46 protein-coding genes, 1 tRNA gene and 1 pseudogene (1 of these 48 only partly in view) are annotated in these 56672 nt (G+C 42.8%); 26 read left to right on the top strand and 22 right to left on the bottom strand.

Annotated features, from left to right (window positions below):
* Both QME03_RS11810 and QME03_RS04405 read left to right on the top strand, forming a co-directional pair.
* Window positions 1–113, top strand: a pseudogene (locus QME03_RS11810) (ISAon1 family transposase N-terminal region protein); the annotation flags it as partial.
* Window position 114: 1 nt separating this feature from the next.
* Window positions 115–1098: an ISAon1 family transposase gene (locus QME03_RS04405; protein ID WP_430197103.1), complete on the top strand. Its 984-nt coding sequence runs from the start codon at window positions 115–117 to the stop codon at window positions 1096–1098.
* A 941-nt stretch (window positions 1099–2039) separates the two neighbouring features.
* Here the strand turns inward: QME03_RS04405 and QME03_RS04400 are convergent.
* Window positions 2040–2519, bottom strand: coding sequence for a hypothetical protein (locus tag QME03_RS04400; RefSeq protein WP_025815156.1), 480 nt, complete (start codon window positions 2517–2519; stop codon window positions 2040–2042).
* Between the two features lie 293 nt (window positions 2520–2812).
* On the opposite strand from QME03_RS04400, the gene QME03_RS04395 reads away from it, so the two are divergent.
* From QME03_RS04395 to pflA, 11 genes are all read left to right on the top strand, one after another.
* Window positions 2813–4087, top strand: a complete 1275-nt coding sequence (locus tag QME03_RS04395) for a nucleoside permease (protein WP_110369928.1) — start codon at window positions 2813–2815, stop codon at window positions 4085–4087.
* Window positions 4084–4638 (top strand): bifunctional nuclease family protein, encoded by a 555-nt coding sequence (locus QME03_RS04390; RefSeq protein WP_025815155.1) that lies wholly within the window; start codon window positions 4084–4086, stop codon window positions 4636–4638. Before QME03_RS04395 ends, QME03_RS04390 begins: the two co-directional genes overlap by 4 nt.
* The gene (locus tag QME03_RS04385; protein WP_025815154.1) at window positions 4635–5357 is read left to right on the top strand and encodes a 16S rRNA (uracil(1498)-N(3))-methyltransferase; all 723 of its coding nucleotides are present in this window, start codon (window positions 4635–4637) and stop codon (window positions 5355–5357) included. Before QME03_RS04390 ends, QME03_RS04385 begins: the two co-directional genes overlap by 4 nt.
* An 8-nt stretch (window positions 5358–5365) precedes the next feature.
* Window positions 5366–6718 (top strand): DUF4836 family protein, encoded by a 1353-nt coding sequence (locus tag QME03_RS04380; RefSeq protein WP_281723590.1) that lies wholly within the window; start codon window positions 5366–5368, stop codon window positions 6716–6718.
* Window positions 6718–7365 carry an ATP-binding cassette domain-containing protein gene (locus QME03_RS04375; protein ID WP_281723589.1) on the top strand — a complete coding sequence of 216 codons (648 nt, stop codon included), beginning with the start codon at window positions 6718–6720 and terminating at the stop codon, window positions 7363–7365. Before QME03_RS04380 ends, QME03_RS04375 begins: the two co-directional genes overlap by 1 nt.
* Window positions 7362–8567 carry an ABC transporter permease gene (locus tag QME03_RS04370; RefSeq protein WP_281723588.1) on the top strand — a complete coding sequence of 402 codons (1206 nt, stop codon included), beginning with the start codon at window positions 7362–7364 and terminating at the stop codon, window positions 8565–8567. Before QME03_RS04375 ends, QME03_RS04370 begins: the two co-directional genes overlap by 4 nt.
* 119 nt (window positions 8568–8686) lie before the next feature.
* Window positions 8687–10168, top strand: a complete 1482-nt coding sequence (gene proS, locus QME03_RS04365; protein WP_281723587.1) for a proline--tRNA ligase — start codon at window positions 8687–8689, stop codon at window positions 10166–10168.
* Between the two features lie 1458 nt (window positions 10169–11626).
* Window positions 11627–12514 (top strand): ACP S-malonyltransferase, encoded by an 888-nt coding sequence (gene fabD, locus QME03_RS04360; protein ID WP_281723586.1) that lies wholly within the window; start codon window positions 11627–11629, stop codon window positions 12512–12514.
* A 53-nt stretch (window positions 12515–12567) separates the two neighbouring features.
* On the top strand, window positions 12568–14718 hold the full coding sequence (locus QME03_RS04355; RefSeq protein WP_281723585.1) for an alpha-amylase family glycosyl hydrolase: 2151 nt from the start codon (window positions 12568–12570) through the stop codon (window positions 14716–14718).
* A gap of 464 nt (window positions 14719–15182) precedes the next feature.
* Complete coding sequence (pflB, locus tag QME03_RS04350; protein WP_281723584.1) at window positions 15183–17432, top strand: formate C-acetyltransferase; 2250 nt, start codon at window positions 15183–15185, stop codon at window positions 17430–17432.
* A 251-nt stretch (window positions 17433–17683) separates the two neighbouring features.
* Complete coding sequence (pflA, locus tag QME03_RS04345) at window positions 17684–18490, top strand: pyruvate formate-lyase-activating protein (protein WP_281723583.1); 807 nt, start codon at window positions 17684–17686, stop codon at window positions 18488–18490.
* Window positions 18491–18624: 134 nt separating this feature from the next.
* On the opposite strand, the gene QME03_RS04340 is transcribed toward pflA, so the two are convergent.
* Complete coding sequence (locus QME03_RS04340) at window positions 18625–19017, bottom strand: hypothetical protein (RefSeq protein ID WP_025815147.1); 393 nt, start codon at window positions 19015–19017, stop codon at window positions 18625–18627.
* Window positions 19018–19134: 117 nt separating this feature from the next.
* Between QME03_RS04340 and lepA the strand changes: the two genes are divergently transcribed.
* Together lepA and QME03_RS04330 are read left to right on the top strand one after the other, a co-directional pair.
* On the top strand, window positions 19135–20916 hold the full coding sequence (lepA, locus tag QME03_RS04335) for a translation elongation factor 4 (protein ID WP_281723582.1): 1782 nt from the start codon (window positions 19135–19137) through the stop codon (window positions 20914–20916).
* Between the two features lie 33 nt (window positions 20917–20949).
* A complete protein-coding gene (locus QME03_RS04330; RefSeq protein WP_025815146.1) occupies window positions 20950–21555 on the top strand; it encodes a Crp/Fnr family transcriptional regulator in 606 nt (201 codons plus the stop codon).
* A gap of 335 nt (window positions 21556–21890) precedes the next feature.
* On the opposite strand, the gene QME03_RS04325 is transcribed toward QME03_RS04330, so the two are convergent.
* Both QME03_RS04325 and QME03_RS04320 read right to left on the bottom strand, forming a co-directional pair.
* Window positions 21891–21961 (bottom strand) — tRNA-Cys (locus tag QME03_RS04325).
* 56 nt (window positions 21962–22017) lie between these two features.
* Complete coding sequence (locus tag QME03_RS04320) at window positions 22018–22209, bottom strand: FeoB-associated Cys-rich membrane protein (RefSeq protein ID WP_281723581.1); 192 nt, start codon at window positions 22207–22209, stop codon at window positions 22018–22020.
* Between the two features lie 355 nt (window positions 22210–22564).
* On the opposite strand from QME03_RS04320, the gene yihA reads away from it, so the two are divergent.
* From yihA to QME03_RS04305, 3 genes are read left to right on the top strand one after another with little or no spacing between them, the layout of a single operon-like run.
* Window positions 22565–23170, top strand: coding sequence for a ribosome biogenesis GTP-binding protein YihA/YsxC (yihA, locus tag QME03_RS04315; RefSeq protein ID WP_281723580.1), 606 nt, complete (start codon window positions 22565–22567; stop codon window positions 23168–23170).
* Window positions 23171–23175: 5 nt separating this feature from the next.
* A complete protein-coding gene (gene abc-f / locus QME03_RS04310; protein ID WP_281723579.1) occupies window positions 23176–24951 on the top strand; it encodes a ribosomal protection-like ABC-F family protein in 1776 nt (591 codons plus the stop codon).
* Window positions 24952–24992: 41 nt separating this feature from the next.
* Window positions 24993–25505 carry a PH domain-containing protein gene (locus tag QME03_RS04305; RefSeq protein WP_281723578.1) on the top strand — a complete coding sequence of 171 codons (513 nt, stop codon included), beginning with the start codon at window positions 24993–24995 and terminating at the stop codon, window positions 25503–25505.
* 1327 nt (window positions 25506–26832) lie between these two features.
* Here QME03_RS04305 and QME03_RS04300 read toward each other — a convergent pair.
* The 13 genes from QME03_RS04300 to QME03_RS04240 all read right to left on the bottom strand — a co-directional run bounded on the left by QME03_RS04300 (window position 26833) and on the right by QME03_RS04240 (window position 40379).
* Window positions 26833–28209 (bottom strand): zinc ribbon domain-containing protein, encoded by a 1377-nt coding sequence (locus QME03_RS04300; RefSeq protein WP_281723577.1) that lies wholly within the window; start codon window positions 28207–28209, stop codon window positions 26833–26835.
* Window positions 28210–28245: 36 nt separating this feature from the next.
* The gene (locus QME03_RS04295) at window positions 28246–28941 is read right to left on the bottom strand and encodes a glycoside hydrolase family 25 protein (RefSeq protein WP_281723576.1); all 696 of its coding nucleotides are present in this window, start codon (window positions 28939–28941) and stop codon (window positions 28246–28248) included.
* Between the two features lie 48 nt (window positions 28942–28989).
* Window positions 28990–29796 (bottom strand): hypothetical protein, encoded by an 807-nt coding sequence (locus QME03_RS04290; RefSeq protein WP_281723575.1) that lies wholly within the window; start codon window positions 29794–29796, stop codon window positions 28990–28992.
* A 5-nt stretch (window positions 29797–29801) separates the two neighbouring features.
* On the bottom strand, window positions 29802–31091 hold the full coding sequence (locus QME03_RS04285) for a Na+/H+ antiporter NhaC family protein (RefSeq protein ID WP_281723574.1): 1290 nt from the start codon (window positions 31089–31091) through the stop codon (window positions 29802–29804).
* 362 nt (window positions 31092–31453) lie between these two features.
* Window positions 31454–32518, bottom strand: coding sequence for a LacI family DNA-binding transcriptional regulator (locus tag QME03_RS04280; RefSeq protein ID WP_281723573.1), 1065 nt, complete (start codon window positions 32516–32518; stop codon window positions 31454–31456).
* 223 nt (window positions 32519–32741) lie between these two features.
* Entirely contained in the window at window positions 32742–33086 is a 345-nt protein-coding gene (gene rplT, locus QME03_RS04275; RefSeq protein WP_009235381.1) for a 50S ribosomal protein L20, read from the bottom strand.
* A 35-nt stretch (window positions 33087–33121) separates the two neighbouring features.
* On the bottom strand, window positions 33122–33319 hold the full coding sequence (gene rpmI / locus QME03_RS04270; RefSeq protein ID WP_044075576.1) for a 50S ribosomal protein L35: 198 nt from the start codon (window positions 33317–33319) through the stop codon (window positions 33122–33124).
* Window positions 33320–33422: 103 nt separating this feature from the next.
* On the bottom strand, window positions 33423–34100 hold the full coding sequence (gene infC, locus QME03_RS04265; protein WP_025815137.1) for a translation initiation factor IF-3: 678 nt from the start codon (window positions 34098–34100) through the stop codon (window positions 33423–33425).
* Window positions 34101–34459: 359 nt separating this feature from the next.
* The gene (gene thrS, locus QME03_RS04260; protein WP_281723572.1) at window positions 34460–36424 is read right to left on the bottom strand and encodes a threonine--tRNA ligase; all 1965 of its coding nucleotides are present in this window, start codon (window positions 36422–36424) and stop codon (window positions 34460–34462) included.
* Between the two features lie 123 nt (window positions 36425–36547).
* Window positions 36548–38113: a peptide chain release factor 3 gene (locus QME03_RS04255; protein ID WP_281723571.1), complete on the bottom strand. Its 1566-nt coding sequence runs from the start codon at window positions 38111–38113 to the stop codon at window positions 36548–36550.
* 108 nt (window positions 38114–38221) lie between these two features.
* Window positions 38222–39070 (bottom strand): dTDP-4-dehydrorhamnose reductase, encoded by an 849-nt coding sequence (gene rfbD / locus QME03_RS04250; protein WP_281723570.1) that lies wholly within the window; start codon window positions 39068–39070, stop codon window positions 38222–38224.
* A gap of 16 nt (window positions 39071–39086) precedes the next feature.
* Window positions 39087–39635 carry a DUF4924 family protein gene (locus QME03_RS04245; RefSeq protein WP_273113219.1) on the bottom strand — a complete coding sequence of 183 codons (549 nt, stop codon included), beginning with the start codon at window positions 39633–39635 and terminating at the stop codon, window positions 39087–39089.
* A gap of 75 nt (window positions 39636–39710) precedes the next feature.
* Window positions 39711–40379, bottom strand: coding sequence for a LysE family translocator (locus tag QME03_RS04240; RefSeq protein ID WP_025815134.1), 669 nt, complete (start codon window positions 40377–40379; stop codon window positions 39711–39713).
* A 223-nt stretch (window positions 40380–40602) separates the two neighbouring features.
* Here QME03_RS04240 and QME03_RS04235 point away from each other — a divergent pair, with 223 nt between their 5' ends.
* Window positions 40603–41583: an ROK family protein gene (locus tag QME03_RS04235; protein ID WP_281723569.1), complete on the top strand. Its 981-nt coding sequence runs from the start codon at window positions 40603–40605 to the stop codon at window positions 41581–41583.
* Between the two features lie 1227 nt (window positions 41584–42810).
* On the opposite strand, the gene QME03_RS04230 is transcribed toward QME03_RS04235, so the two are convergent.
* Window positions 42811–45111, bottom strand: coding sequence for an NADP-dependent malic enzyme (locus QME03_RS04230; protein ID WP_281723568.1), 2301 nt, complete (start codon window positions 45109–45111; stop codon window positions 42811–42813).
* Between the two features lie 294 nt (window positions 45112–45405).
* Here QME03_RS04230 and QME03_RS04220 point away from each other — a divergent pair, with 294 nt between their 5' ends.
* Complete coding sequence (locus tag QME03_RS04220) at window positions 45406–45966, top strand: TetR/AcrR family transcriptional regulator (protein ID WP_345740169.1); 561 nt, start codon at window positions 45406–45408, stop codon at window positions 45964–45966.
* Between the two features lie 49 nt (window positions 45967–46015).
* Here the strand turns inward: QME03_RS04220 and QME03_RS04215 are convergent, their stop codons facing one another.
* The 4 genes from QME03_RS04215 to QME03_RS04200 form a co-directional block, all read right to left on the bottom strand.
* The gene (locus tag QME03_RS04215; RefSeq protein WP_281723566.1) at window positions 46016–46732 is read right to left on the bottom strand and encodes a hypothetical protein; all 717 of its coding nucleotides are present in this window, start codon (window positions 46730–46732) and stop codon (window positions 46016–46018) included.
* Window positions 46729–47787 (bottom strand): tRNA epoxyqueuosine(34) reductase QueG, encoded by a 1059-nt coding sequence (gene queG / locus QME03_RS04210; protein ID WP_281723565.1) that lies wholly within the window; start codon window positions 47785–47787, stop codon window positions 46729–46731. The genes QME03_RS04215 and queG overlap by 4 nt, the downstream gene beginning before the upstream one ends.
* Window positions 47765–48376, bottom strand: coding sequence for a polysaccharide deacetylase family protein (locus QME03_RS04205; protein WP_025815128.1), 612 nt, complete (start codon window positions 48374–48376; stop codon window positions 47765–47767). The genes queG and QME03_RS04205 overlap by 23 nt, the downstream gene beginning before the upstream one ends.
* Before the next feature lie 120 nt (window positions 48377–48496).
* Window positions 48497–51841, bottom strand: a complete 3345-nt coding sequence (locus QME03_RS04200) for a protein O-mannosyl-transferase family (RefSeq protein ID WP_281723564.1) — start codon at window positions 51839–51841, stop codon at window positions 48497–48499.
* A gap of 493 nt (window positions 51842–52334) precedes the next feature.
* Between QME03_RS04200 and QME03_RS04195 the strand changes: the two genes are divergently transcribed.
* The 6 genes in view from QME03_RS04195 to QME03_RS04170 are tightly spaced (at most 18 nt apart) and all read left to right on the top strand, a layout consistent with a single transcriptional unit that may run on beyond the window.
* The gene (locus QME03_RS04195; RefSeq protein WP_281723563.1) at window positions 52335–53690 is read left to right on the top strand and encodes an MATE family efflux transporter; all 1356 of its coding nucleotides are present in this window, start codon (window positions 52335–52337) and stop codon (window positions 53688–53690) included.
* Window positions 53691–53692: 2 nt separating this feature from the next.
* The gene (locus QME03_RS04190; protein WP_025815126.1) at window positions 53693–54331 is read left to right on the top strand and encodes a cytidylate kinase-like family protein; all 639 of its coding nucleotides are present in this window, start codon (window positions 53693–53695) and stop codon (window positions 54329–54331) included.
* Window positions 54319–54819 (top strand): metallophosphoesterase family protein, encoded by a 501-nt coding sequence (locus QME03_RS04185; RefSeq protein ID WP_281723562.1) that lies wholly within the window; start codon window positions 54319–54321, stop codon window positions 54817–54819. The genes QME03_RS04190 and QME03_RS04185 overlap by 13 nt, the downstream gene beginning before the upstream one ends.
* Before the next feature lie 18 nt (window positions 54820–54837).
* Window positions 54838–55986 (top strand): dTDP-glucose 4,6-dehydratase, encoded by a 1149-nt coding sequence (gene rfbB / locus QME03_RS04180; protein WP_281723561.1) that lies wholly within the window; start codon window positions 54838–54840, stop codon window positions 55984–55986.
* On the top strand, window positions 55986–56288 hold the full coding sequence (locus tag QME03_RS04175) for a histidinol dehydrogenase (RefSeq protein ID WP_273262275.1): 303 nt from the start codon (window positions 55986–55988) through the stop codon (window positions 56286–56288). Before rfbB ends, QME03_RS04175 begins: the two co-directional genes overlap by 1 nt.
* Window positions 56285–56672, top strand: partial view of a sugar 3,4-ketoisomerase gene (locus QME03_RS04170; protein ID WP_273113185.1) — the 5' portion only. The gene runs 29 nt beyond the window's last position; 388 of the gene's 417 nt are visible here — the first part of the coding sequence; the start codon lies at window positions 56285–56287; its stop codon lies off the right edge, out of view. Before QME03_RS04175 ends, QME03_RS04170 begins: the two co-directional genes overlap by 4 nt.

The raw sequence follows: 56672 nt of genomic DNA, 5'->3' as shown, positions 1-56672 counted from the left end.
GTCGAAAATGGCGTGACAGTTCCACGGGTGAGATATTCAGTTATTCTTACGATGATCTGACGGCTGAGGGCAGTAAACTATCCCCTGAGTTCGTTTCTTTTTTAAAAGAATAGGATTGAGTCTACCGCGGAGAGCATTGCAGGCATCGGCTCTCACTATGGAGTGGACGGCAAACAGCTTTCTACGCAGTACAAGGAACACTTCAGCGATTATCGCCAGTGGGAACAGTTGTCGCATGCAGAAGAGTGGCTACTGTTCGCCGATAATCTAGGAGAGCGCTTGAGTATCGACGAAACCTGTTTGAGCAGTGGCGAGGTCTATACTTTCCTGACCAACAAAGCTGGCAGAGGCGGTATGGGTACGCTGGTTGCTGTGGTCAGAGGAACTAGAGCTGAAGAAGTAATCCACGTCTTGGAAAAGATTGAACCTTCCAAAAGGAATATAGTTAAGGAGATAACACTCGACCTGTCTTCTTCGATGATGATGATTGCGCGCACTGTGTTCCCCAAGGCTCTCATTACAAGTGACAGATTTCATGTGCAGAAACTCTATTATGATGCTTTGGACGACATGCGCATAGCCTACCGGTGGATGGCAAGGGACAGGGAAAATGAGGAGATAAGAAAGGCCAGGGAGCAAGACGAGGTCTATAGGCCTTTCAGATACAGCAACGGAGATACGCGGAAGCAACTGCTGGCCAGAGCTAAGTTTATATTAACCAAACACAAGTCCAAATGGACGGAATCCCAAAAACTCAGGGCTGAAATCATCTTTGAAAACTACCCTGAACTCAAGAAGGCTTATGAACTGGCTATGGAACTTACCGATATTTATAATGCCAGAAGCATCAAAGATGCGGCAAGATTAAAGTTGGCCAGGTGGTTTAACGAGGTAGAAAAGTTGGGAGTAGACAACTTTTATACGGTGATTGACACCTTTAAGACTCATTATGATACCATACTCAATTTCTTTGTCAATAGAGCAACCAATGCAAATGCCGAATCCTTCAACGCAAAAGTCAAAGCTTTCAGAGCACAGTTTAGGGGAGTGACGGATATTCCGTTCTTCCTGTATAGGCTTATGAAATTATGTGCATGAGGGGGAAGCTTACAACTGGGTTTTAGGACTGACCCGTTTTATTTGTTTGTCATTGCAAGGATAGCTTTTTATCATTTTACCCCAATCGGTCATTAGAGCCTAAACAGATTTTGTTTTTATTGCTGTCCAGTAAAACTTTTTGGGGGATGCCTGTGTTAGTTAAAAAAGACTTAACCTTATAATTTCTTAGAATTATCGGTTGTTATAGGTCTTTTCTTTTCAAAATAAATGCATTCTATAATACTTACAGTTTGAAACTGAAAACCAAGCCTTTGGATGAGTAAAACGGCTGCAATACCGATGGATAAAGAGATACAGAGCTTTCTGTTTACTTTTACCGAACAGCAATATTTTGTTTTATTGTTGAGCAGATTGTCTATTTTTGTAACTCAGACGTAGCGGGCTACGTCAAGTTGCAAATACATACATGATGCCGACAAAAAGATAAAAGATGTTAGGAAACAACACAAAAAACAATTCTGGAAACATTGTGGTGTAATGAGCGATTTGGGTTTAAACACTTTAAACGTATGTCTTTGCAGAAATTTATTGCTTACGCTATTATGGACTTGTTTGTCTTGTATGTCTTTTTGGTACGTGGAAATGAAAATAATGGCGTATAATATTCTCTAGCGAGGGTGTTTTTGTTTTCTAGTTACGCGGTTGTTATGGGTGGCGTCTTCCTTTTTGTTATCTACTTTTGGGGTTGAGGCTGAGAGGTATAGTGTTTGTATTGAAGATCATAGCTTTTGTGGCACATTTTCTGGTTTTAAGAAGTAGAGTCTGGAGTTGTGGGTATGGGCAAGAGTTTTGTGTTTGGGAAGGTGTTCAAAGATAAATACTAAAGGGTGCAACTTTTAATACGTGAAATGGCCATATTCCATCTTGCAAAAGCAAGGTAGAATATGACCATTGTACATTTTGTTTAGTTTTTTGAGCAATTATTCCTTGTCGGGATCAATTGTCATCGACTTTCCTTCGTAGCTTCCAGCAATAGTTGTAGTCTTATTTCCTATGGTTTGTGCTAGCTGGAACGAAATCTTGTAAACGCCATCCTTAGATTTGTTAATCGTGAACTGACTGCCAGCGTTTAATTTAGTACCACCGTTTATAAGTGTTCCCATAACATTATTTCCCCTCGCGGTGATGGTTCTGCCGTATTCTTTAGTGGGAAGCGTGAAGACTAAGTTGTGAATAGTTACATCGTTTTTGTCTACAGAGGCAATAAACAGTGTGATAGTGGCTTGTTCACCAAACTCAACAGCGTTCATAAGGTTAACCTTTGTTTCCTGACCATTAATTTTAACGGTGTTAGATTCGTCTTCATCGTCGCCACCACACGCTGTGAAAGTGGTAAGTGCAGCAATAAACATCATTGCAAAGACAATGAATTTTGAGCCTTTTAAAAATGTAGTTTTCATAAATGTTTTGGTTTTTCCATGGTGTGTTAATATTGATTATTAATTTTGATGCGAGAGTCTGGCGCGAACTCCATGGCAATTCGTTTGGAAACTCGCTCAACTAGTGCTGCAAAATTAATGATAAAATTTTACATTTTACAATTTATTGGTACTTATTTTTACATTATATTCTTCTGTTGTTTGTAAATTCAGATTTATTGTTCGTTATCAACCGTCTCATAATAAAAAAAGAAGTAAGACCTGATTGTATCTCAACAATAATTCATAACTTTGTGAACTAAATACTTGTAATCATGAATCTGAAAATACGCTTGTCTTTGATGAACTTCCTCGAATTTGCAGTTTGGGGAGCTTATCTCACTTCGATGGGAACTTACCTTGTAAAGATTGGTATGGCTGACCAAATTGGTTGGTTTTATGCAGTGCAGGGTATTGTGTCTATTTTCATGCCAGCCATCATGGGAATAGTGGCCGATCGCTGGGTGCCTGCCCAACGGTTAATGGGTTTGTGCCATTTGTTGGCGGCTATTTTTATGTTTGCCACGGCTTATTATGGATTTATTGCTATGGGACAAGCCGTTGATGGTGGTTCTGTTGCAGGCACATTCGCAGGCTCAATGATATTTCCGCTTTATAGTTTAAGTGTGGCTTTCTACATGCCAACTTTAGCGCTGAGCAACTCGGTGGCTTATACCGCGCTTAACCAGGCAGGAATGGACACCGTGAAAGATTTCCCTCCTATCCGCGTATTTGGCACCGTAGGCTTTATTTGCACCATGTGGTTTGTAGATTTGATGGGGTTCCAGCCCAATCAAAATCAGTTTGTGGTGTCTGGAATCTTCAGTGTTCTTCTTTTCTTATATAGCTTTACGCTGCCCACCTGTCCCACATCCGATGCTACCGAACGTAAAAGTGTGGCCGACCAGTTGGGCTTACGTGCCTTTTCTTTATTTAAAGAGAAGAAAATGGCTATTTTCTTTTTCTTCTCCATGTTGTTGGGCGTTAGTCTTCAAATAACAAATGGCTTTGCCAACCCTTTTATCACAAGTTTTGAAAGCATACCCGAGTATGCCAATACCTTTGGTGTGCAGCATGCAAATATTCTCATCTCGTTGTCGCAATTCAGCGAAACCTGTTGTATCTTGCTTATTCCTTTCTTTATGAAACGTTTTGGAATAAAGAACGTTATGCTTATTGCCATGTTTGCTTGGGTGCTGCGTTTTGCTCTGTTTGGCTTGGGTAATCCTGGTAGTGGGGTATGGCTCTTTGTACTTTCGATGATTGTTTATGGCGTGGCATTCGACTTCTTCAATATTTCTGGCTCGTTGTTCGTAGATAAGTCAACAGATGTTCACATACGGTCCAGTGCTCAGGGTCTCTTTATGTTGATGACAAATGGCGTTGGTTCTACCGTCGGAACATTGAGTGCGCAGGCCATCGTAAATCATTTTACTGTGGATGGAGTTACTGATTGGCAAACCTGTTGGTATGTCTTTGCGGCATATGCCTTTGTAGTGGGCGTGGCTTTTGCTCTTGTTTTCCATCCTAAGGGAGTAGACCAACAATGAAATCCAAAATTAGGTTAGTATTTAACAACGTGGCAGAGATTGTTGGGGAAGAACGATTAGGGCTGTTGTCGCTCACCGATGAAGAGCAAACGATGGAATTGCTCATACCCTGTGAGAGGGAAATAAAAGAGCAATTAACCCTTAGACTTAAGTCTCGCACTGTCACTAGCACACTTTTGCCCGAAGTGTTGTGGCAGATGGTACTCGCCAACACAGATGCCAATTTCGAAATCATTATCGACGATATCGTTGATAGTCAATATCGTGTGTTGCTTTATAATACACTAACGCTCCAACCCACTAAGCTAAGGGCGAGTGATGCTGTGCTGCTTTCGATAATCGGTAATATTCCTATTTACGTTGAGACTTCTTTGATGGCCCGACAGGCTACACCTTTTAAAAAGAATTCTATGGGAGCATCGCTTCCAATAAATGTCTTAGACGATAAGCTGATTGAAGAGGCACTCGCTAAAGCCATTAAACACGAAAATTACGAGTTGGCTTCGCGAATCAATGAAGAGATAAAACGAAGGAAAGACAAGCTAAAATGAAAGAGACGCGCTATTTCTATGTGCCCAACGCAGCGCATTGTAATGAATTGCCCGATGAGGAAGCTTCTCACGCTTCAAGAGTGTTGCGCTTGGAAAGTGGCGACGAGGTGTTTTTGATTGATGGTGAAGGCTGCTTCTTTAAAGCACAACTCACTCTCGTAACCAAAAGCAGATGCTTATATAATATTGTGGAACGATTACCACAAGAAAAAACCTGGAGTGGCAGAATAGCTGTGGGCATGGCGCCAACAAAATCGATTGACAGGGTGGAATGGACTCTGGAGAAGGCCACAGAGATTGGGCTTGACGAGTTTTCCTTGCTCAATTGTGCTTTCTCCGAACGCCGAAATGTTAAACTCGAAAGACTTGATAAAATTGTGGTGGCTGCAGTTAAACAAAGCAGAAAGGCGTGGAAACCGCAGCTTAACGACTTATTGCCTTTCGAACGTTTTGTGAAGCAACCCAGAAAGGGCGCTAAATTTATTGCCCATTGCTATGACGAAATTGATAAAAAGGATTTGTATAACGAGTTGTTACAACTAAATGCTGATGAGGATGTTACCATATTAATTGGTCCCGAGGGCGACTTTTCCTTCGAAGAGGTGCGCTTGGCCCTGGATCAGGGATATGTTTCGGTGTCGCTTGGTAAAAGCCGATTGCGCACAGAAACTGCTGCACTTTCGGCAACTATGATTGCTCAACTTGCATTTAGGAAATAAACATTAAGATGAAGAATATATTAGCAGCGTTGGTTTTGTCGCTTATGTTGTTGGTTTCGTGTTCGAAAACCAACTACGTACAGTCTATACCCAAAAGCAGTATGGCTATTATGGCGATTGATGCCTCTAAAATGGGCAACGATTTGAGACTAAACAACATTCTGAAAACATTTATAGGGGAGGCAAATAGTCCCGCTGAATGTGGAATAGACCTCTCTGCTAAGCTTTATCTTTTCGAGGCTGCCGATATGAATTTCGGCCTTTGCGCTAAAGTTGACAATGCTTCTAAACTTGCAGATGCTCTCGATGAACTGGTAAAAAAAGGGTATGCCGTGGCTGCAAAAGAACGTAAGGGATGCAGTTTTTATGTGGTGAACAATGTGTGGGCTGTGGGTTTTAATGATGATGTCTTATTGGTAATGGGGCCACAGCCACTAGCTGTACAACCCGACCTACAATTGCGCATGGCTAAGTTGCTCACCAGTGACCCAAAGAAAAACGATAACCAGTCGCCTTTGTTAGCTTCGGTAGATGCGATCGATGCCTCTGTGGCTATTGTTGCACGCCTTGACGCACTGCCCGAGACTGTTGCTTTGCCTTTTACTTTGGGGCTGCCCAAGCGTACCAACCTGTCGCAGGTGGTGTTAAAAGCAGGCTTGCACTTTGAAGGAAATACGCTTTTAATGAAAGGCGAAACTTTTTCGTATAACGAAACCATTGATAAAGCCCTTAAAAAGGTGGCAAATACCTATCGAACCATTGGTAAAACGTTTGTGCATGAGGCTGTATCGTCTGCTGCATTAACTCTTTTTGCCAACATGCAGGGTGAAAACTTATTGGGTGTTTTGCAAGATAACCCCGTGTTATCGACGATGCTTACTGCATTAAATACAGCCATCGATATGGACAACATCATCCGCAGTGTTGATGGGGATTTTGTTATGTGTACAAATACAAACTCCAGTGTACAACCTAACTTCTCGATGAAAGCGCAAGTAAAGGCCACCAATTGGCTGATGGATATTGGCTATTGGAAACATTCTTGTCCTCCAGGTTCTACCATTTATGATGCTGGCCCCCGTGCTTATGTGTATGATAATGGCAGATTTAAATATTATTTCGGGTTAAAGACCGATAGTCTTTTTTATGCTTTACCTTATTCACCCTCGCAACAGCCTGTTTTAACAACGACAAGTGATAACGTTAAGGCAACTTTGGCTAACGAGATACCGGGCAAACGTTTGGCTCTTGTGTTTAATATCGACGCTTTGGTTGCCTCTAAAAGCATTAAAGGTGAGGCTCTTATCACACTGCAAAACTATCTTGGAGGGGTGAACACAATTGTTTATATACTGGAATAATGAACAAAATTAGCTTTGAGCAGGTTACGCCACATGTTTTTCTACAGCGAGGTAACTTGCATTCGGATGTGTGGCAGCAACCCAATCTCACTTTCGATAAAGGCAAGTTCTATCTTGTTGAAGCTGCAAGCGGACATGGTAAAAGCACTTTTTGCAGTTATGTTTTGGGCTATCGCCAGGATTATCAAGGCACAGTGAGATTTGATAATACTGATGTTTGCATGTTTTCTACTGCCGAATGGGTGAACATTCGCCAGCGTTGCGTGAGCCAACTGTTTCAAGAGCTGCGACTCTTTCCCGAGCTTACTGCTTTAGAAAATGTGCAGTTGAAAAACCAACTCACTCATTTTAAGAGTGAAACCCAGATACGCCAATGGTTCGAACAGTTGGGTATTGCCGACAAAATAGACGCGAGGGTGGGGCAGATGTCTTTCGGACAACAGCAGCGTGTGGCTGCTTTGCGCGCATTAGTGCAACCCTTTGACTTTCTTTTGGCCGACGAACCTATTAGTCATCTCGATGATGTTAATGCCGAAGTACTTGGACAACTTATGGCCGACGAGGCTAAACAACAAGGGGCAACGCTTATTATTACAAGTATTGGTAAGCATCCACACTTGTTATACGATAAAACGCTGAAGCTATGAAACTGGTTTGGAAATTATTACGACAGCATATCAGTTGGCCACAATTTGTTGGCTTCTTCTTTGCCAATCTCTTTGGCATGACCATTGTTTTGCTTGGTTATCAGCTTTATTGCGATATTTTGCCTGTTTTCACTGCCAACGACAGTTTTTTAAAGGCCGATTATCTAGTGGTGAGTAAAAGAATAGGGGCGGCAAATGCATTAGGAGCACACCATCAATCGGGCTTTTCGAAAGAGGAAATTGCTCAGTTACAGGCACAACCGTTTATTAAGGGCGTGGGACAATTCACCGCTACAGCTTATAAGGCCGAGGCCGCAATGGGCATCAACGGCATGAAGATACTCAGTTCTGAGCTTTTTTTCGAAAGTGTGCCCAATCGTTTTGTAGATGTTTCGTTAGATAATTGGCACTATGTGGCAGGCGACACTTTGGTGCCTGTCCTCCTTCCGCGAAGCTATATTGCCATGTACAACTTTGGATTTGCTCAAAACCATTCGTTACCTAAAATAAGCGAGGGACTCGTGGGTATGATAGATCTTCATATTGTGGTACAAGGTAAAGGTGCACAGGGTTATTTTAAAGGTAAGGTCGTAGGCTTTTCGTCTAAGTTGAACACCGTACTTGTACCACAAGAGTTTATGGCGTGGAGCAACAACCACTTCTCTCCAGGCAATGAGATGCCTCCTACAAGACTCATTTTAGATGTTGCTAATCCATCCGACGAACGCCTAACCACTTATTTAGACCAGCAAGGTTATGAGTTGGAGGATAGCAATCTCGATGCTGAGAAAACCACTTACTTCCTTCGTTTAATGGTAACCTTGGTTATGGGCGTGGGCATCGTTATTTCGGCGTTAAGCTTTTATGTGCTATTACTTAGCATATACTTGCTGGTTCAAAAAAACACCACCAAGCTACAAAACCTCTTACTCATTGGATATAGTCCGGCTCGAGTGGTGTTGCCCTATCAGTTGCTCACCCTTGCGCTCAATTTGGCCGTGCTTATAGCCAGCTTCTTGCTGTTGCTTGTGATGCGAAGCTATTATATAGACATTGTTGAGACGCTTTTCCCCAACTTGCCATCGTCGGGTGTGTTATCCACGTTGGGCATTGGTTTGGCCTTGTTCTTGCTCGTAACAGGCATCAACTTCACCATCTTATGGCGCAAGATAATAAATATTTGGAAACATGGAAAAAACTAAACCAGCATGATGTTCTAAAATAACAGACCTATGGCATAGGTCTAAACTTGGTTTAATATTTTGCGCTTTAAGCATTTTAACGTAACTTTGTAGGCTGAAAAAATAACACAAAAAAATAAATGGCAATAGAACTAAAAGATTTAACCAAGCGTTCCGACAATTATAGTCAGTGGTTTAACGACTTGGTTGTGAAAGCCGACTTGGCGGAACAGTCCGCCGTTAGAGGCTGTATGGTTATCAAACCCTATGGTTATGCTATCTGGGAGAAAATGCAACAGCAGCTCGACCGCATGTTTAAGGAGACGGGCGCGCAAAACGCTTACTTCCCACTATTGATACCAAAGTCGTTCTTCTCACGCGAAGCCGAACATGTTAAGGGTTTCGCAAAAGAGTGTGCAGTGGTTACACACTACAGACTTCGTGCTTCTGAAGAAGGCAACAGTGTAGAAGTAGACCCCTCGGCAAGACTGGAAGAAGAACTAATCATACGTCCAACGTCAGAAACAATTATCTGGAACACTTATAAAAATTGGATTAAATCATGGCGCGACCTGCCTTTGATGTGCAACCAATGGTGCAACGTGATGCGTTGGGAGATGCGTACGCGCCCCTTCTTGCGCACTTCTGAATTCCTTTGGCAAGAAGGTCACACTGCTCATGCTACGCGTGAAGAGGCCGAAGCCGAAGCAAAGAAGATGCTTGAGGTGTATGCTAAATTTGCCGAAGAGTGGATGGCTGTGCCTGTTGTTTGTGGTGTTAAAAGCGAAACAGAACGCTTTGCTGGTGCACTAGATACTTATACTATCGAGGCAATGATGCAGGATGGTAAGGCTTTACAAAGCGGAACAAGCCATTTCCTGGGACAAAATTTTGCTAAATCGTTTGATGTTACTTTCCTTAACAAGGAAAATAAGGCTGAATATGTGTGGGCTACAAGCTGGGGCGTTAGTACCCGACTTATTGGTGCATTGATTATGACCCACTCTGATGACAACGGATTGGTGCTTCCGCCCAAATTGGCTCCCATACAAGTGGTGATTATCCCCATTGGTAAGGCTGGTGAGCAGATGCAAGCCATTGCCGACAAATTGCAACCTGTTGTAGAACAGTTGCGTAAGGCTGGCATAACGGTGAAGTACGATGATGCCGACAACAAGCGTCCGGGCTTTAAGTTTGCCGATTACGAGCTGAAAGGTGTACCCGTTCGCATTGTTATGGGCGGACGCGACCTTGAAAGCAACACTGTTGAAATTATGCGTCGCGACACGTTGGAGAAAGAAACTATCGGTTTCGAAGGCTTGGCCGAGCATGTTATTTCGGTGCTCGACGATATGCAAGCCAATATCTTTAAGAAGGCGCTCGACTATCGTAATGCTCGCATTTACGAATGCAATGATTACGAAGAGTTTAAGCAACGTGTTAAAGAAGGTGGTTTCTTCCTCTGTCATTGGGATGGAACAGAAGAGACCGAGGCTCGTATTAAAGAAGATACTCAAGCCACTATTAGGTGTATTCCTTATGGCTTTGAGCAAACCGAAGGTGTTGACATGGTGAGCGGGAAGCCTTCTAAGTACCGTGTAATCATAGCACGTAGTTACTAGTCGCATCCTTGTGATGCCTAAATGCCTTACTTTCTTGTAGGGCGAATGGGTATTTAGTTTGCGCGTTAATATAGCATATTGGGGGTAAGTCGATGCTTCGGCTTAGCCCCAATTGTGTTATAATAAGGATTGAAACGTGTATTCGTGGTGTGAAGAATTTTATTTCTGCATAAGTTTCACGAATTAAAGGTTAATCCCCACCAATAGGGATTATTTATTTCTTGGGTTGTTTGATTTTTGAACCCTCAATTTTCATTTTTGCTTTATTCGAGGTAACAGTTGGATAATGATTGTACGGTGTAAAATATTCGGTGTAAATTTTAACATTGTGGCTGTCCTTTTTGCTCACAATTCTCTACTCGTTCGCAAATATTCAATTCTCGCGAGGGTTTGTTTTGATGAAAGTAGGTTTTAGATGCTAAATGTTGATAAAAGCGTTTTCTGAGGTAAAAACGGTGTTTTGTGTCAAGAAATAGGATATTTTCACCAAGAAATGATGCAATAAGCATCAAAACGGCGTGCAAACTCATAGTAAATGCAGTGCAAACTCATAGTAAATGCAGTGCAAACTCGTGCTAAATGCAATGCTAAGTGGTGCTAAATACAATGCTAAATGGTGCTTTTTACAGAATATGGAGCTGTTTGTCTCCCCAAAAATGGTAAAATACTCATGTGTTTCGAGGGTGAAAACAACCTAAATAGTGGGTTTTTAGCAACTAAAATCCACTTTTAGGGACGGTAAAAATGGTGACCAACTACGCAAATAGAAAGACAAAAAGGTGCTAAATGATGGTTTTTGGCTTAAAAAGCGTGTAAAATAAAAAGCAAAACAATGAAAATGGGGGCTAAAAGAATGTTTTATAACATGTGTTTTCGCTAGAAGGGGTCGGATTTGTGTAAGTGTTTTGTAAAATTATATTATCTGATTTAACATTGGGAATAAGAAAAGATATGTTGCAAAATATCACTCAGTATTAGTGTCAGAATTATGCATTACTTCGTCTTAAAACAATACTTTGTTTGCGTTGTATTACTAATAGTTCTTTTGTTTGTATAGTTAGGAGGCTTCGACTTGATGTTTACAGTCTTAGCCTGTTGTTTCTTGAGATATTGCACGTAATCAATGAAAGTGCACTTTTGAATAGTGACATTTGTGTTAGATGACGTAGCATCGAGTATTGATAATTTGCAGAGTTGGAAGAAATATATTAATTTTGCAAAATGGCGGGTTCTTAGGAACGTCGCATGCAGCTTAGGTTGTATGTATTTTGGTGGGCTTAGTCTGTTCTAGATAGCACATATAGCGCTATTTATTGAAAGTGGTGGAGCGCAACACACGCCGACGTTACAAACATGGTTGTTCGGCATGCGCCTAATCGCATCGGCAGCTGCGTTTATAGCACCTAAGACGCGACATAAAAAGTTAAAAATCAATTATAACAAAAAATTAAATTTGGTATGAAAGCTTACGTTTTCCCAGGTCAGGGAGCGCAATTCGTAGGTATGGGTAAAGACCTATACGACTCAAATCCTTTGGCAAAGGAACTGTTTGATAAGGCTAACGACATTCTTGGTTATAGTATTACCGACATTATGTTCAACGGTACCGACGAACAATTGAAGGAAACAAAGATAACCCAGCCTGCAGTGTTCTTGCATAGTGTTATCTCTGCACTCTGCTTAGGCGACGAATTTAAACCAGCAATGGTTGCTGGACATAGCTTAGGAGAGTTTTCTGCACTTGTTGCAGCTGGGGCATTGAGTTTTGAAGATGGTTTACGTTTGGTTTACGCACGTGCTATGGCAATGCAAAAAGCTTGCGAAGTGGCTCCTGGAACAATGGCTGCCATCGTGGGATTGGACGATGAGACGGTGGAAAAGGTTTGTCAACAGGTGAGCACGGAAAACAATGTGGTGGTTGCAGCCAACTATAATTGCCCAGGACAGCTGGTTATCTCGGGTAATATCGATGCTGTTAATAAAGCTTGCGAAATGCTTAAAGAAGCTGGTGCTAAGCGTGCGTTGCCACTAAAAGTGGGTGGAGCATTCCATTCGCCACTGATGCAACCTGCAAAAGACGAATTGCAGACTGCTATTGAGAATACCTCGTTTGCTGAACCCAAATGCCCCATCTACCAAAACGTTGACGGTCTGGCACACACGGCACCCGAAGAGATTAAGAAAAATCTTATTGCACAGCTTACGAGCTCGGTGAGGTGGACCTCAAGTGTGCAAAACATGATTAAAAATGGTGCTAACGACTTTACCGAGTGTGGTCCAGGAAAGGCTCTGCAAGGCATGATAGGACGCATCGACAAGACTGTTGCGGCACACGGCATAGAATAATTATTATAAGGGCTGGCCATAAAGACCTGCCTTTCTGCAAGATATAAACCAACGTGAACAGCAAGATTATCATATATCAGTTGTTTCCACGGCTTTTCGGCAATCGTAATCTCACCAATAAAAAGTGGGGAACGATTGTCGAAAATGGTTGTGGAAAGATGAACGACTTTGACGAAGCAACACTACAACGCATTCAAAAATTGGGCGTAAGCCACATTTGGTTTACAGGCATTATTCGTCATGCCTCTCAAACAGACTATTCGGCGTATGGCATTCCCAAGCAACACAGCGCAGTGGTGAAAGGAAAAGCAGGGTCGCCTTATGCCATAACCGACTATTATGACGTGGCACCCGACTTGGCCGTGAATGTTGAACGCAGGATGGATGAGTTCAAAGCTTTGGTGCAAAGGGTGCATCAATGTGGTATGAAAGTAATCATTGACTTTGTACCCAACCACGTGGCGCGACAATATTTGTCGGTGGCAAAACCCAATGGTGTTGTTGACCTAGGCGCTGAAGACGACAAGAACCTACACTTTTCTACTAACAACAACTTCTATTATTGTTGGGGTAAGCCGTTCGAACCTTCAATTTCGCTCGTCGATAGCGCAGGAAATATCTATCATGAACAGCCAGCTAAGGCCACAGGAAACGACCGTTTTGATAATCATCCAGGTATAAACGACTGGTATGAAACGGTGAAGCTGAATTATGGTATCGACTATTGTGATGCAGGTGGGCGCAGCGAGCATTTCTCTCCAGTGCCAAATACATGGAAGAAAATGGTCGACATTTTGCTGTTTTGGGCAGAAACGGGTGTGGATGGTTTCCGATGCGACATGGTCGAGATGGTTCCTACGGCCTTTTGGAAGTATGCCACGTCCATCTTAAAAGATAATTATCCACAGACCATCGTTATTGGAGAGGTTTACGATCCCTCTCAATATCGAGCCTATGTGCAATCGGGCTTCGATTACCTTTATGATAAGGTGGGCATGTACGATTGCCTTAAAAGCGTGGTGCGCCAAGAGTGCAACGCTTCTGCCATTACTTATCAATGGCAGTCGCTCGACGATATTAGTCATCACATGCTTTACTTTCTTGAAAACCACGACGAACAGCGTATTGCAAGTTCGTTTTTCTGTGGAGATGCACAGCGAGCCATTCCCGCACTCATAGTTTCGGCATTACTACAAGGCAATCCTATGCTGATATATGCAGGACAAGAATTTGGCGAACCAGGCATGGACAACGAAGGATTTAGTGGGGTAGACGGACGAACAACCATCTTTGACTATTGGACGGTTGGCACAATATATCGCGGTTATTTCTATCGCAATCAGCTGTCGGTAAACGAAAACGACATATATGCACAGTATCAACATATACTACGCATAGCCAAAGGAGAGCGCGCAGTGGGCGAGGGACTATTCTTCGATCTGATGTACGTAAACCCACTATCACACAAATTCAACCCCACAAAGCATTTTGCCTTCTTAAGAAAATGGCAAGACGAACTGCTTTTGGTTGTTGTAAACTTCTCAGGCGACACCGATAGCGTGCAGGTAAATATCCCTGGACATGCTTTCGATTATCTGCAATTGCCAGAAGGACGCTTTGCCGCGATAGATTTGCTCACTGGTGAAACAACCATTGAGCGTGTTCAGCGCGACGGATGTTTCCCAATGACACTTAATCCTTATAGCGGAAGAATTTATAAGCTTAAAACCAAGATGAAAGACGATGAATTATTGCCCTGCCTGCACAACAAAGATGAGTTTCCACCAGCGCATACTGCCGAACACTTGCTTAATCAAGTGATGGTTAGAATGTTTGAGTGCGACAGATCAACCAATGCACATGTTGAGCGAAAAAAAAGCAAAATAAGTTACATCCTCAACAGAAAACCCACGCGACAAGACGAAAAGGAGATAGAACAACGTATGAATGAGTTGATTGAAGAAGACTTGCCCGTGACCTATGAATTGGTTGATAGGTACAACTTGCCTGAGGGTATCGACCTCTCTCGAGTGCCCGACGACTATTCTAATATGGTGCGTATCGTGCGTATTGGCGACTTCGATACTTGTCCGTGTATAGGAAAACATGTACGTTCAACAGCACAGATAGGTAAATTTGTGATGTTGGGCACCAACTGGGATGAAGAAACGCGCACTTTCCGGGTGCGCTTCAAATTGGTGTAAAACACATATACCTTTAGGTTTAAGTCTAAACGTAAGTGTCATAAATAATTAACGGCCTGACAAAACAAAGAACTAAGTGAAGTTTTATCAGGTCGTTATATAAAGATTTTTAATACTTTAACACTTACTTTTTGCCTTTTATTGAGATATTTAAACCACATCTGGTTGCTGTCCATTTAATGTTAATGTGCTAATGCTGCTAACATTTGTTTATCTGTTTGTTCCTAAATGTCTTAAGACGATAGGTTATAGTCTATATTTGGTGTTTATTTGATTTGTAATTTTGGACATGTTATCAAATAAGAACTTTATATTAATTTGTTTTATATACATAATACCCAAAAGTTGGTATTGTTTTGTACTATTTTTCGGCGTAACTTTGCAACATAAATCAGCCAAGAGCAGATTATTTGCTATGTTTTGTGCTTTGCAGCACAGTATGTTAAACCAACTTTCGAATAAAAATGAGACAAGAGTGGAGAGGCTTCACTGGTAAGAAATGGCTTGATGAAGTCAATATGCGTGAATTTATTCAAAACAACTACACCCCTTACGACGGCGATGAACAATTTCTAGCCGAACCAACTGATGCTACTAATAAACTTTGGGGCATGTTGCAGGTGCTTCAAAAAGAAGAACGTGCAAAGGGTGGCGTGCTGGATATGGAGACCGAAGTGGTTTCTAGTATGACAGCTTATGGCCCTGGGTACATAGGAGAGGGTACAAAAGATTTGGAAAAGGTTGTGGGTATACAAACCGATAAGCCTTTAAAACGTGCTTTTATGCCTTATGGCGGTATTCATATGGCTGAGCAAGCTTGCACCACTTATGGCTATAAGCCCTCTGAAAAACTACACGAAATATTTACAAAATACTGCAAAACACACAACGATGGCGTTTTTGATGCTTACACTGATGAGATGAAAGTGGTGCGTCATAACCACATTCTTACCGGTTTGCCCGACACTTATGGTCGTGGACGTATCGTTGGCGACTATCGTCGTGTTGCTCTTTATGGTATAGATTTTCTTATTGAAGAGAAAGAACAAGATAAACGTAACTGCGGTTGTGGCATAATGACGGAAGAAATCATACGCCAACGCGAAGAAATTTCTATGCAAATCAAGGCGTTGAACGAACTTAAGGAGATGGCTTTGATTTATGGCTACGACATTTCGAAGCCTGCTAACAATGCTCGTGAAGCTGTTCAATGGCTCTATTTTGGTTACCTGGGTGCCATTAAGACGCAAAACGGTGCGGCAATGTCTGTTGGACGTATCTCTACCTTCTTGGATATATATATTCAAAGAGACTTTAAAGAAGGCACACTCACAGAGGCAGAGGCACAAGAGCTTATCGACCATCTGGTGATGAAGTTCCGCATGGTGAAGTTTGCACGTATCCCCGCCTACAACCAATTGTTCTCTGGCGACCCCGTTTGGGCAACTCTAGAGGTGGCTGGCATGGGACAGGATGGCCGTTCGATGGTAACGAAGAACGATTTCCGTTTCCTACACACCCTTGAAAACATGGGACCATCTCCAGAACCTAACCTCACTGTGCTTTATTGCTCGCGTTTGCCCGAAGGTTTTAAACGCTATGCTTCGAAGATTTCGGTGAAAACAAGTTCAATTCAATACGAGAACGACGACGTTATGCGCCCAATATGGGGTGACGACTATTCTATTTGCTGCTGCGTTTCGGCCACACAGACTGGAAAAGAGATGCAATTCTTCGGTGCGCGTGCCAATTTGGCTAAGTGTCTTACCTATGCAATCAGTGGCGGTGTAGACTCAAAGACGCGGGAGCAATGTGGTCCTGCATTGCGCCCGATACAAGGCGACGTTGTTACCTACGAAGAATTTATGCCTCGTTTCATGGATATGATGGAATGGTTGGTTGGTGTTTACGTTAATACGCTTAACCTTATCCATTACATGCACGATAAGTATTTCTACGAAGCAGCAGAATTGGCATTAATCGATACCGATGTTCGTCGTACCTTCGCAACGGGTATTGCAGGTTTCAGTCATGTTGTTGACTCTATTTGTGCCATCAAATACGCTAAGGTTAACATCATTCGTGATGATACGGGCTTCCCCGTTAATTACGAAACGGAAGGAGATTTCCCCCGTTATGGCAATGATGACGACCGCGCAGACGAGATTGCAGTGTGGTTGTTGAAGACCTTCATGAATATGATTCGTAAGCATCACACTTATCGTAAGAGCGAGCCCACAACCAGTATCCTAACCATTACCTCGAACGTTGTTTATGGTAAGTTCACAGGAAACATGCCCGATGGTCGACTAGATGGTGCACCTTTGGCTCCTGGTGCTAACCCTTCGTATGGTGCTGAGAAGAATGGATTGCTGGCTTCGCTTAATTCTGTGGCCAAGTTGCCATACGAATATGCCCTCGATGGTATCTCAAACACCCAGACTATCGCCCCCAGCACGCTCGGCCATAATGAGGAGGAGCGCGTTAATACGCTTGTTGGTGTGATGGATGGTTATTTCGACCAAGGTGCTCACCACCTTAACGTGAACGTTTTTGGTGTAGAGAAGCTCATCGACTGTATGGAACACCCCGAGAAAGAGGAGTATGCCAACTTTACTATCCGTGTAAGTGGATATGCAGTGAAGTTTATCGACCTGACAAAAGAGCAACAACTCGATGTTATTGCACGTCAAGCTCATTGCAAATTGGCTTAACCAATAGGGCTTACGGCCAAATATTCAGGTCCCTCCGCGTATTGCCACGGAGGGACTTTTGCAAAAAAGCCTTACAATGTTGTTTTTGATTTTGATAGTTCACGCGTGTTAACGTAGAACGCTCACGAACTAATGAACTCTTGAATTAACGTTTTCGCAAACTTATGTATTTATGGAATCATGAACGCAGAAACTCATGAACTCACGAACTTACATATTAATCAGGGCATAGATGCCCGATAGGATAGAAAATGAAAAACAATAACACGTTTGTGTCAACCGATACAACTGCCAAAACCGAGCAGCCGCTTAGTAAAGCTTGTATTCATTCTGTAGAATCGTTTGGTTCGGTAGATGGACCAGGCATTCGTTTCATCATCTTTCTTAGTGGATGTAAGATGCGTTGTCGCTATTGTCATAATCCCGACACGTGGATTATGAAGTCCGACGACCTGCGTACAGCTGACGAATTGTTGCAACAGGCGTTGCGTTTTCGTGCCTATTGGGGTAAAGAAGGCGGTATAACTGTGAGTGGGGGAGAAGCGTTGTTGCAGATAGATTTTATGCTTGAACTCTTTGAAAAGGCTAAAGCGCTGGGCATTAACACTTGCTTAGACACCGCAGCACAACCATTTACGCGCGAAGAGCCATTCTTTTCAAAGTTTACCAAACTGATGTCGTTCACCGATTTGGTGTTACTCGACCTCAAACACATCGACAGTGAGGAACATAAGAAACTCACGGGATGGGCTAACGAAAATGTTTTAGATTGCGCACGCTACCTTTCGCAGTTGCAAACACCTGTTTGGATACGCCATGTACTTGTTCCTACTATCACCGATAACGACACTTATCTATACGGATTACGCGATTTTGTTAAGACTTTGCACAATGTTAAGTGCATAGAAGTGTTGCCCTATCATGGCATGGGTGCATTTAAATGGCAGAAATTGGGATTGAACTATACGCTAGACCATATAGACAGTCCCACAGGAACCCGTGTAGAAAATGCCGAAAATATATTGCGTTCGGCATTGAATGATGTCGAACACGTTTAATACACGTTGATAGTTGGGCAATAGCTATAAAAGCCAAAGTCACGGAGGCATAGTTTAGGTGCAGTTATGGGTATATGTGTCTAACAACTAGATAAATAAAAAGGCCAACTAGCAGTTCGCTAGTTAGCCTTTTTTTAATATTGTTTCTTTGTATAGTTGGCTTCGAATAACACTTTCTTCGGGTCTTTGTCTGAGTGACAAGTGTACGCGAAGCTAAAACCAGCCTCTTTATAAGGCTTCAGTTCGGTAGATTGGATAATCGCCTTAAGCAACATCTCGTCTATTGCTTGCTTATTCTGGTTAATAATCTCAGCATCGTCCATCCTATCGACAAACGAACAGTAGTAGTGGTAGGTTTTTGTTTCTGGATAAAACACCACACTATCAGTGCGCGTGTAGTTGCTTACAGGCGTAGGACAAAACTTTTCAGTGTATTCTTTGGCCTCTCTTTGGGCTCGTTTTTCCAAACTTTCGTTGCATGCGGTAAACAATGCCGCACCTATTAATAGGACGAATATCTTTCTCATTGTTTATTTTGTTTTGTACAAAGGTAGCTATAATTTGGCAAAAATACAGCCGTAAGCGTCAAAATACCGATTAAAATACTTATCTTTGCCACAAAAATAAAATCCTCTTTATACTGAATGAACCATATAAGAAACTTCTGCATCATCGCACACATTGACCACGGGAAGTCTACTTTGGCCGACCGCATGCTGGAATTTACTAAAACCATTCAAGTTACGGGTGGGCAAATGCTCGACGATATGGACTTGGAAAAAGAGCGTGGTATCACCATTAAGAGCCATGCCATACAGATGGAATATCAGTATCAGGGGCAAAATTACATTCTAAATCTCATCGACACCCCGGGACACGTTGATTTTTCTTACGAGGTTTCACGAAGCATTGCTGCCTGCGAGGGTGCTTTGCTTGTTGTGGATGCTACCCAAGGAGTACAAGCGCAAACCATATCTAACCTCTATATGGCCATCGAACACAACTTGGAGATTATCCCAGTTATCAACAAAGTGGACATGCCCAGCGCTATGCCAGAGGAAGTTGAAGATGAAATTGTTGAACTTTTGGGATGCGATAAGTCGGAAATTCTTCGAGCATCGGGTAAGACTGGCGAAGGTGTTGAAAACATTCTTAATGCCGTAGTTGAACGAGTTCCACACCCAGCGGGTGATGATAACGCCCCATTACAGGCGCTAATCTTCGACTCGGTGTTCAACTCTTTCCGGGGAATTATAGCTTATTTTAAAGTGTTGAACGGCGTTATACGCAAAGGCGACAACGTGAAGTTCTTTAATACTGGTATGGAATACGTCGCCGATGAAGTGGGAGTGCTTAAAATGGACATGGTGCCTAAGCAAGAACTACATACTGGCGAGGTGGGTTATATCATTAGTGGTATCAAGGATGCCAAAGAGGTGAAGGTGGGCGATACCATCACTCATCGCGATAAACCATGCCAATCGGCTATCGAAGGTTTTCAAGAGGTTAAGCCAATGGTGTTTGCTGGTGTTTATCCTATTGAGCCTTCTGAGTACGAGAACTTAAGAGCGTCGCTTGAAAAACTACAGTTGAACGATGCTTCACTTACTTTCTCGCCTGAGTCATCAGTGGCTTTGGGCTTCGGTTTTAGATGTGGATTCTTGGGATTACTCCATATGGAGATTATTCAAGAACGTCTCGACAGAGAGTTTAATATGGATGTAATCACCACAGTGCCCAACGTTTCGTACATGGTTTACGATAAACTGGGTAACGAACGCGAGGTGCACAACCCTTCGGGATTGCCCGATACAACGTTAATAGACCATATCGAAGAACCCTATATCCGAGCGTCAATCATCACCAACGTAAACTACATTGGTGCAATAATGAAGCTCTGTATGGACAAACGAGGTGAATTAATCAACCAAGAATATGTTAGTGGCAATCGTGTAGAGCTGCATTTTATGTTGCCACTTGGCGAAATCGTTATCGACTTCTACGACAAACTGAAGTCTATTTCGAAAGGGTATGCATCGTTCGACTATCATATCGACAGCTTTAGACCATCGAAATTGGTTAAGCTAGATATACTGTTGAATGGCGAAGCTGTAGATGCTTTGTCTACACTTACACACTTCGACAATGCTTCAACCTTTGGTAGACGCATGTGCGAGAAGTTGAAAGAACTAATACCAAGGCAACAATTTGATATCGCTATACAAGCGGCGATTGGTGCAAAGATTGTTGCTCGCGAGACAATTAAGTGTGTTAGAAAAGACGTTACCGCCAAATGCTATGGAGGAGACGTTAGTAGAAAGCGCAAACTGTTGGAAAAACAGAAGAAAGGTAAGAAACGAATGAAGCAGATTGGTAATGTGGAAGTGCCGCAAAAAGCTTTCTTGGCGGTGCTGAAGCTCGACTAAATCCAACTGCAAGTGTTATAAAGGAGCAGAGATATGAAAGAACTCAACAATTCAACTCGCGACATAGCTCGCGAATTGGCACGAAAGTATAGCACCATGACTCACGACGAACTCGATATCTTGGAGAGTGTCTTGGTGCCGATGAAGTTTGCTAAGGGGGAAATCATTCTCAAAGAAGGCGACGTTTGCGAACATGTGTATTACGTGGAACGTGGCCTTACGCGCCAGTTCTATTTTAAGAATGGCAAGGAACTAACCGAGCATATCGGGGTGGAACACAGCATCGTGATGTGCATCGAAAGCCTTTTTATGGAGAAACCCACCCACTTGCAACTGGAAGCTCTTGAGCCTACACTCATCTATGCTATGCCCAAACGCAAACTGGAAGAGGTGGCCTTGCACAATGTGAACATACAAATTCTTTTCAGAAAGATTTTGGAAGAGAGTCTTATTATTTCGCAAGTGCATGCTGACATGTTACGATTTGAAACGGCACAAGACCGCTATCTTAAGTTGTGTAAGCTGTCGCCACAAGTGGTTTTACGTGCACCGCTGGTGTATGTGGCTAGTTATTTACAGATGACTCCCGAGACACTATCACGTGTTAGGGCTGCATCGCTTTATTTGGATAAAGGCTAAGGTGCGCTAATATGCACTTGCTAGCAGTGCGCATGGCGCTTAACCTGCTTACATCTGCTACTCGTTTTTTTATTTAACTCAGAATGTTTGGCTCAAAAGCCCAAGGAGGATGTGAAGCCGTTTTCCCTAATAGGTTGCATGCAATGCTTAAGATGGCGCATGCAACCTAATTCTTTTCTTATTCTTTTTTATCTTAGGAAATATGATACAATGCACCCTTTTCATTGTGCAATGTAAGTTTTGGCCATTTTGTAAATTTACAAATGGTAGGAGATAGAGCCACTTATAGCTAAAAAAACGGGATAGTTCTTTGAAGAACTATCCCGTTTTGATTGAGGTACCTGGCAGAGTCGAACTGCCCTTCACGGTTTTGCAGACCGTTACCTAACCGATCGGCCAAGGTACCCTTTTCTTTAATGCGATGCAAAGGTATAGATAATAATCCGTAATACCAAATGTTTTCTACATTTTGTGGTTGCAAGAGGGCTTTTTATTACTTATTGGCCCATTTTTTTGTTGTTGTGGGTTCATAGAACAACCCTTACAACCCCCACAAGAGCTGTTTGTGTTGCTAAAAGTCTCGTATATTTTGTAGGCTACATAGCCAACGGCAATGGCAATAATGGCTGCTACAATGATGTATTGTGTGGTCATATCAATCGTATTATTTAGGACAAAGTTAGTGATTAATTTTCAATGTTAGGTGTTTTTCGTTATTGTTTATTTCTATTCTCGTCATGGGTTATATCTATTGCGTAGTGATGTGTATCACTATTTGTAAATTTATCTCCCGATGTTTTCGTCCCGAAAAGCATAAATACCAATTGTTTTCACTAACTTTGCATAAGGATATAACAATTGTAGCATGCCATCTAGGCAAGTTGTTGTTGGGCCATGCGCAATGTATTTATCAATATTTGGAACGTGCCCAAGCAACGATTGCAACGAGCATGCATCCCACAAGCTTTTATCACCCTTATATATTAAGGTAAAAAACATCACGTAGTATATGGATATTAAGAAGTCGGCTTTCTCTCTTTCAGCCCCCTCGATAGGGCTTTGCCCCACAGACAACAAAATTGAATACGCCTTTATTGGACGTTCAAACGTGGGAAAGTCTAGTCTCATAAACATGCTTTGCAACCATAAGGGCTTGGCTAAAACATCGGCCACGCCTGGTAAAACATTGCTCATTAATCATTTTATCATCAACGATTCGTGGTACTTGGTAGACCTTCCTGGTTATGGGTTTGCCAAAAGGTCGAAGACTGTGCAACAGAAATTACAACAAATGATTTCTAGTTATATTCTTCAACGCGAACAATTGGTTAATCTCTTTGTGCTGATAGACATAAGACACGAGCAGCAAAAAATAGATCGCGAGTTTATTGATTGGCTAGGAGAAAGTGGCGTTCCCTTTACAATTGTGTTTACTAAGGCCGATAAGCTAGGTGTGGTTAAGGCTAAGCAGAATGCTGAAAAATGGATGAAGCAACTGGCTGACACGTGGGAAGAGTTGCCGCCTTACTTTGTCACTAGTTCGGAAAAACGTATCGGACGAGAAGAATTGCTGAATTATATCGACGAAATCAACAAAAAAATTGAGGCGGAATAAGGCTTATGGCAAATCCAAAACCTGTGCTAGACGTACAGAACCTCACCAAAAGATTTGGTGCAAAGGTACTGTTTGAAGATATTTCGTTCTCTATTGCAGAAGGACAACGCGTTGGTCTCATTGCTCAAAACGGAACAGGAAAGTCTACTTTGCTGGCTATCCTGATGGGCGAAGAAGGTAAAGACGGCGGAGAGGTTATCTATCGTAATGGGCTGCGTGTGGCTTGCTTGGTGCAATCGCCTCACTTCGACCCAAAGGAGACTGTGCTTGACGCTTGTTTTAACCATCATGGCGACGAAGAAAAGGTGCTCAAGGCAAAGCAAATCCTTACGCAACTCAAAATTACAAACCTTAATCAGCCCATGGGCGAACTAAGTGGAGGTCAGCAAAAACGGGTGGCTTTGGCCAATACGCTTATTACTGAACCAGATTTTCTGATTCTAGACGAACCTACTAACCACCTTGACTTGGAGATGATAGAGTGGTTGGAGGGCTTCCTTTCGCGTGGAAACAAAACACTGCTCATGGTTACGCACGATAGATACTTTCTTGATCGCGTGTGCAACTTGAGTGTGGAACTAGACAATAACCCCATCTTTACTTATCAAGGCAGTTATGCTTATTATCTGGAAAAGCGACAAGCACGGCTGGATAATGCGCGTGCCGAGGTGCAGCATGCAAACAACTTATATCGTCGCGAACTAGACTGGATGCGCAGGCAGCCACAAGCGCGAGGACATAAGGCAAAATATCGCGAAGACGCTTTTTATGAACTAGAAGCCAAAGCTAAGCAGCGCATCGAAGAAAGGCAGGTACGACTTAAGAGCTGCAACGTTTATATTGGCTCTAAAATATTTGAATGTCAATATGTTTCTAAAGCATGGTCGACCGAGAAAGTTATCTTACGCGACTTTTATTATAACTTCGCGCGATTTGAAAAAATGGGTATCGTGGGCAACAACGGTACGGGTAAGTCTACGTTTATTAAAATGTTGCTGGGTGAGGTGCAACCAGACGGTGGGCGTTTCGATATTGGTGAAACCGTTAGATTTGGTTATTTCTCACAAGAAGGTTTGCAGTTCGACGAGCAAAAGAAGGTGATTGACATTGTTACCGATATTGCCGAATATGTTGATTTGGGTGGTGGACGTCATCTTTCTGCATCTCAATTCTTACAGCATTTTATGTTCTCGCCCGAAGAACAATATAATTATGTGTACAAGTTAAGTGGAGGCGAGAAGCGTAAACTTTACCTTTGCACGGTGTTGATGCGCAATCCCAATTTCTTGGTGCTTGACGAACCCACCAACGACTTAGACATTAAAACGCTGCAAGTGCTTGAAGAATACTTACAAGATTTTCCAGGGTGCGTAATTATTGTTAGTCACGACCGCTATTTTATGGATAAGGTGGTAGACCACTTGCTGGTGTTTAAAGGCGAGGGAGAGGTGCAAGACTTTCCTGGTAACTACACACAATATCGCCAGTGGAGCCAACTGGCTTCCCAAACAGAGGCTAAAGCCACTCCTACAGAAAAGAAAGAAAAGCCCACTTATCGCAACGACACCAAGCGAAAGCTAACTTATAAGGAGAAAATAGAGTTTGAACAGCTAGAGAACGATATTGCAGCACTTGAAGCCGAACAGGCTGAAATAGAGCAATCGCTTTCGAGTGGCGACTTATCAGTGGAGGAGATTACCGAGAAAAGCAAACGCTTGCCGGTGCTTAAAGACGAACTAGACGAGAAAAGTATGCGCTGGTTGGAACTAAGCGAGATTTGAAACTAAAGCATGTTATAAACAATAAACTAATTACCAATTTTATGATGGATACATACACATTTCGTTCGCCCTATTCAAAATTTATGCTTGGGTCTACCATTGTTGGCATGGTACTGATGCATGGTGCTTTTATGGCTTGCATGGGCGGTATGGCTCGCAGCGGTGTGGGCACTGGTCGCTTCTATACTTATCTGCTTGTTTTTGTAGCTTGTGTGTCTGTGGTGCTCTATGCGTTTTGCATACAGATACGTAAAGTTACGCTCAACGATGTAAATTTAGTTATTCATCGACAAATGGGGAAAGTGCGTATACCACTAAACAGCATAACCAGGGTAGAAATTAAAGACGATATCGCCTTTGATTTACGCCTTTGGGGCATATCTTTCTTTTTTGGACACTATGGTTTGTTTTATAATCGCAAGTTGGGAAGGTACAAGGCGTATGTAAAAGATGGAGACCAAATGCTTGTGGTGCATACAGAAAACCGCATTCATGTGTTTAGTTGTGAAAGACGCGACGAACTTATGACGCTTTTACAACAGCGTATTGCCTAAGTTCAAGGCCCATTGTGTGGCTTTGGAGCTAACGTTAACAGTCCGTGCAGAATGATTGTTTGCCCACTCATTCTGCACGGCTCCACTTTTTCTTTTGCATACAAGTTTTTCTTTGGGGTATGGTGTGCATTGAAAAAAGGTTCTTATGACTTTTGTATTATTGATGGCGAAAGCTTGTTCTAACATCTTTCTAAGGGCTTGGCGTAGCGCCAATGTTGTACAGAAACCCCTAATAAGAGTTGTGCCTTATTGTTGATAGGCTTGTTTTTAACATGTGGTAGGGCTGAGAAGGTGGCATAATTCTTTGTAATAGAGCCTTAAGTTGCGCCAAAGTTAAGCAAAACACAGGTAATAGCCTATCTCCTAACAGTGGGCTGACCTATACTTTCAATATGACACGCAATTAAAAGCGGTGCATCTAACTCCAAAATGGGTTATGAACATTTATTCTTCTAACAAACTTTCTGCAGAATTGATTTGTTAATCGTGGTACAAATATTTTACAAATGGTGTTTCCAAAAGCGCTCCTTCTAGCGAAAAATAATGCTTAAATGCACGCATTTAGGCCCTTTTTTTAGCTGTCTGATTTTTATTTTACATCATTTTTTAGGTTAGAACCTGCATTTTGCACCATTTAGCTTTTCTATTTGGTGTTCTGCTCGCCTTTTTTAACCACCCCAAAAATGGTTTTACAGGCAAAAATGCCCTTGTTTAGATATATTTTTCCTATAAAACACATGCTTTTTCAGTAATCTAAAGACCTAAAGCTTATCCTTTAACCGCATAAAGATGCATTTAGCTTTGTATTTTGCTACATTTAGTCTTGCTTTTTGCTGTATTTAGCACTGCATTTAGCTACAAAACGCAATGCATTTTGCAGCTAAATGAAGCGCATTTTGCAGCAAAACGCAGTGCTAAATGCAGCAAATCACACGGATTTATGTACAATTAGTAGTTTTAGACAGCAAAAAATGGTTGTTTATCCATTTTTGTGCAAATGCAATCGTTCATCGAATAAACCGTTGCGAGAATCGAATATTTGAAGTAGAGCTGGACTTTGGTGATTTTTAAGGGCAGTTTTGATGTGTGTTTTTGGTATTAATATTTTACAAAATAAATTGAATGTATAGCACAATGTTGGCGCAAAGAAAATAAAAGCATGAAGCACGCCAAGCAGCGATGCCATATATTAAGTGATTATGGCAAAAAATAAGCCCCGCATTCCTACTTATTGAGGATTGCGGGGCATATTATTTAGAATGGATGTGTGGGTTTGTGCTTGTGCTTAATAGCTTTAGCTTTGTATATTTAAGCCATTAAACAGAAGTTATTGCAGCACTTTCACCATATTAAGTTCGGTGATTTTACCATCAGGATTAACTTTAGCCTTGATACGATAGTTGGCATCTGTTTCTTTATCCTCGTCTTCGCGTTGTATTTTCTGATTAGCCGAGAAGTCAACAGAGTATTCATACTCGTCGATACCAATTTCGCGTTTAGATATTTTCATATCGTTGTTAGCTCTCCACTCCATTGATATAATATCATCCTTGTATATCTTGTTGAGGAAAGCAATAACATCACTTTTGGAAGCGTTGCTCTTACCCAAGAACGAGCTAAGTAAATCGCTGAAATTAGAGGTCAGCGCCTCGTCGTCGCGGTCGTTAATACTACGGAACATGCTGCGGAAAACCAAGGCTAACATTTCCTTTTCTTTGGGCGTAACAGTCTTAGCTTTGGCCACATTCAGGCTATTGTTGGCCTCGTCTATATAGTCGCCGTTGGGATGTTCGGTGATATAGAGGTTATAAGCTTCGGTAGTATTAGCTGTTTTAGCCACCACCCAGTCTAGCGAGTCAATCTTACGTTCGGCTTCAGCTTTATGAATACTGTTGGGATACTTGTTGAGGAAGTCGGTCATTGCCGATTTAGAGCCACTCACCACAGAGTTGGTCCAGTCTAATTCGGCCTGTTTTAGTTGTGCCAACTGCTGGGTTATCTTTTCGCGGTGCATGGCATCAGCATCTCTATAGTTGTTGAGATACGATTCAAGCACAGCAGGGTCGTTGCTGTTTAGAGCGTATTCGTATGCCTGTTGTTCTTTACCGCTAGAGGAGTGTATGAACCAATAAGCACCAAAACCAAAAATCAAAAAGGCAATAACCACGATGAGTGCGATTGTTGTGGCGTTTTTTTTGTGTTGTTGTGGTGCTGATGGGGGAGGAGTCTGTGGCGGAACTTGTCCATAAGGCGTTTGTTTGGCCTCGTCCATTTGTGGTTGTGTGGTGTATCCGGGTTGTGCAGCGTTTTGCCCTTGGTAGGTATTATAAGGCTGTTGGCCTTGTTGTGGTTGCACGTTTTGCGTGTGGGTATTCATGTTCTGTTGCTGTTGAACAGAGTCCATGTTGTTAGGAGCTGTATAACCCTCGTTTTGGGGCTGTTGTGTTGTGCATGTGTCGTGGGCATTCCCAATAGAAGCAGTAGTAGCTGAGTGCGCGTCGTTGTTTACATGTTCGTTATACGTATTCAAGTCGTTAGCCGTGCGATGGTGACAATGTGGGCATTCGGCTTGGTCTTTAAAATAAACGTCGCCACAAACGGTACATTTTGTCACTTCGTTTTCGATTCTTACTCCACACGAGGGACAAGTTTGTGCTCTGTCACTAATCTCGCGACCGCACTCTGGACATTTAATCATTGCCATATTGTTCTCTTTTTATCTTTGATTAGGGATAATTGGTTAATGGTGAAATCTTATTTCGCGTAAACCATGATTATTAAGAAATCTACTTTTATCTACAAGTCCATTGATTCCGTTAATTCTTCCCTTTCCGGTGTATTGCCACATGGTGATGTCACGACCGTCTTTTAGTTCGGGTTCGATGCCGTTGTACTGGGCAATCATCAATGGATATCCGTCTACCACGCCTTGCATGTGGGCGTTGTAGAAGTTGGTAAAGGTGTAAATTAGTGGTTTTTGTTTATAGGCTTCTTCTACAAGTGCGATAAACTTGGTAAGCGAGTCGCAGAATTCGGGAGTAGACAGTCCACTTTTTGTTTCGACATCAATCATAGGGATGAGGTCTTGGTCAGCGGGTCTGCATTGCATCATGAAGTTATCAAGTTGCTTTTTGAGGTTTGTTTTAGGCCTAAAAAAGTGGTACGAGCCCACTTTAAGCCCATATTGATGTGCCAATTCGATGTTGCGTTCGTATCTAGGGTCGATGCGGTCGCCTCCTTCAGTAGCTTTAATATATACGTAAGCCATCTTAGAATTTTCGCCGATGACCTCCCAAAACACTTGTCCTTGGTAGTGGCTAATGTCTATGCCGTGAATGTGGTTGCAAGTGTCTTCGCATTGTATGTAGTAGCCGTCTTGTGCTTTAGCTAAGAACGGGCTTAATGTGCACGCTAAAATGATAAGTAATTTCTTCATGAATGCAAAGTTACAAAAAGTCATCAGAGTGCGCACATTATCTTCTCATTATTCTTCTAGTTCTGAAAGATTTTTTGCAAATTTATAGGTAAGATTGCTAATTGTCTCTATTGGCGCGTATAGAAGATAGTGAAAGCTGCGGCGCATACTTTGTTTTATGGCCTGTGAATTAACCTGCACCCAGGGCGATTTATTTTGTTTAAAGTCCCATTTATAGCTCGTGTCTTTTACCGTGCGTTCCACAGCTTTCAGAGTAACGCTCTTTGCATCGGTCATCACGCGCCGAGTGAAGGGTACTTCGTCTGTATCAAAGCCCAAAAGTTGAATAAGAATGCTCCCCTGAAACTGTGCTAGGGTCTCGATATGCAGATTAGTGAGCCAGTTTTCAAGTTTAATGAAGTCTATTTTATGGCCCATTGTGCGGAGGTAGATGCCCAAGTCCACAATTCCTCTTAACACCACGCCCTTATTGAGCATTGTTTCAATGTTGTGAACGATGATGTTTAGCACATGTACAGTTTCTATTGAAGTGTCGATGGCGTGCGGCTCGCTGTGTCGGATGTTGTTGAGGCGCTTGTTAAGTAAGCCGTTTGAGAGTTGGGCGCTATCGTATTTGTGTGTAGAAGCAGCGTGCTGACAGTTGCGAAGGTCGTGGATAATATTCTTCGGAACATGTTGCACGAAAGGTAATTGTTGTTTGTTGTATCCCGCCCAAGCATAAGGCACAACCTCGTGAACCCCTATCACGGCAAACAGCTTACGCCATTTATGGGCCGACATGGGTTCAACGCTGTGTGTCTCGCCGAAAGCACCAGCTTTTAAGAGTGCGAAAAAGTTTCTCTTGATAACGTCCATTTTAGTTAGCTATACTTCTTTGGGTATCTGAAAAAAATGGCCAGAATGGTTACAATACCAATGGCAAAGGGATAATAAAGATAGGGAACAATGTGTGCTGGATTGATTTGAGCCAGTCCTGCGGCCATTAATAGTTGTGCGCCGTAGGGTATTATGCCTTGAATGCAGCATGACATTGTGTCGAGAATGCTCGCACTTTTGCGACTATCAACGCCATAACGTTGAGAGATGTCTTTGGCTATTCCTCCTACAGTGAGTATGGCCACAGTGTTGTTAGCCGTGCAAAGGTCTACCAAAGCAACGAGTAGGGCGATGGTTCCTTCTGCTCCTCGTTTGCCATTGATGCGGGCTGTGAGTTTACTGATAACATAATCCACTCCACCATTCATACGGATAATCTCGAGCAGACCTCCTGCTAGCATGGTGATGATGATGAGTTCGCCCATGCCAACAATACCTTGGCCCATAGACTGAAACCAACCAAAGAGGTCGTAAGCCCCATTCCAAATGCCAATGATGCCGGTCATGGCTAGGCCAAGAGTTAGCACAGCCATCACGTTCATGCCAAAAACAGCCATAGCAATAACTACAACGTAGGGCAAGATGTTGAGATATTGAATGGAAGGCAGGCTGTGCGAACTTTCGATACCAAAGCCTATGAAGGTGTATATGCCCATAATGGCTAAGGCAGCAGGCAGAACGATGTAGATGTTAACCAAGAACTTGTCTTTCATTCGGCAGTCTTGTGTGTTGGTTGCGGCTACGGTGGTGTCGGAAATAAACGAAAGATTGTCGCCAAAAAACGAGCCGCCCACCACTATTCCTGTCATTAACGGAAGACTGATACCTGTGTTTTGGGCTATGCCCACGGCAATGGGTATGAGGGCAACGATGGTTCCAACGCTGGTTCCTATGGAAAGAGATATGAGACAAGCTGCAAGGAAGATGCCTGGCAGCAGCAAAGTGCTTGGTAGCGCGTTGAGCGTGAAGCCCACCATGGCGTCGATGCTACCCATTTGTTTGGCCGAATTGGCAAAAGCTCCAGCCAAAACGAATATCCACAGCATAAGCATCATGTTGCTGGTGCTAGCCCCTTTGCTAAATACATTGATGCGTTCAACTAGGGGCTTGCCTGTGGATGTGGCGATGGCATACATACTTGAAATCATGAAAGCCACGGTTATGGGTATCTTTTTGAAGTCGCCCGCTATAATAGAAGTGACGAGATACATCACAATAAAGACGATTAGCGGACTTAAAGCTAATAGTCCTTTCTTGTTTGAGATATGGTGCATGTGCTGTTGTTAAGTTTGAAGTGACGGCATTGGCGCACGTCTCTTATTATTTTGTTATCCTGTTGTAAGTATGTGGCGTTTGGCTCGATGGCGTTCTGCCACAGCTAAGTGAAAATACAAAGGGTGTTGGGGTGGGGGAAGGCTACCCTTTATTTGGCGTGTTGGTTGTGCTTGCCGTTTGTCGTTATGCTAGTTGCGGCAGTTAAGTGGCCTGTTGGTAGCATACTGAGGCACGATAGAAGGCAAGAGGCCTTTAATCTTTATCGTTGGCATGCCTTACAATGCCTACTTCTGCTTCAAAAGGGATGAGAAGTGTGGACACATAGTTTAGAATGTCACATCTGTTACGCCAAATGGCAATGTTAGAGTTGTGTTCGGCGATAAAACTCCACGTTCTCTTTTGTAAGAAGCTCTATGGGCATGTAGTTAATGGGGCTTACTTTCTTTTTCAAAACGATGGCTTGGAACAATGTGTCTACGCAAGCATAACCCTGCATGTAAGCGTGTTGAGCAATAAGAAATGAGATGCTTCCTTGTTTAAGGCACTCGGCGTTCTTACCCACCATGTCGTAACCCATTATCTGCACGTTATGTCTGTTGGTTTGTAGTAAAAAATTCCCCACGATGTGCGCTTTAGAATTGAATGTGATGCAATGGTGCACTTGTGGGTTTTGGGTAAAGAACTCTTCAAGGATGTCGATATAACGATGCTTACCAGTCTCAAGTGGAAGATTCACGTCGGTGATTTTGATATGGGGGAAATGGTCGTTCATGTATGTCTTAAAACCCATTTCGCGGTTCTCTTGCTGTTTACTAACCACTTTGCCGTCTTTGGTTTGCTTTACAATCAATATTTCTTTCTCGTTGTTGGCAATCATCATGAGCATTTTAGCGGCGAAATATCCACTGGCTAGCGAATCTTGACCATAGAAAGAGAGAGGCTGAAGATCGGGCATGTACGAATCGAGCATCACAAATGGGATGTTGCGTTCGTGCAATTTATCAGTGAAAGTGCGTGTTACATCTAGTTGAGACGGCACCACAATAACGCCGTCGGGATTGAGTTCTAGGCAATGGTTCACCTGTTTTACGAAAGTTTCAGAATTAAAACGGTCGTAATATATAATCTCAACATTAACGTAGAAGTCGCGTCTAACCTCAGCAGCCTTTAATGCTCCCTCTTCAATTTCTTCCCAATAGGCTTCCGACTCGTGTTGGGGAACGACGAGATAAAACGTGTACGACTTGTTGTAGGCTAAGGCACTGGCATACATGTTGGGTTGATAATTAATGCTTTCCAATACCTTTTCCACCTTCTCTCTGGCAAATTTCGATATGTTAGGGCGGTTATGAAGTACTCTGTCTACGGTTCCAACCGACACGCCTGCCATCTCTGCGATATCCTTAATCCTTATTTTGCTGCTCATGTGATATGTTGTAATCGGGGGCAAAAATACAAAATATCTTCCTAATACTCAACTGTGTAAGCTATTTTTCAATGTCAATGCAACAAATAGTGTATGCATTGGATAAATATTTGGAAAATATAAACAATTTTAATGACTGTGGGATAGGACTCCCTTTAAGTTGAATATGACAAAAAAAGAGGACACATGCTTATGCGTCCTCTTTTCTTATTGTGCGTGATATTTACTTCACTTTGTCTACAATAGCTTTGAAAGCTTGGGGATTGTTAACGGCGAGGTCGGCAAGAACCTTACGGTTGATTTCGATACCTGCTTTGTGCAACGCACCCATGAGTGTAGAATAGGTCATATTCTCTAGGCGAGCGGCAGCGTTAATACGTTGAATCCACAGAGCGCGGAATGTACGTTTCTTGTTGCGACGGTCGCGGTAGGCGTAGGTAAGACCTTTTTCCCAGGTGTTTTTAGCTACAGTCCAAACATTCTTTCTGGCACCATAGTAGCCTTTTGTAAGCTTTAAAATTCTAGTTCTTTTTGCTTTAGAAGCAACATGATTGACTGATCTTGGCATACTTTCTTCTTAACTTAAAAATGTTTGACTAATGTTTAACGCAAGCAAAGCAAGTCGCGTACCTGCTTCATGTCCGTACGATCAACTAGCGTTGAGTGTACCAAGTTTCTCTTTTGCTTCTTTGTTTTCTTAGTCAAGATGTGACTGTGGTAAGCATGTTTTCTTTTAATCTTACCCGTACCGGTGAAACGAAATCTCTTTTTTGCACCGGAGTTTGTCTTTACTTTTGGCATTTTTTTGTTGTTTATTTGTTATTTATATATGGTGGCAACGCATATACCCGGCGTTACGCACCTCGTTCTTGTCTTTATTGTTGCTGCTTCTACAAGCGTTGGATTATTCTGCTTGGAGTTTTTTGAGCACATCTTCACCATTCTTCGCGTTGGCGAACAGACCGTTATCGGTGTTTGCAGTTTCTGTCTCAGCTTCTGCGTTCTGCATTTCGCTTTCGCGTCTTTCGCGGTCCATTTTTTGTTGGCTCTTCTTTACTGCACCAGCTTTTTTGGGAGCAATGTATAGGAACATTTTTTTGCCTTCTAGAGCAGGCATCTGTTCCACTTTACCATATTCTTCTAAGTCGTTCGCAAAACGCAGAAGTAGCACTTCGCCTTGTTCTTTGAAGAGAATTGAGCGGCCACGGAAGAAAACGTAAGCTCTAACTTTGTTGCCAGCATCCAAAAATTCTTTTGCGTGCTTAAGTTTGAAGTTGTAGTCGTGTTCATCGGTTTGAGGTCCAAATCTTATTTCTTTCACTTCTACCTTCACTTGCTTTGCCTTCATTTCCTTAGCATGCTTCTTTTGCTGATAGAGGAACTTTGAATAGTCAATGATGCGACAAACGGGAGGTTGTGCGTTAGGAGATATTTCTACCAAGTCCACCCCTTGGCTTCTTGCCATATCGAGTGCTTGACGGGTGGGCATAACAGAGGAGCCGCCTTCGTTTACGATGCGTACTTCCTTCGCGCGTATCTGCTCGTTTATGCGATACTGGTTCTTTATTCTTTCATTCTTCATTCAACAATATTATGATAAGCGGCTGCAAAAGTACGATTTTTCGAGCAAAAGGCAAAATAATTCCTTGGTTATTTTATACATACGCCTTATTTTATACATAATTAAGCGTGTCTTTGTTCTGTTTTTCTTGATAATAGTCGAACAGTTGTTAAGTAAATGCACTTTCTGTACGAAAATAAAGCTTGTGTTATCTTGTTATTTGTTAATAAACAAGTGCATATTTTGCACAAGTTTGTGGAAATCATGTTCGAAAACCAGATGATTTCCTTGCTAATTTAGAAAGAGCCTTTTATAAAATGCCAGCGTAAACAGCCTTTTGTTTGGTGTTTACGCTGGCAAAAAATATTTCTGGTTTGCTATTAATCCTCTGGGTGGATGTCTGTAGCAGCTAGTTGGCTAGCCACTTCATCGTTAATACGTTGTGCAAACTCTTCCATTGTCATGGTAGCTTGTTCGCCACCGCCTTGCTTTCTCATCGAAACAAGGCCCTCGGCGGCTTCTTTTTCGCCAACGACAATCATGTAGGGGACGCGCTTAATTTCGTTGTCGCGAATCTTACGGCCAATTTTTTCGTTGCGCATGTCTAGTGTAGCGCGAACACCAACGCTGTCTAAGTATTTTGCCACACGCTGAGCGTAGTCGTTATACTTCTCTGAGATGGGCAGAATAGCCACTTGGTCGGGGATGAGCCATAAGGGGAAGTGTCCTGCGGTGTGTTCTATAAGCACTGCACTAAAGCGTTCCATCGAACCAAAAGGTGCGCGGTGAACCATCACTGGCGTCTTCTTCGTGTTATCTTCGGCAGTATATTCCAGTTTAAAACGTTCGGGTAGGTTGTAGTCTACCTGAATTGTTCCCAACTGCCAACGGCGTCCGATAGCATCTTTCACCATGAAGTCGAGCTTTGGTCCATAGAAAGCCGCTTCTCCATATTCTATCTTTGCGTCGAGTCCTTTTTCTTTGCAGGCATCGATAATAGCCTGTTCGCTTTCTTCCCACACTTCATCCGAACCGATATACTTGGTCGTATTCTTGGGATCGCGCAAGCTAATTTGAGCTTCAAAGTTTTCGAATTGGAATATTTTGAATACAGCTTGGATGATGTCCATTACGCGAAGGAACTCGTTTTTCACTTGTTCGGGACGGCAGAAAATATGTGCGTCGTCTTGTGTAAACGAGCGAACACGTGTTAGACCGTGTAATTCGCCACTCTTTTCGTAGCGATAAACAGTGCCAAATTCTGCAATACGCAGTGGTAAGTCTTTATAAGAACGAGGTTTCCACGCAAACACCTCACAGTGGTGGGGGCAGTTCATGGGTTTCAACATGTACTCTTCGTCTTCTTCGGGTGTGTGTATGGGTTGGAACGAATCCTTTCCATAGTGTGCATAGTGCCCCGAAGTTACGTAGAGATTTTTGCTGCCGATGTGCGGTGTAATAACTTCTTGATAACCGTAACGCTTCTGTATCTTGCGCAACATGTCTTGAAGACGCAGGCGAAGTTCTGTGCCTTTGGGTAGCCAGATAGGCAAACCTTTACCCACTCGTTCAGAGAACATAAAGAGTTCCATTTCTTTTCCAATCTTGCGGTGGTCGCGTTTCTTAGCTTCTTCAAGCATAACGAGATACTCATCGAGCATCTTTTTCTTCGGGAATGTGATGCCGTAGATGCGTGTGAGCTGGTCTTTCTCTGCATCACCACGCCAGAATGCACCTGCAACGCTAGTTAGTTTAACTGCCTTGATGGCACCAGTTGAGGTGAGGTGAGGGCCTCGGCATAGGTCGGTAAACTCACCTTGCGAATAGGTAGAGATGGTACCATCTTCCAAATCAAGGTCGATATGCTCGCACTTGTATTCTTGTCCGTCGGCCTTAAACTCTTTTAGGGCATCGGCTTTCGAAACTTCTCTGCGCACAATAGCCTCGTCTCTTTTGGCAAATTCGCGCATTTTCTCTTCTATTTTGGGGAAATCATTCTCACTGATAGGTGTTCCGTCTTTGGTCATTACGTCGTAGAAGAAACCATTTTCTACGGCAGGACCGAAACCGAACTGTATGCCAGGGTAGAGCGCTTGCAGTGCTTCGGCTAGCAAGTGGGCCGACGAATGCCAGAACGTGTGCTTACCTTCTTCGTCTTCCCATTTGTAAAGCTCGATGGTGGCGTCTTCGTTAATGGGGCGATTAAGTTCGGTTGTGATTCCGTTCACGCCAATCGAAAGCACGTCGCGTGCTAAGGCTGGCGAGATGCTTTTTGCTATTTCTAAGCCGGTAATGCCTTTTTCGTACTCGCGGATGGAGCCATCCGGAAATGTTATTTTTATCATATACCTTTTGTTTAATGTCGATTTGATTGCAAAAATACGATTTTCTTTTTACATTGCGCACATGTTTGGCTAAATATGCCACGTGTGGCGTGTGTTAAAAAGTGGTTGGCGCAGAGCTGGAACTTAAAATTCGCTTGTGAAATGGAATTTGATATGTTCGAAATCTTGCTGTGCCATGCTAAGTACATAACCCGAGTCGGCCAAGAATACATCGCGCCCTTCGCGGTCTTTGGCCATATATTGGTATTTGCGTTTCTTGAAGTTCTCTAGCTCTTTGGGGTCGTCAGACTCAATCCAGCAGGCTTTATGCAGGTGAACGGGTTCCCAACGACACTTGGCGTTATATTCATTTTGCAGGCGATATTCGATTACTTCGAACTGCAGCTGTCCCACTGTGCCAATGATTTTGCGTCCGTTGAATTGATTCACAAACAATTGCGCTACGCCTTCGTCCATTAGTTGTTCGATACCTTTATTCAGTTGCTTGGCCTTCATTGGGTCGTCGTTCTCGATATATTTGAACATTTCGGGTGAGAACGATGGCAAACCGCGGAAGTGCAGCAGTTCTCCTTCGGTAAGCGTGTCGCCAATTTTGAAGATGCCGTTATCGGGTAGACCGATAATGTCGCCAGGATAGGCTTCATCTATGGTGCTTTTGCGTTGTGCCATGAATTGAGTAGGACTGCTGAAGCGCAGTGTTTTATCCAATCTTACGTGTCTGTAAGGTTGGTTTCTCTCAAATTTACCGCTGCATATCTTACAAAATGCGATACACGAGCGGTGGTTGGGGTCGATGTTTGCTGTTATCTTGAAGATAAAACCAGTAAACTTGGGTTCAGTTGGTTGCACTTCGCGCTCCTCGGCCATTGTTGGCTTGGGGCTAGGAGCAATTTCAACGAAACAATTCAGCAACTCTTGCACACCAAAGTTGTTTAAGGCACTACCAAAGAATACGGGGGCAACGCGCCCTTCGCGATAGGTGTTCACGTCAAATTCAGGGAAAACACCATCTACCAGTTCCAAGTCGTCGCGTAGTTTTTGGGCATCTTGGTCGCCTATATGTCCGTTTAATTCGTCGCTGTTTACATTCACTTCCACCTTTTCGGTAACACGCTGCTTGTCGGGTGTGAACAATTGCAATTGATTTTCGTAGATATTAAACACCCCTTTGAAGCGTGCGCCTTGATTGATGGGCCACGATAGTGGTCTGACATTAATCTGCAATTCCTCTTCTAGTTCGTCAAGCAAGTCGAAAGGGTCGCGACCTTCGCGGTCCATTTTATTGATAAAGATAATCACTGGCGTGTTTCTCATTCGGCAAACTTCCATCAGTTTGCGTGTTTGAGTTTCTACACCTTTAGCCGAATCCACAACGATGATGGCCGAGTCAACGGCTGTTAGCGTGCGATATGTGTCTTCTGCAAAATCTTGGTGACCCGGTGTGTCCAGGATATTCACCTTATATCCCTCGTAATCAAATTCCATTACTGAGGTAGAAACCGAGATACCACGTTGTTTCTCAATGTCCATCCAGTCGGATGTGGCTGTCTTTCTTATCTTATTGCTTTTTACTGCTCCGGCCACCTGTATCTGTCCACCAAAAAGCAAAAACTTTTCGGTGAGAGTAGTCTTACCCGCGTCGGGGTGCGAGATGATGGCAAAGGTGCGTCTTCTTTCTATTTCAGTCATTTTTTACAATGTTCTTATTCAATTTTACAGGTTTATCAGTTAACGTGTTTACAATATTGATGGTTTGTTTACAAGTTCGTTACGCTGTTAACCATGTTCATTTCGTGATTAAAGTTTGGCGATACATTTGGCCAACGATTCTTCCCAATGGGGGATATTGATGCTATAAGCCACTTTAATCTTTGTTTTGTCTAGTACGCTATACGCAGGACGACTTGCTGGGGTGGGGTATTCGGCCGTATGCAAGGGCATTACATGGCAAGTATTTATTCCTGCAATGCGGTGTATGCTTTTGGTAAAGTCGTACCAGCTCGTAACGCCTTCGTTCGAGAAATGGTAAATACCAGGTTTTATTCCCTTGTCAATGGCTGTCATAATCACGCTTGCTAGGTCGTGAGCGTAGGTTGGTGTGCCCACTTGGTCGAAGATAACACCCAATTGTTCGCGTTCTTTTCCAAGGCGAATCATAGTTTTCACGAAGTTATTTCCAAATTCGCTATACAGCCAAGCCGTTCTGATAATCATGGCATTGGGGCATAGTTTGGTTACGGCTTGTTCGCCTTCAAGCTTGGTTTGTCCGTAAACACTGTTAGGACAAGTGCTGTCGGTTTCTACGTATGGTGTGTGTTTGGTGCCATCGAATACATAATCGGTAGACACTTGCACTATCCATCCGCCTTGTTTGCCCACAGCTTCGGCCAGAAATGCTGGGGCGTCGGCATTTAATTTTTTTGCTAATAGTGGGTCGCTTTCGGCTTTGTCTACCGCAGTATAGGCGGCACAGTTAACCACGCCATCTATATGATTGGCTTCAACAAAGCGCTCAATGGCGTCTTTATCGGTTATATCCAGTTCGTTTACGTCGGTGTTAAACCACGTGTGTTGTGCATATTTTGCTTGCAACAACTGCATTTCGTTTCCCAGTTGGCCGTTGCAGCCTGTAATCAAGATGTTCATTATGCGGTGATTTTGTTTATTCGTCTTCAAAAACAAGTCCTTCAGTCTTGTCCTTTTGATAATAGTCGCTCAGCATTCCCACAAAGGTGGTAATCTCTTTAATGGCTGTCATAGTGTCGAGTGTTATCTCTTTTTTCTTCAGTCGCAGCAACATTACGCCGTAAAGGGCATCGAGGCAGGTTTCCACCTCGTTTACATCTTTGTCGCCTTTGTTGCGAAGTTCTACGATAAAGGGCAGCACTTTATAGTATTCGGCATTATAGAAGGGGAATTTAGCACTTTGCATCAGCTGGTTGTGCAGGTCCATTAGGTCTTTAACGATGATGGCATTAATTTGTAGATGCCCACGTTCGCGTTTACCTTCTTGGTTCATCATGCGCACCAGATTGCCATACCAATCGAGCATGTCTTCTTTTTGTTCGTCGGTATAGTCAAACTTGTCAATGTATTCGTGCCTGATGCGTTGCAACGAACAGCCGTATGCGCGTATCAAGTCTTCAATTTGCCACATATACAATATGTATTCGGCTATACTTTTTTCTCTAAGTTGTTTGGCGATGTACATTTAATGAAGTTTTGCTAGGGTGAATGTGGAGCACTCCTTTTATATATAGAGCCCTAAAAGAATGAAGGGCTAGTTTCAGTATTCGAAAGTGTAGAGGTTGAATATTGTGCCTAGTAGGAATATCACCGAGAAGATGATAACCACACTACCAATAATTTTGTTGATAAGAATAATGCCTCCGTTGTCGAATTTGCCGCGCACTTTATCGATTAGCCATGTAAGACCAAACCACCAAAGCAATGCGCCTAAAACAATGCCCGTGTATCCGCCTACCATTAACCACGGTTTGTTGGGAACCACAAAAGCAAACTGAGCAAAGGTGGCCATGAACAAAAAGATAATGAGCGGATTGGAGAAGGTAACGAGAAAAGCCGTTACGCCATTGTGTATCAGTGTACCCTTTGCTTTACCGCTAAAATGAACCTTCTTCGTGGGGTTAGACTTGAAACAGTATATCCCAAAAAACATCAAGAGTATGCTTCCCAAAATCTTGAGCGAAAAAAGTGTACGCGGAGCAGTAATGAGGTCCATGATGAAACTCATGCCATAACCCGTAACTAAGGCGTATATCATATCGCTTACTGCTGCTCCAATGCCGGTGATGAAACCATACCACCTGCCTTTATTAAGTGTTCGCTGCACGCAAAGCACTCCTACAGGCCCCATTGGGGCAGAGGCGATAAGACCAATAAGTATTCCTTTGAATACGATGTCTACAATATCTATGTGAAAAGGTAAGGGCATAACGAATGCAAAATTGCAAAAAATATGCGGATTGAGCAAATTTTCAACTTATAAGTTTGTGTTATTCCATATTTTTCATAACTTTGTGAACGCTTAAATTAAGGTCTTATTATGAATTTGTAAACTAAAATGTGGTGCAAAAATACCAATTATTTTGAGCAAATTTTGAGGCCAAACTCTGAAAAAGAGAACAATTATTACTAAACTAAAAATACAACACAACATGAGTGTACTTGAAGAATTGAAACCGTACGTGATTGGTTTAGACCTAGGTGGAACAAACTCTGTATTTGGCATCGTTGATAGCCGTGGAGAGATTAAGGCTACAACTGCCATTAAAACGCAGGCCTATACCAATGTGGCTGACTATGTTAACGCTTCGCTTGAGGCTCTGAATATCATTATTGAGCAGGTTGGCGGTATCGGAACCATCAAAGCTATGGGTATCGGTGCACCTAACGGCAACTACTATAATGGTACGATTGAGTTTGCTCCTAACTTGATTTGGGGACACGATGGCGTGGTGCCTTTGGCTGATATGTTCTCTAAAGGGCTGGGTGGAATACCTGTTGCGCTTACCAACGACGCTAATGCCGCTGCTATTGGTGAGATGACCTATGGCGTGGCACGTGGTTTGAAAAATTTTATCGTTATTACTTTGGGTACTGGCGTTGGCTCGGGTATCGTGGTTAACGGACAAGTAATTTATGGAAGTGATGGCTTTGCTGGCGAACTTGGTCATGTTATCGTGAAGAGAGAGGGTGGACGTAGCTGCGGTTGTGGCCGTCATGGATGTTTGGAAACCTATTGCTCGGCTACGGGAGTGGCTCGTTCGGCACGAGAATTCTTGGAGAAAACCACAACGCCTTCTGTGCTTCGCGATTTGAAACCTGAGGATATTACATCGCTCGACGTTTCGTTAGCTGCCGAAAAGGGAGACCAATTGGCACTAGATGTTTACGCCTTTACTGGTAAAATGCTGGGTGAGGCATGCGCTGATTTCGCTGCTTTCTCTTCGCCCGAAGCATTTATTTTCTTCGGTGGACTTACAAAGGCTGGCGATTTGTTGATGAAGCCACTTAAGAAGGCTTACGATGAAAATGTATTGAAAATTTTCAAAGATAAGGCCAAGTTCCTCATTAGCGGTCTAGAAGGCTCTTCGGCTGCAGTGCTTGGTGCTAGTGCTGTGGGATGGGATTTGTAATCCTTTGCCAATAAACGCATATTGAAAGGTGCTACAGATGGTTTTCTGTAGCGCCTTTCTTGCTTTTGAATGCGATTGGTATTTGTGTGGCCTAAGCATAACTGCCGTTTGCAATACCCAAAACTATTGCTGATGTGTTGTTAACCCAAGTGAGAGACAAGCCCTAGCTTCTTATTTATGTGTGCGCAACTAGATTACCATTCACCACTGTTATGCAATGTACCTTAACGACATGTTTAAACCATAGAGACTTTTTGCTTATATTCTCTACAGCCGCTACTTCTTAATGTGTTAATTCTGTTTGGAAAACTTTACAAAGTGCGTGTTATTTTTCGCTCATTCTAGCGGAAAATATCGCCCAAAAGTATGTGTTTTGGATCTATTTGGGGGATTTCAAATTTATTATTTTCTCCATTTTGGGCTGTTCAACCTGCAAAAAGCACCATTTAGGCTTTCTAGTTTGTTGGATTCTCTCAGTTTTTTCAATCCCGGTAACGTGGTTTTAGCAGCAAAATACCATCATTTTAGCACCTTTTTGCACTTTAAACACGACCTTTTTTAATCATTTATTCGCTCTTATGCTCACGTTTGGAGCATAGTTCGGTGCATTTAGTCTTGCGTTTTGGTGCATTTAACCTCGCGTTTTGCTGCATTTAGCCTCGCGTTTTGGTGCAGATAGCGTTGCGTTTTGGTGCATTTAGCGTTGCGTTTTGATGCATTTAGCGTTGTATTTTGTATGAAATAGCACAAAAAGTTGTATAAAAAGCGGTTTAATTTGTCTGAAAGTCGTTTTGTTAACTTTTGCAAGAAAACTCACTTTGCAGGTAAATTAAACCTTCGCGAGAATCGAATATTTGTGTACGAGTAAATGGTTGGTGGATTTTGAGGGCTCTTTTTGTGTTAAAATTTGGACTAAAAACTTTACATTCTTTTTTTCTTGGTTATTTCTAATTTATATATACTAAGCAATGGTAGGACAGAAGTAAAGTACACAAGCCTTGTAGACAATGAATGATATTGATGAACAATGGGTATGTAACGAACAAAAACAAAGCATAAACAACAATTCGCGCTATGCCCTTTACTGATACAGCAAAAGGCATAGCGCGAATTAATTTGGATAGTGTGAAGGTTGATTAAGCCTGCTGCGGCTAACTAGCAGCTAAATGCTAAGTGCTAGAGGCGTTAACAGCCAACTGTATTAGGCAAAATCATCCCCAACGTTGTTTATCGTTTTGTTTTGCCCGCCCTTTTCATTTTGTCTACACAGGCATCAACCACAGCCACGGCCGTTACATTGACAATATCTCTAACCGATGCTTCGAAGTCGGTAAAGTGTATGGGACGGTTTAAGCCCATTTGTATTGGTCCAACAATCTCTGTTTTGGGGTCGAGCGCTTGCAAAAACTTGTAGCTTGCGTTGGCGCTGCTAAGGTTGGGGAACACTAGCGTGTTAACATCTTTGTCTTTAAGCTTAGAGAATGGATATTTTTCGTCTCTCATTTCCCTGTTTAAGGCAAAGTTAACTTGCATCTCACCGTCAACAATCAAGTTGGGATAATTAGCATGCAGCTCTTCAACGGCCTCGTGAACTTTAAGCGGACTGCCTATCTCGTCGGTACCAAAGTTAGAATAACTAATCATTGCCATAACCGGTTTCTCATTAAAAAACTCAACTGTATTGGCGCTCAGTCGGGCAATATCTACGAGGTAATTGTTATCGGGATGGCGGTTTATCAGTGTGTCGGCAATGTAGAACGTGCCTTTTTGTGAATTAACGATATGCATTGTGCCAAAAGTATGGTAGCCTTCGCGCACGCCAACCACCTCTGTAGCCACCTTGATGGTGTTTGAATATTTGGTGTAAAGGCCAGTAATGAAGGCATCAGCATCACCGCGTTCGACCATCATCATACCGAAATAGTTACGTTCGTACATCTTGTCGTAGGCCTCTTGGAAGGTGTATCCCTTGCGCGCCATTTTTTCGGCCAAGTGTTTAGCGTAGGTTGCGCGTCTACCTTGCTCTTTATCGGCACGCATGTCAATAATCTCTATTCCAGCGAGGTCTAGTTTCAATCGTTGTGCCTGACGGTTAATGCGATCGGGGTTTCCCAATAGAATGGGGAAACAGATGCCTTCTGCCTTAGCTTGCACTGCAGCTTTCATCATAGAAGGGTGTCCGCCCTCGGCATAAACCACGCGTTGAGGCTGTAGACGAGCTGTGTCGTGTAGTTTTCTTGTAAACACCGTTTCTTGTCCAAGCAGTTGCATCAGGCTGTTTTTGTATTCTTCCCAATTGGTAATGCTCGTTCGGGCCACCCCACTTTCTATTGCAGCCTTAGCCACAGCAGCCGAAACCTCTGTAATGAGTCGGGGGTCTACAGGTTTTGGGATGAAATAAAGCGGACCAAATGTGAGGTTGTTAACGCGATAGATGTCGTTAACAACATCGGGCACAGGCTGTTTGGCCAAGTCGGCAATAGCATGCACAGCAGCCATTTTCATCTCTTCGTTAATGGCAGTGGCATGAACATCCAATGCGCCACGGAAGATATAAGGGAATCCGATGACGTTGTTAATTTGGTTGGGATAGTCCGAACGCCCCGTAGAAATAAGCACATCGGGGCGCGATGCCATCGCATCTTCGTAGGATATTTCAGGAATGGGGTTGGCCAACGCAAACACAATGGGCTTATCGGCCATTGAACGCACCATATCTTTGGTGAGAATGTTTCCCTTAGAAAGGCCAACAAACACGTCGGCTCCCTTAATAGCCTCTTCAAGTGTGTGAATATCTCGGCGGGTGGTTGCAAAAAATGCCTTTTGGTCGTTAAGATTTTCGCGGTCGGTGGTGATAACACCTTTTGAATCTAGCATCACCACATTCTCTCGTTTTGCTCCCAATGCAAGGTAAAGTTTGGTACAGCTGATGGCAGCAGCTCCTGCGCCATTAACCACAATGCGCACATCCTTAATGTTTTTGCCAGCCACTTCGAGTGCGTTTTTCAGTCCTGCTGCCGAAATAATGGCCGTTCCGTGCTGGTCGTCGTGCATCACGGGGATGTCGAGCGTGCGTTTTAGTCGTTCTTCGATGTAGAAACATTCGGGTGCCTTGATATCTTCTAGGTTGATACCTCCAAAGGTGGGGGCTATTCTTTCAACTGTTTCGCAGAACTTTTCTGGATCTTTTTCGGCCAGTTCGATATCAAAAACATCAATACCGCCATATATTTTAAAGAGCAAACCCTTACCTTCCATTACTGGTTTACCGCTCATTGCACCGATGTCTCCCAATCCTAGAACAGCAGTGCCGTTACTGATAACAGCCACAAGATTGCCTTTGTCTGTGTATTTGTAAACATCGTCGGGGTTGCTTTGTATCTCCAAGCAAGGGTAAGCCACGCCAGGCGAATAAGCCAAGCTAAGGTCTGTTTGCGTGTGGTATGGTTTTGTGGGTCTAACTTCAATTTTCCCAGGGCGTCCACTTTGGTGGTAGTTTAACGCCGCTTCTTTGGTTACTTTCACCATTTTCGCATGAATAGTTAATATGGAAAAGACATTGTGCTATACAATTAGTTGATAAAACAAGTCAATTCCATGATGTGTGATTAAATGAGCGTTGTATTTAATTGCTAAACGTTATACGCTGAAAACAGCACAAAGGTAGTAAAAAAGGCTTAAAACAAAAATTTCTTTTTCATATTTTTTGTACCTTTGTGCTATAATATAAGGCAATTATGGAGCAACAAGATTTATATACCGAGTACCGTAAGCACTTAAAAGAGCGTATCTTGACCGTTGCCATGCAGGCGTTTAAGCAGCATGGCATACGCAATGTACGTATGGACGACATCGCAACAACGCTTGCTATATCAAAAAAGAACGATATACGAGACTTACTCGAACAAGGAAGAGTTGCTGCTTGATGGCATAATGAGAGAAGATAAGGAAAGAAAACGTGATGCGCAGAGATATGCAGAAGATGAAACGCACAACGTGATGGATATTGTTTGCTATATCTATAATCGAGATATGGCCGAAATGGCTAGTGTTAATCCCTTGTTTTTTAGCGAATTGAGTAAGTACACTCGCGTAATGAATTATCTTACTAATAAGAGCGAGAAAGACCATAAAGAGGCTTACAGCTTTGTGCAGAGGGGGATTAAGGAAGGTTATTTTGTGCCATTTTTTGACTATAATGTTGTGTTGAATTTCATTGCATTATCGTCGAAGCTTACATTGGGCAACCCTCTTTTTCAAAAATACGATGTTAATCATTTGTTTACCAATACTGCCGTATTGTTTCTTCGTGGCTTTTGTACACAAAAAGGGGTAGACTTTATTGACAATAAGCTACTAAAAACAACAAGCCAGAACAAGTAAATGCCTGGCTTGTGGTGATTGTTGAGCAGAGGTGTGGCTGTAAGGGTTGTTAGTTGCTACCTGTTATCTGTCGTTCCATTTCTAATTGTAGCTCTTCTTGTACCACATTATACCGCTCTGTGGTATGCAGTAGTGCGATAAACAATTCGTGAATGTCGGTACACTCGTTTACAAATTGCGCAATAGTGGGTTTGCTGTTAACCATAAGGTCAGCATTATCAAGCACAATTCTGATAATCGTGGCTTGGTTAAATTGCTGAAATGCAGACTTTGTTTGAAGTGCACAGTTGTAGGCACGCAGCACGGTTCGCACCAAAAGCCTAAGGTTTTGTTCCTCATTGGTCATTGTGTAAAAGGCTGATTTATCCTTATTACTTAAGACGCAATGTTGTGTTGACAGTGTTGTACCCTTTAATAGGGCCTCGAAATTAGCTTTATAATCGTTAACCATGGCCTCGTAAGTGCCTTGTTTCTCGCACACCACTTTAAAATAATGTGTCACGTCAGCATCCGCTTGTCTGCTTACAGCATCCAGTTGGTGTTGCAACTGTTCTAGGCTATCGTGGTGGATAATGCCCAATATGGGCAACATCACCACGGCGTAGTACTCCGAAATTTTATCGTAAACATTGAGAAAGGCCTTTATCAGTGTTTGTTGTTCGTTATGATTTAGTTTGTTGGCGTCGATGATGCCGTTGGTAAAGCCATCGAAAAACGCGTGTATAAGCGTTTTTTGCGTATAAATTAAGTCTTGTTTATCGTTCATTGTTTATTCTCCTCATTGTTGTTTAGGGCATTTTGGCCTTTGTTATCTTGTAAACGGTGAAGCTTTTGGTATTGTTCCACTGCCTTAATATTTCGCATGAGCCCCGCATATTTTGCTCGTTTCACTGCGCTACCTTTGAAAAGTCGTTTATAATCGTCTTCGGTAAGATTGTGCCACTGTTCTCGAGTCATGTTCATGAGTTCGGGTCTGGGGGATAGTTCTACGATATTTGTTGCCACAGGGTGAGCATTCCACGGACAAATGGTTTGGCATTTGTCGCATCCGTAAATGGTGTCGCCCATGGCATTAGCCATTTCGGGCTGTAAGTCTCCGCGGTATTCAATGGTTTGGTACGACAAACAGCGTTCAGCATTAAACAAGAAGGTTTGTTTGCCCATTGTTTCTTCGGGTGTTCCCAGGGCCTTTGTGGGGCAGATGTCAATGCATTTGTAGCATGTTCCGCAGCGATTGGGCATTTCTTCATCGTAATTTAGTTCGATGTCGAGAAATAGTTCGCCCAAAACAAACATGCTTCCAGCTTTTGGAATGATAAGTTGATGGTTTCTGCCTGTCCACCCCAAACCAGCTTTTACAGCCCAATAGCGTTCTAAAATGGGCGCGCTGTCGCAGAATACCCTAAATTTTGGAGTTGCGTTGATGTAGGAAGAGCACGCCAAGGTAGTGTCTTCGGTATGCGGTTCGAAGCCAAAATGAGTTGCCAATTGGCGCAACTTGCCTTTCACCACTTCGTGATAATCTTGCCCGTAAGCATAACTGGCTAGCTGATATTGTCCCTCGGGTATGCGTTTTGCAGGTGCATAGCTCATTGCCACGCACACAATCGACTTCAGACCGGGCATAAGTAGTTTGGGATTAAGGCGCTTATCTGTATAGTTGTTCATATAAGCCATATCTCCAAAGCAGCCGTTATCGAGCCATCGCTTCACTTCTGTAGCTGTTGTTGCGTCTACAGGTGCAGCTTTTGCTATGCCACAAGCAAAAAAGCCGAGGCGTTTGGCCTCAGCTTTTATTTCATTCGAAAGTTTTAAACTCATACCCTTGACTCTTTAACCACTCTAATGCCTGAGGTAAGGCAAAGTGTAGTTTATCAATACTTTTGAGAGAATCGTGGAAAGTGATGATAGACCCATTGCGCGCATAGCGTTTAACATTGTTCAGAACATCTTCTGCAGTCATCCACTTTGAATAATCACGTGTAACAAGGTCCCACATCACCACCTTATATTGCCTGCTTAGCCAAGCATATTGGCTAAGTCGCATCCATCCGTGTGGCGGTCTGAAGAGGTTAGAATGAATCAGTGCATCGGCCCGCTGGGCATTTTCGGTGTATGTTTTTACGGTGTGTTTAGCCCCACCCATGTGGTTATAGGTGTGATTTCCCACCCTGTGTCCCTCGTTTAATATGCGTTGGTAAAGTTCGGGATGGCGTTCAACATTTTCGCCCACCATAAAGAAGGTGGCGTGTGCTCCATATTTTGCCAACGTATCAAGAATGAAAGGGGTTGATTCGGGTATCGGGCCATCGTCGAAAGTGAGGTAAACGGAATGGTGAGTCTTATCCATACGCCACAAAGCATGCGGATAAAGCCACCTTAACCATATTGCGGGTTGCTCGATTAACATCTTTCAAACAGCTCGTTTCAACCTTTAAGCTGGTACAAGAATAGTTGTTAGGTGTTATTAGGTAAGTGCCAGTTTCACCCATTTAGCCTATTCTTGTACCTGCTTGGATTATAATTGTTTTTATTCTAGTTCGTCGTCTATGGGCATTGTGCCACCTTTTTCTTGATAATGCTTAAAGAGAAGGTTGAGTTTTTTCTCTTGTTTTGCAGCTTCTTGCTTATCAACGAGGTCCATAATGCCAGCTGTTTGCCTCAGTATATACATCTGCAGCATACAATCGTTCATAGAGTTGGCAAATCGTGTGCCTTCGAGCGACATGTACCAATTAAGGTATTGTTCGCCATTTCTCCACACAGCATTTATCACTTCTTTAGCTTTGGCCGTTTGTCCAATCATTGCATAGGCACGTGCAATATCCAATCCTCCGTTCATATAGTTGTAGGGGATATTGTAAGGCGGTAATTCCTTTTCAGCCTTTTGCAGCACATTGCTAGCCTTTTGCTTGTCGCCTTCAGAGATAAGGTGCAATGCCAACTGGGCCATAATTCTGCGATGCGTGTAGCACATACGCATAATGGTCTCGTCGATATAGATATCCTTACGTGACAGTCCGCCGTATTTGTAGCGGTTCATCACATTGTTATAGGTTTTTTGTGTATCGAAGTTCTTTGCACCAGGCTTGTTAGTGGTGAAAGGAGTAATACGATTGGCCAAACCTTCTTGTACGAAATTGTCGCCAAGGTTCATGTAATTGTCCTGTCCAACAGTAGAAGCCACGTATATCGGGCGTACCCAGTTGCATTGAGCAATCATCTCTAGCATCATCAAATCGCCCTTATATAGTGCGCTTTTGCCTTTAAGAGAAATCACCATTCGGTCGGGGATGCTGTCGCTAGCCATCATCATGCCACTCTTTTTCACTGCTTCCTTGTCAATAGTAACGTAAATGGTGTCAGAGGGAATGATGTGCGTATCTTTATCCTTCGAGCGAATCCAGTATTTAAGGATATTCTTCAACTCAAATGGGTCGTCGCCATATTTGGCTTTGGCTTCATCTGGATATTTTTTGTAGAACTCCATCAGCTGTTCTTTGGCTTGCGGAACCACCTCAACATACTCGTTGGTTCCCGAGCAGAACTCAATTCGAGGCCATGAGATGGGAACAGAAGGCGAATTGTATGCAGGACGCTTCATTTGGTCGATGTACCAGTCAGTTTGCAAGTAGCTGAGATTACAAACACGAGCATCTGTACGCACGCCTTCCACCTCTTGATTATACCACAAGGGGAACGTGTCGTTGTCGCCATTTGTGAATATAATGGGATTGCCTTCGTCTTGAAGGGTCATCAAATAGTTTTGTCCGAAGTCGCGGCAAGTATCTCTATGGCTGCGGTCGTGGTCGTCCCAGTTCTGCGAAGCCATTTGGATGGGTACGAAAAGACAAAGCGCTGCAACAACAGCCGACACGATTGTGCCTTCTATTTTAACGCGTTTCTTAAGCAAGTCGATAATGGCTGCAACGCCCATACCGCACCAAATGGCAAAGGCATAGAACGAGGCTGCATAGGCATAGTCGCGTTCGCGTGGTTGCGATGGCGTTTGGTTAAGATAGATAACGATGGCCAATCCTGTCATGAAGAAGAGGAAGAACACCACCCAGAACTGTCGTATGCCACGCTGTCCGCGAAACGATTGCCAGAACAAACCAATAATACCAAGCAACAAAGGCAAACAATAATAAACGTTGTGTCCTTTGTTGTTTTTCAAATCGTCGGGCAACTTACTTTGATCTCCCAATCGAGCGTTGTCTAAGAAGCTAATACCCGAAATCCAGTTACCATGTTCCAGTTCGCCGTTTCCTTGTAGATCGTTCTGCCTTCCAGCAAAGTTCCACATGAAGTAGCGCCAATACATGAAGTTACATTGATAAGAAAGGAAGAACCTGATGTTGTCCATCTGGCTCGGCATCTTTATCATCAATGTTTCTCCGCACCTGTCGTAAGGCACTTCTGAGCCATCTATGCCTCCTAACCAGTCGTTATACGATTGCGCATGAAGTGGACTCCACATACGTGGGAACAACATGTTCTGTGCATAAACGTACTTATTCTTTCTGCTAACAACAACATAAGAGTCTTTTTCTTCTTTGCTAGCTTTTTCTTTGCGCTGATAAATGGGTGCGCCTTCGTTGGTCCTTGGTTTGCACATGTCGCCTTCGCGGTCGAGCTGCACTTGAGAAGTGAAAGCTTGTCCGTACACCAGAGGTCTGTCTCCGTATTGATCACGACTTAGATAGCTGCCCAAAGTAAAGATGTCTTCAGGCGAGTTTTGGTCCATTGGAGGATTGGCCAGCGAGCGAATAACGATAACCGCATAGCTAGAATAGCCAATCATCAGCATCAACATACAAAGCAAAACCGTGTTTTTTATTCTTGAAGAGATGAGCGGTATCAGTTTTTTTGCTTCGTTTCTACGCTTAAAGCTCAGCACATAATACAGCACACCAAGAACAATGATGCCGATAAAGAAGGCCGACCAGCCATAACCGTAGAACGGAACACCTAGTAAACCAAATGCAATGATAAACGAAATGTTTTCTCTTCTCTCGCTTTTCTGCGAGTAGCTTTCGTAGATAGCCCAAATAACAGCACCAACCAAAAGCATGATATACACCACTTCGCCAGTGTTGAAAGGCATCCCAAGTGTGTTAACGAAGAACAATTCGAACCATCCACCAACGGTGATGATACCAGGAACAACGCCATAAAGCACTGCGGCCACTACAATAAACGATACAAGGAGGGCAAGCAGTGAGCCTTTAACTTCCATGTTGGGGAACTTGCGATATACAAACACCAAGACAATGGCAGGAATACACAGCAAGTTGAGCAAGTGAACACCAATGCTAAGACCAGTCATATACATGATAAGTACTAGCCATCTGTCGCTATGTGGCTCGTCGGCATGGTCTTCCCATTTCAAAATAAGCCAGAATACAATAGCTGTAAAGGCAGATGAGTAGGCATAAACCTCGCCTTCTACGGCGCTAAACCAGAATGTATCACTAAAAGTGTAGATTAAAGCGCCTACCAATCCCGAGCCTTGAATGGCAATGAGTTTGCTTAGAGTCATGCTATCCCAATCCTTAACGATAAGTTTTCGCGTAAGATGTGTGATAGTCCAAAAGAGGAATAGGATGGTTGTGGCACTTAATAGCGCGCTCATAATGTTTACCATCTTAGCCACTTGTGTAACATCGCTAGCAAATTGCGAGAACAAATTGGCGGTAAGCATGAAGAAAGGAGCACCAGGCGGGTGGCCTATTTCTAACTTATAGCCTGTGGTGATAAACTCAGGACAGTCCCAAAAGCTTGCAGTGGGTTCGATTGTTGAACAATATACGAAGGCAGCAATAAAAAAAGCAAGCCACCCAAGCACGTTGTTCACTAACTTGTACTGTTTCATGAAATGGTATAATAAAAGTTTTTATTTCGAAATATGGGTGCAAAGATAACGCAAATCGCGATAATTACAAAATAATTGGCCAATGTTTCACACCACTATTGGCAAATACTTAAGTGCTGTCTGCATCATAACAACTGAATTATGCTCTGCAGGAATTATGGAGACCAATGTAATTACGTTTGCGTTATGCTTTTCATAATCCATAAATTTTAAATATGTAACGGGCTTTTCTACATAATCTTATGTTTCAAAAGAGAAATTTGTGAGGAGATGATAAATTACATATCTGTACAACACACATTTTGTTTAATCTGTTTAACCAAACCAATCAAGCATTTTATTTGTGTATCAAGCAGAATATACTTGTCAAGTGCAGCACAATTTACAGATAAGCAATGCGTGATGTTGTAAGAATAGTAAGAATTAAATGTACGGGTAATTTGGGAAAGCCAGCTATAATTATTACTTTTGCATGTGAAAGAGAAATTAAACAATGGATAATCAGAAAGCTACACTTGAGTTAGGTACTAAACCTGTAGGGCAATTGCTGATGCGGTATGCCGTCCCCGCTATTATCGCTATGACAGCATCGTCGCTCTACAACATGGTTGATAGTATCTTTATTGGGCAGGGCGTGGGTGCCATGGCCATTTCAGGATTGGCCATTACATTCCCTTTGATGAACCTTTCTACTGCTTTCGGTGCAGGAGTTGGGGTGGGAGCGTCGAGTTTACTTTCTGTAAAACTGGGACAAAAAGATTACGGAGCAGCCCAAAATATTCTTGGTAATACAGTTATGTTGAATATCATAACAGGTATTAGCTTCTCAATTATCTCCTTGTTGTTTCTTGATCCGATCTTGATGTTCTTCGGAGCAAGTGCTCAAACGTTACCCTATGCCAAAGACTACATGGAGATAATTCTTTGCGGAAACGTTATTACGCACTTATATTTTGGACTTAATGCCTTGCAACGTGCTGCTGGAAAGCCTCAGTTGTCTATGTATATGACCATCTTTACGGTGGTTCTCAATGCCATTCTCGACCCCATTTTTATTTGGCCATTAGGCTTGGGTATTCGTGGAGCGGCTTATGCCACTGTTCTTTCGCAACTATTTGCATTGATTTGGCAGGTGGTGATGTTTAGCAATAAGGCTGAATTTATCCATTTTAAGCGCGGAATATATCGATTGAAGAGTCAACTGGTGAAAAATATCATTGGTATTGGTATGTCTCCTTTCTCAATGAACGTGTGCGCTTGCTTTGTTGTAATCATCATTAACAACAGCTTGGTTGATCATGGAGGCGATATGGCGGTTGGTGCATATGGTATCATCAACCGAATTGCCTTTATTTTTGTGATGATAACCATAGGCGTTAATCAGGGTATGCAGCCTATTGCGGGTTATAATTATGGTGCGATGAAGTTCGACCGCATGATGCGTGTGTTGAAATATGCTGTTATTTGTGGTACGTGTGTCACTACAGTAGGTTTTATTGTCGGACAGTTCTTTCCAGAGCAATGCGTTAGACTCTTTACATCCGACGAAACACTTATTTCCCTTTCGGTGCATGCAATGCGATTAACAACAGTTTCTTTTCCCATTATTGGGTTTCAGATGGTTGTCGCCAACTTCTTCCAGAGTATAGGAAAAGCTAAGGTTAGCGTTTTTCTTTCGCTCTCTCGCCAGTTGGTTTTCTTAATTCCGATGCTATTGGTATTGCCTACGCTTTATGGTGTTGATGGTGTATGGTATTCTATGCCCGTTGCAGATACTATTTCGGCACTGGTAACAGCAATTATCATGTACTTGTTTATGCGTAAGATTAACAAACAAAAGACAAAATAGCGATGGACGCTTCGAATATTATTATAACAGTTGGCAGACAGCTTGGAAGTGGCGGTAAGGAAATTGCAGCTTTGCTTGCGCAACGCTTAGCTTACAAGATGTACGACCAAGAGTTGCTAAATCTTGCTGCTAAAGAAAGCGGATTGTGTGAGCGACTCTTTGAACGTAACGATGAACAAAAAGCATTTAGCAAAAGTTTTTTTCGCTATCATCTTCCTTTTATTGGCGGTGAGAATGAAATGTTTCAAAACGAACTGTCTCAAGACAAGTTGTTCAAGTTTCAAAGTGAAGTCATTGTTAAAGCTGCCGAAACTGATAATTGTATATTTGTTGGTAGATGTGCCGACTATATTTTGCGAGAATCTCCTAAGCTTATAAGTCTTTTCATTACAGCAAATATCGAAGATCGTATTCAGCGTGTGATGCAGCGTCGCCAATGTGATGAGAAAACAGCAGGTTCTATTGTGCGCGAAGGTGATGAAAGTAGAGCTGCTTATTACGATTTCTATACGGGAAAGACTTGGGGACACGCCTCTTCGTACCATCTTTGCGTTAACTCCTCTGTCTTAGGCATATCTGCGACAGCCGATTTCCTTGGTCAATACATTCAAGCTAAGTATTCTAAGTTATGCGGCGAATAGGTATTTTGAGCGACACTCATGGCTATTGGGATGATAGGTATGAGACCTATTTCGCAGAATGCGACGAAATATGGCATGCTGGCGACATCGGTTCGTTAGAAGTGTCTATGCGTTTGGCAGCCATTAAGCCACTAAGGGCTGTGTATGGCAATATCGATGGAGGCGATCTACGCCGGCTTTACCGCGAGCGGTTGCGCTTTAAAGTCGAAGATGTAGATGTTTTGCTCACCCATATAGGTGGTTATCCAGGACATTATGACCCTCGAATTCAAAGCACACTCTATGCCAGTCCGCCTAATTTATTTGTTGCAGGGCATTCGCATATATTGAAAATACAGTACGACAAAACGTTGAACATGCTTTATATAAACCCAGGAGCGGCTGGCATTTCTGGTTATCACAAAGACCGAACGCTTGTGAGGCTTACTATCGACGGAGCGAAGTACACCGATTGTGAAGTAATTACATTAACAGACAAAATAAAATAGTAATAAATATATTTGTGTATGAAAACCTATCTCGTAACAGGAGCAGCCGGTTTTATCGGCGCCAATTACATTAAGTACCTCTTAGAAAAGAAGTATCAAAACGACGACATTAAGGTTATTGTGCTCGATTTGCTTACTTATGCAGGCAATTTGGGTACGATTAAAAACGACATCGACGACAAACGTTGTGTATTTGTTCGTGGAGATATCCGCGATCGAGACTTGGTTAATGACCTTTTTGCCGACAACGACATTGATTATGTGGTTAACTTCGCTGCAGAAAGTCATGTAGACCGTAGCATCGAAGACCCTCAGCTGTTTCTATCGGTGAACATTCTTGGCACTCAAAACCTGCTTGATGCAGCGCGTAAAGCTTGGGTTACAGGCAAAGACGAAACTGGTTATCCCACTTGGAAGGCAGGAAAGCGTTATCACCAGGTTTCTACCGACGAGGTTTATGGCTCGCTTGGAGATACTGGCTATTTCATGGAAACCACGCCTTTGTGCCCTCACAGCCCATATAGTGCATCAAAAGCTAGCGCGGATATGTTTGTATTGGCTTATCATGATACCTATCACATGCCTGTAAGCATCACACGTTGCTCTAACAATTACGGTCCGTATCACTTTCCCGAGAAACTTATTCCCTTAATCATCAATAATATTTTAGAGGGTAAGAAGCTTCCTGTTTATGGCAAGGGTGAGAACGTAAGAGATTGGCTTTATGTAGAAGACCATTGTAAAGCCATCGACCTTGTGGTGCGCGAAGGACGTGTTGGCGAGGTGTATAATGTTGGTGGGCATAACGAAATGAAGAACATCGACATTGTAAAGCTGGTTATCAAAACCATTCGCGAACTGATGGATAATGATAAAAATCTGCGCCGTGTGCTTAAAAAGCAAGAGCTGGATGCTAATGGAGAAATTCGTACCGATTGGATTAATGAAGAACTCATCACCTATGTGGCCGACCGTTTGGGGCACGACCAGCGTTATGGCATTGATCCAACAAAGATAAAGAACGAATTAGGTTGGTATCCTGAAACAATGTTTGCTGATGGAATAGTGAAGACCATCGAGTGGAATTTGGCCAACCAAGAATGGATTGCTGAAGTAACAAGTGGCGATTATCAGAAGTATTACGAAGAAATGTACGGCAATCGTTAATGGACAACATCTCTAAGGAGTTGCATATCTTTCTAATCAACTTGGGCGATAACCCAAAGTTGGTGAGCCATCAGGTGGAGCATTATGTTGAACATTTGCTCCACCTGTTACCCACTTTGCACGAACAGAGACTCATTTCCTTCTATGGATTATTTGGAAATACAAGACTAACGTTGCGCCAATTGGCAGAAGCACTGAACGAAACGGATGCCCAAACTGCAGAAAAGATTGCCTGTGATTTGCGCAGATTGGCCATTACACCCGAATGGCAGATGCTTAAAAACTTGATTAAAACAAAATGAAACACCTTAATACAACCCTAATCAATTTTCAGAAAATTACCGATCCGCGTGGTAATCTAACTGTTGCACAGTCGTTTAAGGATGTACCCTTTGCGATAGAACGGGCTTATTGGGTATATGATGTGCCTAGTGGGGAATGTAGAGGAGGGCATTCGCATAAATCGTGCAAAGAGATAGTAGTTGCCCTTAGCGGTAGTTTTCATGTTACTTTGGACAATGGAGATGAACATGAAACGGTGTTGCTCAACCATCCTTACCAAGGTTTGCTTATTGATGTCGATACTTGGCGTACACTTGACGACTTCTCTTCAGGGGCCGTTTGTCTTGTTTTAGCATCTGAAGCTTTCAATGAAGACGACTATATTCGTGAATACGGCGATTTTC

It is taken from the genome of Hoylesella shahii (assembly GCF_937990675.1).
GTDB classification, from domain to species: Bacteria; Bacteroidota; Bacteroidia; order Bacteroidales; family Bacteroidaceae; genus Prevotella; species Prevotella shahii.
This window is presented reverse-complemented; position numbering and strand designations above follow the sequence as displayed.

Excerpts from the sequence above, each read along its gene's own strand:
- QME03_RS04400 (WP_025815156.1), bottom strand. The coding sequence starts at position 2,519 with ATGAAAACTACATTTTTAAAAGGCTCAAAATTCATTGTCTTTGCAATG.
- QME03_RS04395 (WP_110369928.1), top strand. The coding sequence starts at position 2,813 with ATGAATCTGAAAATACGCTTGTCTTTGATGAACTTCCTCGAATTTGCA.
- QME03_RS04390 (WP_025815155.1), top strand. The coding sequence starts at position 4,084 with ATGAAATCCAAAATTAGGTTAGTATTTAACAACGTGGCAGAGATTGTT.
- QME03_RS04385 (WP_025815154.1), top strand. The coding sequence starts at position 4,635 with ATGAAAGAGACGCGCTATTTCTATGTGCCCAACGCAGCGCATTGTAAT.
- QME03_RS04380 (WP_281723590.1), top strand. The coding sequence starts at position 5,366 with ATGAAGAATATATTAGCAGCGTTGGTTTTGTCGCTTATGTTGTTGGTT.
- QME03_RS04375 (WP_281723589.1), top strand. The coding sequence starts at position 6,718 with ATGAACAAAATTAGCTTTGAGCAGGTTACGCCACATGTTTTTCTACAG.
- QME03_RS04370 (WP_281723588.1), top strand. The coding sequence starts at position 7,362 with ATGAAACTGGTTTGGAAATTATTACGACAGCATATCAGTTGGCCACAA.
- proS (WP_281723587.1), top strand. The coding sequence starts at position 8,687 with ATGGCAATAGAACTAAAAGATTTAACCAAGCGTTCCGACAATTATAGT.
- fabD (WP_281723586.1), top strand. The coding sequence starts at position 11,627 with ATGAAAGCTTACGTTTTCCCAGGTCAGGGAGCGCAATTCGTAGGTATG.
- pflB (WP_281723584.1), top strand. The coding sequence starts at position 15,183 with ATGAGACAAGAGTGGAGAGGCTTCACTGGTAAGAAATGGCTTGATGAA.
- pflA (WP_281723583.1), top strand. The coding sequence starts at position 17,684 with ATGAAAAACAATAACACGTTTGTGTCAACCGATACAACTGCCAAAACC.
- QME03_RS04340 (WP_025815147.1), bottom strand. The coding sequence starts at position 19,017 with ATGAGAAAGATATTCGTCCTATTAATAGGTGCGGCATTGTTTACCGCA.
- lepA (WP_281723582.1), top strand. The coding sequence starts at position 19,135 with ATGAACCATATAAGAAACTTCTGCATCATCGCACACATTGACCACGGG.
- QME03_RS04330 (WP_025815146.1), top strand. The coding sequence starts at position 20,950 with ATGAAAGAACTCAACAATTCAACTCGCGACATAGCTCGCGAATTGGCA.
- QME03_RS04320 (WP_281723581.1), bottom strand. The coding sequence starts at position 22,209 with ATGACCACACAATACATCATTGTAGCAGCCATTATTGCCATTGCCGTT.
- yihA (WP_281723580.1), top strand. The coding sequence starts at position 22,565 with ATGGATATTAAGAAGTCGGCTTTCTCTCTTTCAGCCCCCTCGATAGGG.
- abc-f (WP_281723579.1), top strand. The coding sequence starts at position 23,176 with ATGGCAAATCCAAAACCTGTGCTAGACGTACAGAACCTCACCAAAAGA.
- QME03_RS04305 (WP_281723578.1), top strand. The coding sequence starts at position 24,993 with ATGATGGATACATACACATTTCGTTCGCCCTATTCAAAATTTATGCTT.
- QME03_RS04300 (WP_281723577.1), bottom strand. The coding sequence starts at position 28,209 with ATGGCAATGATTAAATGTCCAGAGTGCGGTCGCGAGATTAGTGACAGA.
- QME03_RS04295 (WP_281723576.1), bottom strand. The coding sequence starts at position 28,941 with ATGAAGAAATTACTTATCATTTTAGCGTGCACATTAAGCCCGTTCTTA.
- QME03_RS04290 (WP_281723575.1), bottom strand. The coding sequence starts at position 29,796 with ATGGACGTTATCAAGAGAAACTTTTTCGCACTCTTAAAAGCTGGTGCT.
- QME03_RS04285 (WP_281723574.1), bottom strand. The coding sequence starts at position 31,091 with ATGCACCATATCTCAAACAAGAAAGGACTATTAGCTTTAAGTCCGCTA.
- QME03_RS04280 (WP_281723573.1), bottom strand. The coding sequence starts at position 32,518 with ATGAGCAGCAAAATAAGGATTAAGGATATCGCAGAGATGGCAGGCGTG.
- rplT (WP_009235381.1), bottom strand. The coding sequence starts at position 33,086 with ATGCCAAGATCAGTCAATCATGTTGCTTCTAAAGCAAAAAGAACTAGA.
- rpmI (WP_044075576.1), bottom strand. The coding sequence starts at position 33,319 with ATGCCAAAAGTAAAGACAAACTCCGGTGCAAAAAAGAGATTTCGTTTC.
- infC (WP_025815137.1), bottom strand. The coding sequence starts at position 34,100 with ATGAAGAATGAAAGAATAAAGAACCAGTATCGCATAAACGAGCAGATA.
- thrS (WP_281723572.1), bottom strand. The coding sequence starts at position 36,424 with ATGATAAAAATAACATTTCCGGATGGCTCCATCCGCGAGTACGAAAAA.
- QME03_RS04255 (WP_281723571.1), bottom strand. The coding sequence starts at position 38,113 with ATGACTGAAATAGAAAGAAGACGCACCTTTGCCATCATCTCGCACCCC.
- rfbD (WP_281723570.1), bottom strand. The coding sequence starts at position 39,070 with ATGAACATCTTGATTACAGGCTGCAACGGCCAACTGGGAAACGAAATG.
- QME03_RS04245 (WP_273113219.1), bottom strand. The coding sequence starts at position 39,635 with ATGTACATCGCCAAACAACTTAGAGAAAAAAGTATAGCCGAATACATA.
- QME03_RS04240 (WP_025815134.1), bottom strand. The coding sequence starts at position 40,379 with ATGCCCTTACCTTTTCACATAGATATTGTAGACATCGTATTCAAAGGA.
- QME03_RS04235 (WP_281723569.1), top strand. The coding sequence starts at position 40,603 with ATGAGTGTACTTGAAGAATTGAAACCGTACGTGATTGGTTTAGACCTA.
- QME03_RS04230 (WP_281723568.1), bottom strand. The coding sequence starts at position 45,111 with ATGGTGAAAGTAACCAAAGAAGCGGCGTTAAACTACCACCAAAGTGGA.
- QME03_RS04220 (WP_345740169.1), top strand. The coding sequence starts at position 45,406 with ATGGCATACGCAATGTACGTATGGACGACATCGCAACAACGCTTGCTA.
- QME03_RS04215 (WP_281723566.1), bottom strand. The coding sequence starts at position 46,732 with ATGAACGATAAACAAGACTTAATTTATACGCAAAAAACGCTTATACAC.
- queG (WP_281723565.1), bottom strand. The coding sequence starts at position 47,787 with ATGAGTTTAAAACTTTCGAATGAAATAAAAGCTGAGGCCAAACGCCTC.
- QME03_RS04205 (WP_025815128.1), bottom strand. The coding sequence starts at position 48,376 with ATGTTAATCGAGCAACCCGCAATATGGTTAAGGTGGCTTTATCCGCAT.
- QME03_RS04200 (WP_281723564.1), bottom strand. The coding sequence starts at position 51,841 with ATGAAACAGTACAAGTTAGTGAACAACGTGCTTGGGTGGCTTGCTTTT.
- QME03_RS04195 (WP_281723563.1), top strand. The coding sequence starts at position 52,335 with ATGGATAATCAGAAAGCTACACTTGAGTTAGGTACTAAACCTGTAGGG.
- QME03_RS04190 (WP_025815126.1), top strand. The coding sequence starts at position 53,693 with ATGGACGCTTCGAATATTATTATAACAGTTGGCAGACAGCTTGGAAGT.
- QME03_RS04185 (WP_281723562.1), top strand. The coding sequence starts at position 54,319 with ATGCGGCGAATAGGTATTTTGAGCGACACTCATGGCTATTGGGATGAT.
- rfbB (WP_281723561.1), top strand. The coding sequence starts at position 54,838 with ATGAAAACCTATCTCGTAACAGGAGCAGCCGGTTTTATCGGCGCCAAT.
- QME03_RS04175 (WP_273262275.1), top strand. The coding sequence starts at position 55,986 with ATGGACAACATCTCTAAGGAGTTGCATATCTTTCTAATCAACTTGGGC.